A 54,169-nucleotide genomic window follows, 5' to 3' on the forward strand; every position below is an offset into this window, starting at 1 on the left:
CTCGCGCGTGGCCTGGTAGGAGAGCGCGAAGCCGCTCGGTGTCTCTGCTTCTTCCGCGAGGTGGGCGATCAGGCCCGCGGTGCGCGCAAGGATCGGCACGCCGCGCAGCGACGCGACCGGAAAGCCCACGCCGAGCAGCACCGCGGGAATCGCGGCCGAGACGTTCATGCGCAGGTCCTTGCCGACGATGCCCGGGATCGCGTCTTCGAGCGCCTGCGCAATGCGCACGTAGCGCAGGTCGGCGCCGGCTTCGGCCGCCACCTCGATCAGCCGGTCGACGCGCGGGTCGCGCGCCTTGTGCAGCGGATGGCCGTAGCCCGGGATCGCGGCGCGCGCCGCCTTGAGCCGGCCGATCGCTTCGGCGGCGGCGTCCTCGAGCGTCGTACCTTCGTCGGTGCGCGCCGCCACGTCGACGAACAGGCGCCCGGCCGTCTCGGAGGCGCCAAGGATGACCGAGCCGCAGCCGAGGATGCCGGCTGCCACCGCACCCTGCAGCGCGTCGGGTGCCGCCGCGAAGGTCATGCGGCTGGCCTGCACGCTCGGCACCAGGCCGTGTTCGGCGATCGCGACCAGCGTGGCATTGAGCACCGCGCTGCACGCGGCGTCGGGACGGCGGCCGGTCAGCAGCAGGAAGAAGTAGTCGGCGAACGACAGCTGGCCGATGAGGTCGCGGCACAGGTCCTGGCCGCGTACGACGATGGTGTGTTCGTCCGAGGTGCAGATGGCGCTGCGCGGGACGGTGGATTTTCCGATCTTCATGGCGGGTTCCTTCAGGCGTGGCGAGGTTCGAGGCGGAAGTCGTAGTGCGCCGACCAGTAGGGCGTCTCCAGCAGCCGGCCGTCGGGCCCGCGGCCCGCGGGGTGGGCCTCGAAATCGACGATGAGCCGCGGGCGCACGCCGAACACCGCGTCGGACTCGATGTAGGGGCTGCCCGCGACGAACAGGTGCGTGGTCACGGGCACATGGTTGGGCGCCGAGACCATCATGTGGATGTGGCCCGGGCGGTTGGGATGCCGGCCCATCGCATCGAGCATGCGTCCCACTGGGCCATCGACCGGGATCGGATAGAAGGTCGGCCGGATCGACCAGAACCAGTAGCGGCCCTCGTGGTCGGTGCGGATGCGGCCGCGCGCGGACATGGTCGCGCCCTCGACCTGCATGTCGTAGACGCCTTCGCCGTCGCCCGACCAGATGTCGAGCAGCGCGCCCTCGATCGGGCGGCCTTGGGTGTCGGTGACGCGGCCGCTGTAGAAGGTGGGCTCCCCGCGCGCGCCCTGCGCCACGTCGGCGCCGAGCGGCAAGTCGGGCGCGCCCTCCCAGTAGAACGGACCCTGCACGGTGGCGTGCGTGGCCTCGCTGATCTCTGTGGCATCGGTGGCACGGCTGCGCTTGCCGGCCGCGGCGCGCAGCTGGTCGAGGATCACCACCATCATCGAGGCGCCCAGCGTGTCCGACAGCAGGATGAACTCCTGGCGGCGGTCGGTGCAGGCCTGCCCGGTCGCGGTCAAGAATTCGATGCCCTGCATCCACTCGTCGGGCTTCAGGTCCACCTCGCGGATGAAGGCATGCAGGTGCGTGATGAGCGAGCGCATCACCTGCGCGAAGCGCGCGTCGCTCGCGCCCTCGAGCCGCTGCAGCACGGCCTGCGTCAGCTCGTCTTCGTTCGATGGGGTCATCGGGCTTGTCTCCTGGTTCTCTTGAAATGTCAGCCGGCGGCGCTGCCGGCCTGGCCGAGTCGATGGCGGATGGGATCGACAATCGCCGCGTTGTCCGCCCCAAGCACCGGCGGGGCGGTGACCTCGAGCGCGCGTTCGCCGTCGAAGCTCACGGGCGAGCGGATGGTGTGCCACTCGCCGCCCTCGGGATGCGGCGCGCTCACCTGCAGCTGCAGGTGCAGCGCCTGCGGGTCTTCCATCGCCTCGCGCGTGTCGTACATCGGCGCATGCGGCACGTCCTCGGCCTCGAGCCGTGCGCACCAGCTCGCGCGCGGGCGCTGGCGAAACAGCTCGCCGAGCAGCGCGATCAGGTCCTCCTGGTGCGCAATGCGGGCCTCGCGTGACGCGAAGCGCGCATCGGCGAACAGGCGCGGGCGCTCGATCGCATTGGCCAGCCCCTGCCAGAACTTCTCCGGCGAGGACATGTGCAGCGCGATCCAGAGCCCGTCGGCGCACTCGAGCACATACGACTGCGAAACGCTGGGCCGGCTGAACGGGCCCATGACCTCGCTCTCCGAGAAGTAGTGCGTGAACGCGTCGAGGTTGAAGTGGCACATCGCCTCGAGCATCGATACCTCGACCGAGCGCCCCTGGCCGGTGCGGCCGCGCTCGACCAGTGCGCCGAGCACGCCATAGGCGGCATAGAAGCCCGTCATGGCGTCGGCGAGCGCGGGCCCCACCACGCGCGGGTTGGCCGGGTTCACCAGCAGCTTCAGGAAGCCGCTCGCGGCCTGGGCCACGGTGTCGTAGGCCGGGCGGCCAGCGGCGGGGCCGGTCTGCCCGAAGCCGCTGATCGCGCAATACACGAGCCGCGGGTTGAGCGCGCGCAGCCGCGACTCGCCCGCGCCCAATCGATCGGCCGCGCCGGGGCGGAAGTTCTGGATGTAGACGTCGGCGTCCTTCACCAGCTCGTCGAACACGGCCGCGTCGGCAGGCAGCTTGGGGTTGAGCGTGATGCTGCGCTTGTTGCGGTTGTAGGTCTGGAAGTGCGGGCTGTAGAGGCCGCCGCGAAATGCGCGAAACGGATCGCCCGCGCCAGGCTGCTCGATCTTGACCACCTCGGCGCCCAGGTCGGCGAGGAACATGCCCGCGGCCGGCCCCGTGATGAACGTGCCTTGCTCCAGCACCTTGATGCCGCTGAGGACTTGATGCACCGGGTCGTCTCCTGTCGTTGTTGTGGGGTGCGCGAACTCTAGGCGGCGGCCGCGGGTTCGGAAAATGATTGTTTTCCATCGTTACCATCGATGCCATCGATCAACGCACCCGGGCAAGGCCATGGAACTGAGGCACCTGCGCTACTTCATCGCCCTTGCGGGCTCGCTCAACTTCACGCGCGCGGCCGAGCGCCTGCACGTGACGCAGTCGACGCTGTCGCACCAGATCAAGCAGCTCGAGGAAGAGCTCGGCACGCCGCTCTTCGACCGCGCGGGCAAGCGCGTGGCGCTGACCGACGCGGGCGACGAGTTCCTGCACTACTGCACCAAGGCCCTGCACGAGATCGACCTCGGGCTCGGCGCGCTGCGCCAGGACCGCTCTGAAGTGGCGGGCGAACTGCGCGTGGGCTCGACGCACACCTTCAACCTCGGCTTCATCCCCGACTGCATCGCCAGCTTCCATGCGCGCCATCCGCAGGTGAAGGTGGTGGTCGAGGAACTGTCGGCCGACCAGATCGCCGCGCGCCTCGCCGAGCGCACGCTCGACCTCGGCATCGCCTACCGGCCGGCCGTGCCGGGGCCGCTGCAGTTCGAGCCGCTCTACAACGAGGAGATGGTGCTGGTGGTGGCGAAGAAGCATCCGCTCGCGCGGCGCAAGCGCGTGCGCATGGTGGAGCTGCACCGCCTGCCGATGGCGCTGTTGCCGGCCAGCTTCGCCACGCGCCAGATGCTCGACGAGTGCTTTCGCTCGTGCGGCGCAGCGCCGCACGTGGTGGCCGAGATCAACACGCTGGCGCCGATGATGGACCTCGTCGCCAAGACGCAGCTCGCCTCGATCGTGGCCGCCAACGTGGTGAACCCGCTCTCGGGGCTCGTCGTGGTCCGGCTCGAGAGCCCCACGCCCGTGCGCACGCCGGGCATGCTGTGGTCGCCGGCCGCGCGCGATGCGGCAGCGACGCGCGCGTTCTCGGCCGTCGTGCGCAAGCTCGCGCTGCGCAGCAGCCTGCAGGACAGCGTGGCGCGGGTTCGCTAGCTGCCGGCCGTTTTCAGTCGCGGGTGGCGAGCCACTCGCGCGGCGACATGCCGATCTTCTGCGCGAACACTCGCGACAACGCCGACGCATTGGCATAGCCGAGCGTGTCGGCGATGGTCTTGATCGAGGCGCCGCGGCGCAGCTCGGCCTGCGCGATCGACAGGCGCCAGTGGGCCAGGTAGTCCGCGGGCGTGGCGCCCACCACGGCCTTGAAGCGCTCGGCGAACGCGCTGCGTGACAGGCCGGCCTCGCGCGCCATGCGCTCGAGCGTCCAGGCGTCACCGGGGCGCTCGTGCAGGGCCACCAGCACGCGCGCGAGCGCCGGATCGCCGAGGCCGGTGAGCAGGCCCGGCGGCATGTCGCTTTCGTGCGGATGGTCGAGCAGCCAGCGCATCAGCTGGATCAGCACTACCTCGAACAGCCGGTCGGCGAGCAGGCGATGGCCGCACAGCACGCGGCCGGTCTCGGCGAACAGCAGTGCCAGAGACTGCTCGAGCCCCTCCACCGAGCGCAGCGGAAGCCGTACCAGCGGCGGCAGTGCGCGCGCGAGCGGATGCATGTCGCCGCCATCGAAGGCGAGCGTGGCGCAGACGAAGTCGGAGCCTTCCGAAGGCGCGTTGTGGAAGTCGTGCGCGAGCGGGCGCGGATAGAAGAGCAGCGTCGGCTCCTTCACCATCACGCGGCGCGGCACGCCGGCACGCGACGAATGCGTCACCACCATTTCGCCGCGGCGCAGCACATGCAGAAAGCCGCGGCCCGGCTCGGCCACGAATTTCGTGGTGCCGCATAGCGGGCCGGCATGGAACAGGTGAGCCCGCACATGGAAGCGCTCGAGCAGGGCGGAGAGCCGGTCGATGGGTGGGAGCATGGTGCGTACGTGGACGAAAAGGTATGTTGTTCCGACGAAACGAGCCATATCATACGGCGAACGCGAAGACACTGGCTTCTCCGATCCACTCTTCAAAGGAAATCCCATGTCCCGCATTCCCCTCGTGAACCCCGCCGAAGCCTCCGGTGCCGCCAAGGACCTGCTGGCGCAGATCCACGGCGCATTCGGCGCCACGCCCAACATGTTCCGCGCGGTCGCCAATTCGCCGGCGGCGCTGCAGAGCATGTGGGGTGCGTTCGGCGCACTCGGCGGTGGTGCGATCCCGCCGCAGCTCGGCGAACAGATCGCGGTGGCCGTCGCCGACCGCAACGCCTGCCACTACTGCCTGGCCGCCCATACCGCGCTCGGGCGCAAGGCCGGCGTGTCGGCGGCGGAGATGGCGGCGGCCCAGGCCGGCGAATCGTCGGACCCGCGCACCGCGGCCGCGCTGCGCTTCGCGCTGCAGCTCGTCGAGGCGCGCGGCCAGGTCTCGGCGGCCGACGTGCAGACGCTGCGCGACGTGGGCTTCGACGACGGCCAGATCGTGGAGATCCTCGCGCACGTGGCCTTGAACCTCTTCACCAACTATGTGAATGTCGCGTTCGACGTGCCGCTTGATTTCCCGTCGGTCAAGCTGCGCACCGGCGTTGCCTGACCTTTTCTTCTCACCTGGAGCATCCGACATGCCGAACCACAGCTTTGCCCCGGCGCCCGAATGGGAAGTCGCCCAATGGCTCAACACCGACGCACCTCTCACGCTGGCGTCGCTGCGCGGCCGGGTGGTGGTGCTGCATGCGTTCCAGATGCTCTGCCCGGCCTGCGCGACGCATGGCCTGCCGCAGGCAAAGAAGACGCGGCAGCTGTTCGACGCCGATCAGGTGGCCGTCATCGGCCTGCACACGGTGTTCGAGCACCACGAGGTGATGACCCCTGCGGCGCTCGCCGCCTTCGTGCGCGAGTACCGCTACATCTTCCCGATCGGCATCGACACGCCCGCGCGCGGCAGCATCCCCGCGACCATGCGCGAGTACCAGTTGCAGGGCACGCCGAGCAGCGTGCTGATCGATCGGCAAGGCCGCATCCGGATGAGCCACTTCGGCGTGCTCGACGACATGGCGCTCGGCGCGGCCATCGGCCAGCTCGTGGCCGAGACGGCGCCAGCGGCGCTGGCCGCGCGGCCGGCGGATGGCGCGGGCTGCCCTGCGGAGGACGCCCGATGACGGCTCTCGGCCCCACGGTGATCGATGCGCTGCTGGCCGGCCCGGTGGCGCCGCTGCCGGACGGCCGGCCCAGCGGCATCGTCAAGTCGCCGGTGCAGGAGCGGGCGTGGCTGTCGGCCACGGGCCTGCAGGGCGACGCGCAGGCCGACCTGCGCGTCCATGGCGGCCCCGAGAAGGCGCTGCACCACTACCCGCGCGAGCACTACGCGCAGTGGGCGTCGTGGAGCCGGCGCGCCGATCTGCTGGCGCATGCGGGCGCTTTCGGCGAGAACGTCTCGACGCGCGGCTGGGACGAATCGAGCGTCTGCATCGGCGACGTGGTGCGCCTCGGCGAGGCGCTGGTGCAGGTGTCCCAGGGACGGCAGCCCTGCTGGAAGCTCGACGTGCGCTTCGGCGAGCCGGGCATGGCGCGCGAGATGCAGTCGCGCGGCCGCACCGGTTGGTACTACCGCACGCTCGAACCCGGCTGGCTGCACGCGGGCGCGCAGGCCGAACTGGTCGCCCGGCCGCATCCCGACTGGCCCCTGTCGCGGCTGATCGCGCTGCTGTTCTCGCGGGATGCGCGCTTCGCGGCCGAATGGTCGCGCGCTGCCGAACTGGCGGTACTGGCCGAACGGTGGCGCGCCACGTTCCGGCGGCGGGTCGTTTCGGGCGGCGTCGAGGACTGGATGCCGCGCCTGGAGGGCTAAATACTGGCAATCGAGCAGAAGAAAGTTCGCGCGGAGAGTAGGATATATGGGAATAAATCACATCCAAAGCGCCCATGACCCATCGCCTCCGTCCCTTGTCCTGCATTGCGCTGCTGCTTGCCGCCGTGATGTCTCCCGCGCTCGCCGATCCCCACAAGGACGAGAGCGGCCACGGCCGCAAGGGCCGGCATGGCGGCCCCCCGCACAAGGAGTCGTACTGGGACGGGCACTGCAAGGTCGAGCGCAAGTACGAAAAGAACGGCGGCTTCAAGGAGAAGCGCAAATGCAGGGAGCCTGCGCCGCAGCCCGTCTATGAAGCGCCGTCCTATGGCCACCCGCCGCCCGGCGTCGTGGTCCATCCGCCGGCCATCGTGATCCAGCCTCCGACGGTGATCATCCGGCCGTAAGCCATGGCTGCGGTCGCTGCCGAGGTGATGCGTGTGAAGCGGGAGCCGGTCGAGGAATACCAGGGATGCACGCTGCACTTCCAGGTCGCGGCACTCTCCGAGTCCGCGGTTCTCGCCACGGTCGAGATCCGCAGGCAGGCGAGCGTGTTGTGTCGTCTTTCAATGTTCGGTGTTCATCCCTCTTTCGAGGATGCGCAGGCGGCACTGCGGCAAAGCGCCCACGAATGGATCGCGCACCGCGCGCAGCGGCGGCCCTGAGGCGCCGCTACGCGCGCTGCTCGCCGGTTGCCGTGGCCAGATTGCTGTCCAGGCGGTCGCAGAGGTCGCGCGAGATGTCGCTGCCGACCTTGCGCACGAACCACCGCCCCGACGCGACGACCTCCTCGTAGTCGCAGGCCTGGAACCAGCGCGACAGCGACGGGTCGATCAGGTGCAGGTTCGCCGCGTCCCAGACGCCGCTGCCGCTGACAGGCTCCACGGTGTGCTGCAGCGGCGAGTTCGCGAGCAGCGTGTGGAAGTAGATCTCGTCGGGTGCCTTGGAGAACCGCAGGAAGCGCTTCACGGCCTCTTGCTGCGGATGGCCCACGAGGTAGCCCGCGGCCTCGGGCGTCAGCGCCCACCATTGCGAGCCGAAGTACCACGCGGGAATGAGCGGGAACGAACGGCGCCCGAGCTTGCCCGCAAACTGCAGCACGCCGCGCAGCAGCCGCACGCCGGTTAACTTGCGCCCGTCGACCGGAAGGTCCTCGTAGAACCAGAAGTGACGCACGCGCTCATGCAGCTTGCGCGTGCTCGCCAATGGCATCAGCTTGATGAAGTTGGTGCCCGCATGCTGCTGCAAATAGGTGCGGAACTCGTCCATCGGACGCAGTGGATAGCAGCTTCCGGAGAGCAGCACGAAATGGCTCACCTGCGACAGATCGCATGTGGCCAGCGCCGTGCGCATGAGCCGCAAGGTGGCCTCCACCTGAGAGATGGCGCCCCAGCGCACATCGATGCGCTGGTTCACGAACGCCACATGGGGGTCTGCGACCTGGAACGCTGAGAGATCGGCCTTGGCATCGACATGGACGAAGCAGCGCCCCACCGGCGCGAGGTGCCGCAGCAGGCGCTTGGCCTGCTGCGGATCTGCATGGACGAGCAACAGGAATACCGGGCTCATGTTGCGGTTGCATCACACCTTGTTGGTACGCCAGAGCACCAGGGCGCTTGATTGCCGGCAGGGGAACGCTCGGCCGTGCCTGACTGTAGCGGCTCGGGCTGCTGCGGCGACCGGTCTGTTGCTGTCGGTTTCGTTTGACAACCGTCGACGGGCTACCCATTTGTCGGGATGCACGGAAGAAGATCGGCCAGAGCGGCATCGCGAATGGCCGTCACGCCTCTCGTCAGCCCTTGAAAGGCGTCAGGTATGGTGCTGCGGCGCGATCAGCGTCTTTTCTGTAGCTCGGTATCTCCGTCTTGCTCGCGCTTGCCAATGCTTCTTTGAGTTGTGCGGCGTTCAGGTCTTTGCAGTACGCGGGGGTTCCGGGTTGCTGCCTCCACGATTCAGCGAGTGTTCCGCCATCAATGGCATCGAACCCCAACTCGCGGACGACGCCTTGTACAAGGTGCTTGGCTTCAGTGTTGTCGCCGGCAACTGAAAGTGCAATGCGTCCAGCGCTTCCACCCGAGTGGCCGCGTGTCGCCAAGCTCTCAGCCAGGATGTTGTTGAAGGCCTTGACGACGGGCCTGCCCAGCACCGAAGAAATCCATTCGCTGTCCGTGGCCCCTTCCTCAACCTGCGCCACGACACCATCGCGGGTGGGGTAGTAGTTGCCTGCATCGACGACCACAGCAGGGTTCTTGCGCAGCACTTCATGGGGAAGGTCGGCGACCGCCAATTGCGGGATGGCGATGATGACCAAGTCCGCAGCGCCTGATGCTTGCTCGACCGTCGCAGCGACCACCCCAGTCTCGGCTGCGAAAGCCGCGAGCGTTGCCGGACCCCGTGAGTTCGCAATCAGCACTTCGTGGCCCAATGCCTTGAGGTTGCGGGCGAGCGTGCTGCCAATGTTGCCCGACCCAATGATTCCAATGTGCATCTTGAGATCTCTTATCCAGAAGGGCGATTATTCGAACGACGGCGTCCCCCGGGGGCGACAGGGTCAAAACGGCCGACCATGCTTGCATAGCCGGGAGGATTGCAAAACTGATGCGTAGCGCGATGTCCGCTATGGGCAGCGGACCTACGCATCTCTCGATGCGCTTTCCTGCGCGAGGCTATCGACCAGAGTAGCCTGGTTGCCACCCGTCAAGACACAGCCCCATAGACCAGATTCTTGTACAACATCCGTGTGTGAATCCGGTTGGAGGGGCATTGCGCCATCAGCACGCCGACCAGCTGCTCGCGCGGGTCGATCCAGAAGCTCGTTCCCCAGGCGCCGGCCCACATTGCGTCGCCCACGCTGCCAGGCGTCCAGCCCACGCCGTCGTAGAGGCGAACGCCCCATCCCAACCCGAAACCGTATCCCGGGCCGGTGGTCGCACTGGGCACCCCGGCTTTGCCGATCAGATGGTCGGACAGCATGAATTCCACGGTCTTGCGCGACAGGTATCGGGTCTGGCCGTCGGTTCCACCGTTCAGCACCATCTGCGCGAACTTCAGGTAGTCCGCGCCCGTGCCAACCAATCCGGCGCCGCCTTTGAGGTAGGTGCGTGGCGCTGGGTCGGTGTCGTGGCGGTAGGCACGCAGCATCGACGCCTTCTGCGCGTCACTTTCCAGCGCCTCTGCCAGACGACTGCGTTTGGCCGGGGGCACCCACCAGGCGGTGTCGGTCATGCCCAACGGGCCGATCAGCATCTCCTGCATCAGCACGTCCAGACGTTTCTTGGTCGCGCGCTCCAGCAGCAAGCCCAGCACGTCGGTAGCAATCGAATAGAACCAAGTCGTGCCTGGCTGGTACGCCAGTGGGATGGTGCCCAGGCGTTTGAGCATCTCGTCGCCGGTGATGTCGGTTTCCAGCGATTCGATACCCAGGTCCGCGTACATCTTGCCGATGCGCGGCGACGGGCTGGCTGGACCGTAGACGAAGCCTGCCGTATGCATGAGCAGGTCTTGCACGGTGATCGGACGGGCCAGCGGCACGTCGCCCGCCGGCGTCTCGACCTTGAGATCCTTGAGTTCGGGCAACCAGTTCGTGACCGGGTCGTTGAGCTTCAGCACACCTTGCTCCGTCAGCATCATTGTGGCGACGGAGGTCAACGGCTTGGTCATGGAGGCGAGCCGGAAAATCGCGTCGCGCGGCATGGGCTTGGTCTTGGCAGCGTCGAGAAAGCCAACCGCCTCATGGTGCACAAGCTTTCCCTCGTGCGAGACAAGGGACACGGCGCCTGGAAAAGTGCCGACGCCGACCTGCGCGTTCAGTGCTGGCGCGATGCGCCTCAGCCGGGCTGAAGACACTGCAGGAGGTGGCATGGTCGGAACGCTTGTACATCCGGCAAGGAAGGCGGTCCCAAAGGCGGACAAGGCAAGCTGGCGCCGAGTAACGGTCATTTCGTCTCCATCTGATTTTTCAGAAAACAAATCCTTCCCATGTACGCGCGCCGCGTAAACGGGTGAAACCCGCTTACGACGAAGGGCTTACTCGGACACGCAGAGCTCGAGAGTCAGGCACAGCGGCACAGCGGCACAGCGGCACAGCGGCACAGCGGCACAGCGGCACAGCGGCACAGCGGCACAGCGGCACATCGTGGGAACGGCTCACCAACCGTGCACAAGCCGCAGCAACTGTGTGACTCCCCACACCAACCGGCGGAAACCTACGCCGCCTTGCGGCGCGAGGCCGGCGCCTTCTTGCCCGCGGCCTTCTTCGCGGCGGCACCGGTCTTCTTCGCGGCCGCTGTCTTCTTCGCCGGCGCGGCCTCCGATTTCCGGGCGGCCTTGCCGCCGCGCAGGCTGCGGGTCAGGAGCTCGGTCAGGTCGATGACCTCGGCGCCTTGCGACGGTGCCTCTTCTTCGGGCTCGATCACCGTTTCGGTGTCGCCCGCCTTGACCTTCTTCTCGACGACCTTCATGACCGCGTGCTTGAACTCGTCCTTGAATTCCTCGGGCTTCCACGTGCCGCTCATGTCCTTCACGAGCTGCTCGGCCATCTTCATTTCGGCGGGCGTGATCCTGGCGGCTTTGACGCCGGCGGGCGGCAGGTCGAGGCCCTCGACGGGCTTGACCTCGTCGCCCCAGCGCAGCAGGTTCAGCACGAGCACCTCGCCCGCGGGCACCAGCGCGGCCAGGTGCTGCTTGGTGGCGATCACCACCTTGGCGAGACCGATCTTGCCGGTCTTGACCATGACCTCGCGCAGCAGCGCGTAGACCTTGTGCCCTTTGTTGACCGGTGCGACGTAGTAGGGCCGCTCGAGGTAGAGGAACGGAATCTCGTTGGCGTCGATGAAGCGCTGGATCTCGATGGTCTGCGTGGTGCGCGGGTAGGCCGCCTCGATCTCCTCGCGCGAGACGACGACGTATTTGCCGTCCTCGTACTCGACGCCCTTGACGATGTTCTCGGCGGCAATCTCCTTGCCGGTGCGCTTGTTGATGCGCTTGTAGCCGACGCGGTCCATGCTGCGCTTGTCGAGCCAGTCGAAGTCGACGCCCTGCTCGGTGCTCGCGGTGTGCAGGCCCACGGGGATGTGCACCAGCCCGAAACTGATCGCGCCCTTCCAGAGGGTTCTGCCGCCAGTGGCCAAGATTCAACTCCTTGCAGTGGATCGATGTGGCCGAACCTAGCGCGAAGCGGCTGCCCCGGGCGTAGGAAGAAGCGACGCCCGCATCTACGCCTTGCCCTGAAGACGCCGGAACGCGCTGAAGTGCCGGATCGCGAGCTGCTTGTGCCCGAGCTCGGCGTAGAGCAGCGCCGCGTTCTGGTGCGCATCCGCCAGGTCGGGCTGCAGCTGCAGCGCTTTTTCGTAGCTGGCCAGCGCATCGCCGACCCGGCCCGCGCCCTCAAGCGCGACCGCGTGGTTGTAGTGCATCAGCGGATCGTCGCCGCAGTGCCGCACACCCGCCTCGTAGAGGTCGGCGGCTTCGGCGCAGCGGCCTGCCTCGCACAGCATGAAGCCGAGGTTCAGGTAGGCATGGGCATGGGCCGGGTCCTGCACGAGGATCTGCCGGTACAGCGATTCGGCCTCCGCCGGTGCCGTGGCCTCGAGCGCCTCCGCGCGCGCGAAGAGCGCATCGAGATCGATGGTGGCACTGCTGGCGCTGCGGTCCTGCGGCGCGAACAGGAAGCTCACCGAACCGGCACCGGGCTCGATGCGCAGGTCCAGCACCAGCTGGCCGGTGTCGGGCTCCCAGTGCGCATCGGACGAGCGCACCGTGACGCGGGCGCCCTCGGCCTTGATGCGCAGGCCCGCGAGCGGCATCTCCGCGGGAAGCCCGGCCTTGAGCTGCCGCAGCGACCGCAGGATCTGCCGCGTCGGGATGCGCGCCGCGCGCAGTTCGTGCGCCGAGCGCAGCAGCACCACGTCCTGGAACGAGAACTGCCAGGTTCCCCCGGGCGTCTTCACCGGCGCGACGAAGCCGAGCTCGATCAGCTTGCTCACGGCATGCCGCGACAGGCCCAGCAGCTGGACCACGCCGCGCAGCGTGTAGGGCGTCGACGGCCCGGACGAGGCGTTCACTTCTTCATGCGCACGCGTGCCGGGGCCGCAGCGGCCTTCTCGGGCGCCTTGGGCGCGCGCTTGGCCTTGCTCGGAACGCTGCGCAGCGGCGCGGCCTTGGCATCGGCGCCCGGGCGGCGCGCGAGGCTGGCCTTGAGCATTTCGGCGAGGTCGATCACCTGGCCCGTGCCCGCATCCTCAGGATGGTCGGCGGCGACGATCTCCTCGCCGGCGATCTTCGCGTCGATGGCGGCGAGGATGCGCTTCTTCTCCTCGTCTTCGAACAGCGTCGGGTCGTAGCTGTCCTGCGATATCTGGTCGATCAGCTGCAGCGCGAGTTTGAGCTCGGACGCGCTGGGTTCCAGCTGCTCGATGTCGAGGTTGGCCAGCGAGCGCACCTCGTCCGCGTACAGTAGCTGCTGGAGCACCAGCCCCTCGTCGAGCGCGCGCACCTGCACCACGTACTGCTTCGACTTCCAGGCCCACTTGGCGAGCGCACAGCGCCCGCTCTCGCGCATCGCCTTTTTGAGCAGGTTGTACGGCTTGCCGCCGCGCTTGTCGGGTGCGAGGTAGTAGGGCTTGTCGTAGTAGATCGGGTCCACCGCATCGGCGGGGATGAAGGCCACGATGTCGATCAGGTGACTTCCGCCTTCCTCGAGCGCCTTGAGCTCCTCGGGCCTGAAGATCACGTACCGGTCCTTCTCGAATTCGTAGCCCTTCACCATCTCCGAGCGCGGGACGATCTTCTGCGGGTCGCCGGCGGACACGTACTGCTGCTTGACGCGCTCGCCTTCCTTCGACAGCAGGTTGAAGTGCACGGTCGCGGCACTTTCGGTGGCCGAGTAGAGGCGGACCGGGATCGACACCAGGCCGAAGCCCAGCGTCAGCGATGCGATCGAACGGGCAGTGGCCATCTGATGCTCCTCAGGACGAGGAGACAACATGCCACTTTTCGGGGCTCAGGGAAAGAGGCGCGTTTCGCTGGAACGGCGTCGGGCGCTTCGCTGGTGCATGCGCCGCGGCTGCACCGGCTCGGCCACGGGCGCCACCGGGATCGCCGGCATCACGGCGGCGACGGCTGCGTCGGGCGCCGGCGTGCCGAGCTGGCACCACAGGCTCGCGAAGCGGACGTCGGCCTCCTTGCGCAGCTTGGCGATCTGCTCGATGCGGCTTGCGGGCAGCTCGAGACGCCCGCCCTGCGAGCGCTGGTGAAGCGCATGAACGGCGGCATAGGCGGCGGTCTCGGCGGCCATCCAGGCAGCGAAATCGGCAGAGGCGGGTTCTCCGGGCATGGTGTCGTTCCAAGTGACGTGGCGGAAGGGCTGCAATCTACGGACCGCCTCCCACCTGCCCTTGTAGGCCGCCGCCGCCTGGTGGCGCCGGATAACGTGCGTCTCGCAGCCGGCTCAGCCCGGGATCTCGGGCTCGACCAGCTGCGCCAGCGCGACCAGCGACTCCTGCCACCCGAGGTAGCACATCTCCGCGGGAATCACGTCGGGAATGCCTTCCTGCACGATCGCCATGTCGGTGCCGCAGGACACGGCGGTGAGCGTCACCGTCGTCTTCATCGTGCCCGGCAGGTTCGGATCGTCGAAGCGTGCGTCGTAGGCAACGCGCTGGCCCGGAACCAGCTCGAGGTACTTGCCGCCGAACGAATGGCCCTGGCCGCTGCCGAAGCTGGTGAACGACATGCGCCAGCTCCCGCCGACCACCGGGTCCATCTGGTGGACCTTGCCGGTGAAGCCGAATGGCGGCAGCCAGCGCTCGAAGGCGCCGGGTTCGACGAAGGCACGGTAGATCCGCTCGGGCGGGGCGCGCAGGATGCGGTGAAGACGGATGGTGCTGGTTGCCATGGTGGCGTGCTCCTGTGAAGTGCAGAGGAAGACCCTCTGCCTGTACGACGAACGAGCCCGGGCGGAATCGACATCGTCGTGCGAGTCACATCAAACGGAACCCGCGCGCGAACTGCATCGAGGTCTTCACGAAACCGGGCACCTCGCCCATCTTCGCGATCTCGGCCATCCCCGCCTCCGTGATCCTGACCACCGTGGCCACGCGCGACGCAGCATAGCGTGCGGTCGACCGAAGGGCCGCGACTTCCGCTTCGATCAGGCCCGTGGCGACGAGCACCGAGACGTGCCGGAGCTCCTCTGGGTGGGCGACCCGGACGGGAAGCTGCACATGCTGCAGCCGCATCAAGAACAAGAGTGGCATTCGACGCTCCAATGCCGGCGCTTGCAGATGAAACCAGAGTGCCGGCTGCTCTGGCTTACAAATATTAATGCCGTGGTACGCCTTGTTTCAATCGGGTTTCAGCTGGAGTGGTTATGGAATACAACCATTTTCGTGAAATGAATCACGCTTCGGCACCACGAGGGAACCGGTTTCGCCGTGGGTGGGACCTGCTAGCCCGCGTGGCTGCCGGCTGCCCCGGCGTCGGCTTCGGCTTCGGGCTGAAAGAGGATGGCCACGATCTCCGCAGCACAGGTCTCGCCCGTCGGCGTCTGCCAGCGGGCCGTATCGCCGACACGCAGGCCGAGCAGGCTGCCCCCGACCGGCGAGAGCACCGAGATCAGGCCGGCCGAGGGGCTCGCATCCTCGGGATAGCAAACGGTGAGCGTCTGGCGCCGCCGCGTGTGGACGTCGACGATCTCGACCCGCGCGTTCATCGTCACGAGGTCGGGCGGCACGGCGTGCGCGTCAGTCAGTTCGGCACTGTCGAGCAGATCCGCCAGCGCGGTCTGCAGATGGACGCCCGGCAGTTTGCCGAGGCGGGCGAAGTCGTGTTGGGTGAGCGTGCGCTCGCCGTGGATCGTTGCATGCATGGACGCACTCCATTCGTGCGGACCTGCCGGTGGGCAGCGGCCGCGAACGCGCGGGACTTGTGCCCGGCGGTGAATGGTTGCGCAGAAAGGGGAGAGGGAAGCGGGCCGCCGGGCCTAGGGATGTGCGGGGAGTTTCCTGCGGCCCGCCTTCGACCCGGCGCGCGCATGCACGCTGGCCGCGGCATGGGCATGGGTCAAGGCGAGAAGGGCGGACGACATGGCAAGGAGTCTAGGCAACCCACCGGGGTCCGGCAAGCAATGCCCTCAGGGTCCTTGCCAGATTGAGCTTGAAAATGGCGGCTTCCGCGGCGAACAGGCACCGTAGCGGTCGACGACGAAGGGCAGTGGATGCAATCGAACCAGGTGAGCCTCGTGCGCGATCCCGACAGCGGGGTCGAGGCGATCCGTGCGCGCTTTCTCGGCCATGCCTACGACCCGCATCGGCATGACGAGTGGCTCGTCGGCGTGACCGACAGCGGGCACCAGGACTTCTTCTGCCGCGGCGCGCGGCGCGTGAGCACGGCCGGCCGCGTCATCCTGATCGAGCCTGGGGAGCTGCACGACGGGCGCGCGGCCGGCGGCGGCGGTTTCAGCTATTCGATGCTGTACCTGCCGGTGGTCTGGCTGCGCGATGGACTCGGCGGCGTGCCGGACGACGGCATCGGCTTTCGCGCGACGTTGGGCGACGACCCGCGGCTCGGCGCGGCGATCCGCCATGCCGGCGCCGTGCTGGCGCGCCCGCGCGAACGGCTCGCGCGCGATGCGGCGCTCGACGCCGTGGTCGCGGCGCTGCGGCCGCACCTGGGGCGGCCTGCACCCGACGAAGACGCTGGCGCCGCGCCCGGCCCGGCGAGCCCGATCGCGCGGCGCGCGCGGGACCTGCTGCATTCGGCCCTCGCCGACGACCCGGGCGCCGACGCGCTTGCCCAAGCGGCCGGCGCATGCGACCGCTTCGCGCTCGCGCGCGTGTTTCGCGCCGCCTACGGCACCTCGCCGCATGCCTACCTGGTGCAGCTTCGCCTGACCGAGGCGCGCCGGCGCCTGCGCACGGGCCAGGCGCCGGCGCTGGTGGCCGCGGACTGCGGCTTCGCGGACCAGAGTCATCTGGGCCGCTGGTTCCGCCGCGCCTACGGCCTCGCGCCCGCCGCCTACCGGGCGTGCTGAATTTGCACGAACGTTCCAGACCCGGCGCACTGAACTTGCGACAGTCGCTGCCACTGAACAAGACAGGAGCAGCGCAGATGGTGTTCGAGACGAAGGTGGCGATTCTCGTGCGCGAGGACCTCGCCGTTTGGCAGAAGCTCAACGTGACGGCCTTCGTGGCGACCGGCATCGCGTCGGCCGCGCCCGATGCGATGGGCGAGCCGTATGTCGATGCGGCCGGCCGCAGCCATGCGCGCCTGCTCGGCGAGCCGGTGCTCGTCTTCGCCGCATCGGCCGAGACGCTGCTGCGCGCCTACCGGCAGGCGATCCAGCGCGACCTCGTGCGCGCCGTGTACGTCGGCGCGATGTTCGGCACCGGCCACGACGCGGCCAACCGCGCCGCCTTCCTGGCCGAGTCCGCCGACGCGCCCGACCTCGTCGGGCTGGCGCTGCGCGGGCCGAAGAAGGAGGTCGACAAGGCGCTCAAAGGGGCGGTGCTCCACGCCTAGCGCGATGCCTTTCGCGTGACGACCACCTCGACGTAGTCGCTGGGCACGATCAACGAGGCCGGACCCGCGCGGTTGCAGCCGTTCAGCAGTTCGGCCAGGTCCTGCTCCAGCGCGGCGGCGCCCTCGGCCGGCAGCGCCGCAAAGGCCTTGTGCACCGGGCCGTACCAGGTGCGGAACACCTCGATGAAATGCGCCGCCGAGCGGTAGCGGAAGTTGAACTGGCGCGGCGTGATCGCGATCGACTCGGCGCGCTCGCCGAAGAGTTTCTGCAGGTGCGCCTCCACGCCCCAGAGCGACGGCGGCTGCACGCCGGCCGGCGGCGGCACATGGCGCCCCAGCACCTTGAACAGCTGGCCTATGAATCCGGTGGGCGTCCAGTTCGCCAGGCCGATGCGCCCGCCCGGACGGCAGACGCGCGCCAGCTCGGCCGCGGCCGTGGCGTGGTCGGGCGTGAACATCACGCCGAAGGTCGACAGCACGACGTCGAAGCTCGCGTCCTCGAAGGGCAGCGCCTCCGCGTCTGCAGGCTGGAACTGCACCTCCAGGCGCTCGGCGCGCGCGCGCTCGGCGCCGCGGTCGAGCAGCGCGGCCACGTAGTCGGTCGAGGTGACGCGGCAGCCGCGCCGCGCCGCCGCGAGCGTGGCATTGCCGTTGCCGGCGGCGACGTCGAGCACGCGCTCGTCGAAGCGCAGGTCGCAGGCTTCGGCGAGCTGCTCGCCGACAAGCTGCAGCGTGGTGCCGATCACGGCGTAGTCGCCGCTCGACCATGCGGTCATCTGGCGGCCCTTGATGGCACTGAAATCGATGGGTGCGTTCATGGTGCGTGTTCCTGGTGGTGGTGATGGGGAGTGGGAATCGCAATGTCGCGCGGCGCGCGCGCGGCGTCCTGCCTGCGCGTCGGCGCGGCCTGACCGATCGTCCGCATGTGCGCCGGCCTGCACCGCGCCGGCCAATCGTCATAGAACGCAACGGAGATGGACACCGCGCGGCGGCGCGCCCAGAATGATTTCTCGACGACCACCCCTCACCGATGCCGGTGCGAAGGAAGCCCATGGCAGCACAGCAAGACGTTGCGGCCGCGCTGCGGCGCATGGAAGCGGTGCTGCGGCGGCGCCCCGAGGCGGGCCATCACGCCGACTCGCAGGCCGTGGCGCGCTGGGCCGGGGGGTTGAAGGTGGTCACGGCGCATGCCAACGGTACCGCCGCCGCGACCGATATGCCCGAAGAGCTGGGCGGCGGCGGCGACACAGTCACCCCGGGCTGGCTGCTGCGTGCCGGCGTGGCATCGTGCGTCGCCACGCGCATCGCCATGGGTGCGGCGCAGCAGCAGATCGCGTTGCAGACGCTCGAGGTGTCGGTCGACAGCCATTCGGATGCGCGCGGCATGCTCGACGTGGCCGATGCCGACGGCCACGCGGTGAACGCCGGCCCGCTCGACATGGCGCTGCGCGTTCGGATCTCTGCCGCTGGCAACGTGCCACCCGAGCGGCTGCGCACGCTGGTCGAACAAAGCCATCGCTGCTCGCCGATGTCGGCCGCGCTGCAGCTCGCGGTGCCGTTGACGCTCCAGGTCGAGGTCGGGGAGGTCTGATGGACGCGCTCTCGGAAACCTTGCGCGTCGTCCGCCTGGTCGGGGCGATCTTCATCCATGCCCGATTCACGGCGCCCTGGTGCTACCAGTCGCCGCGCGCCGATTCGGTCGCGTCCATCCTCGAGCCGGGCGCCGAGCGCGTGGTGATCTTCCACCTGATCACCGAGGGCGACTGCTGGGTCGAGCTCGCGGGCGAAGCCCCGGTGCACCTGATCGCGGGCGACGCGATCCTTTTTCCGCAGGGCGACGCGCACCGCATGGCCTCGCAGCCGGGGCTGCCGCCGGCCACGGGCGGGCGGCTCGAGGAGGTGTTGTCGCGCCGCCCGCGCCAGCTCTGCTACGGCGGCGGCGGGGCCACCACGCGCCTCGTGTGCGGCTACCTGGCCTGCGATGCGCGGCTTGCGCGCCTGCTGCTGGCGGGGCTTCCTTCGCTGGTCCGCGTCAATGTGCGCGGCTCCCACGCCGGCACCTGGCTCGAGGCGTCGGTGCGCTATGCGCTCGGCGAGGCGCGCTCGCCGCGCCCGGGCGGTGCGGCCGTGCTGGCGAAGCTGTCCGAAGTGCTGTTCATCGAAGTGTTGCGGCTCTGCATGAGCGAGCGGGCCGAAGGAAGCACCGGCTGGCTCGCGGGCGTGGGCGACCGCATCGTTGGTGCCGCGCTCCAGGCGCTGCACAAGAACCCCGCCCATGCGTGGACGCTCGACGAACTGGCCCGCACCGCCGGCAGCTCGCGCTCGGTGCTGGCCGAGCGCTTCCAGCACCTGGTGGGCAGCTCGCCGATGCAATACCTCACGCAGTGGCGCATGCTGCTGGCCGCCAACCTGCTGAGCCGCAGCAATGCGCCGCTCGCGAACATCGCCGAGAACGTCGGCTACCAGACCGACACGGCGTTCAGCCGCGCGTTCCGGCGTGAGTACGGTGCGCCGCCGGCGGCGTGGCGCCGCAGCCGCTCGGCCGCGGTCGCACCGCAGGCCGCGGGCCTCGTGCACAGCCCCTGACGAAAGGGGGACTGCGGCGCGGCCGGGGCGTCAAGCGAGCGCGCGCTGCGGCCCGCCGAGCTGGAACACGCCGACGACCTGCGACAGGCTGCTCGCCTGCTCCTGCAGCGAGGCCGCGGCGGCCGCGGCCTCTTCGACCAGCGCCGCGTTCTGCTGCGTCACCTGGTCCATCTGCGTGATGGCCTGGTTGATCTGCTCGATGCCCGTGGTCTGCTCCTGGCTTGCGGCGGTGATCTCGCCCATGATGTCGGTCACGCGCTGCACGCTGGTCACGATCTCTTCCATCGTGCGGCCCGCCTCGGCCACCTGCTGGCTTCCGGCCTCGACCTTTCTCACCGAGTCGTCGATCAGGCCCTTGATCTCCTTCGCCGCCGCGGCCGAGCGCTGCGCCAGGCTGCGCACCTCCGAGGCCACCACCGCGAAGCCGCGGCCCTGCTCGCCCGCGCGGGCTGCCTCCACGGCCGCGTTCAAGGCGAGGATGTTGGTCTGGAACGCGATGCCGTCGATCACGCCGATGATGTCGACGATCTTGCGCGACGAAGTGTTGATCGAATCCATGGTGCCGACCACCTTGCCCACCACGCCGCCGCCACGCACGGCCACTTCGGAGGCCGAGACGGCAAGCTGGTTGGCTTGGCGCGCGTTGTCGGCGTTCTGCTTGACGGTGCTCGTGAGCTCTTCCATCGAGGCCGCCGTCTGCTCGAGCGAGCTGGCCTGCTGCTCGGTGCGCGACGACAGGTCCTGGTTGCCCGAGGCGATCTGGTTCGACGCCGTCGCAATCGTGTCGGTGCCGTTGCGTACCTCGCCCACCACCTTGAAGAGGCTGTCGTTCATGGCCTTCAGCGCCGAGAGCAACTGACCGACCTCGTCGCGCGAGCCGACGCTCACCTGCGTGCTCAGGTCGCCCGCAGCCACCTTCTGCGCCAGTTCGACCGCGCCTTGCATCGGCCGCACGATGCCGACGGTCAGCCGCCATGCGAAGAGCGCACCCAGCAGCACCGCCATGGCCGACAGGACGACCAGCATCAGCCGGGCGCTGCGGTGGTTGTCCTGGATCTCTTGGGCCATCACGTCGATGCGCGTGCGCTGCGCCTCGGCGATCTGGTTTACCGCCTGCTTGTAGACGTCCAGCGCCGCCTGGTATTGCGTGTCGGCCAGCTGGTTGGCGGCGCCCGGGTCGCCCGCGGCCTTGAGCTTGTTGATGGTTCCCAGGTGCTCGAGCACGCGCTTGCGCGCATCGGCCACGGCCTCGAAGAGCTTGCGCTCGTCGGGCGTGGTGAGCAGCTTGTCCATCTGCTGCTGCACCGGATTGATCGAGGCCACGCCCTCGCCGAGATGCTTCTTGAAATAGGCCTCGTTGTCGGGGTCGGCGGCCTTCGCCAGGCCGAAGGAGTGCACGATGCTGGGGCCGAGCAGGTTGGCCCACCGGTTCGCCAGCCGCTCCTTGACCAGTGCCTCCTCGACCATCGCCGAGGTGGAGTGCGCCACGGCGTTGAGCCGCAGGATGCCGATGCCCGAGATGAGCACCATCAGCAGCAGCATGGCCGCGAAGCCGCCCCCGAGGCGGACACCGATCTTGAGATTGCGCAGGTTCATTTGCTTTCTTTCACGAAGGAGGGCGCGCGCGACAGCCGCCGCCATGACCGGTTATCGGCAGCCGGCGCGAAATCTGAAGGGGGAGGCGGAAAAAACGCCCTTGCTATATTTGCGCGCCCGGAGAGTTGTGCTGTACAACAAACAAAAAGGAGCACCTGCCTTGAAACCATCCGCCACGCCACCGGGCCTGGATTTCCCCCGGCCGCTGGTCACTGTCGACCTCGTCATCTTCACCGTGCGCGACGATGCGCTGAAGGTCCTGCTGGCCCGCCGTCCCGACGCGCCGGGCGAGCCTTTTCCTGGTCGCTGGGCGCTGCCTGGCGGCTTTGTCGACGTCGCCCGCGATGCCAGCCTGATCGACTGCGCCAGGCGCAAGCTGCACGAAAAGACCGGCGTTGCCGCGCCTTATCTCGAGCAGCTCGGGAGCTGGGGCGGCGCGCAGCGCGATCCGCGCGGATGGTCGGCCACGCATGCGTTCTTTGCGCTGATTCCGGGCGACGACCCGGCGCCACGGCAGGGTGCCCATGCCGCCCCGGCCGAATGGACCGATGCCGCGGCCGCGAGCCGCAAGCGCCTGGCCTTCGACCACGGCGAGATCCTCGCGGCCGCCATCGCCCGCCTGCGGGGCAAGGTCGAATACACCTCGCTGCCGGCCTTCCTGCTGCCGGAGCCGTTCACGCTGCCGCAGCTGCAGCACACCTACCAGGTCGTGCTCGGCCGCGCGGTCGACAAGAGCGCCTTTCGCAAGCGGATGCTCGACGCGGGCTTCATGGCCGAAGCGGGCCCGGTGGAAAGCGCTTCCGGCCGCCCGGCCATGGGCTACCGCCTGCGCGACCGGGCGCAGCCCGCCGTGTTCCCGCGGACCTTCAGCCCGCGCGAGGCCGAAGCACCCGACGCTTGACACCGCACGTGGTGGTTGTACAGTACAACCAAACTAAGTTGCACAGTACAACCAGAAGGAAAGACGCCATGAAGCAGAACATCCATCTTCTCGTGATCGATCCGCAGAACGACTTCTGCGACCTGCCGGCGGCCTGGCTTCCGACCGACCCGGCCACCGGCGCGCCGCTGCAGCCCGCGTTGCCGGTGGCGGGCGCGCATGCCGACATGCTGCGGCTCGCCGCGCTCATCGGCGAGGGCGCGGACGGCATCGACGCCATCACCGTGACGCTGGATTCGCACCACCGCTTCGACATCGCGCACCCCACCTTCTGGGAGTCGCGCGAGGGCAGGGCGGTGGCGCCTTTCACCGCCATCACCGCGGCGCAGGTGCGCAGCGGCGACCACCTGCCGCGCGACCGCGAGGCGCTGCCCCGCGCGCTGGCTTACCTCGACGAACTCGAGCGCCGCGGGCGCTACACGCTGATGGTCTGGCCGGTGCACTGCGAGATCGGCAGCTGGGGCCACAACGTGCATGCGGCCGTCAAGGCCGCCTACAACGCCTGGGAAGACCGGCGCGCCGCCATGGTCGAGAAGGTTGCCAAGGGCAGCAATCCATGGACCGAGCACTACAGCGCCGTCCAGGCCGAGGTGCCCGACGAAGGCGATGCCGCCACGTCGCTCAACATGGGGCTCGTCGCGTCGCTCGACCGAGCCGATCTGATCGTCGTCGCGGGCGAGGCCAGCAGCCACTGCGTGCGCGCCACGACCGAGCACATCGTCGCCCACCTGCCGTCGGCCAACCCCGCCAAGCTGGTGCTCGTGACCGACTGCATGAGCCCGGTGGCCGGCTTCGAGTCCCAACACCAGGCCTTCCTCGACGACATGGCCGCGCGCGGCGCGCAGCTTCGTTCCAGCGCCGACGTGCTTGCGCTGCTGCGCGCGAATGCCTGACGCCACTTGCAGAAAGGACCCCGCCATGCAACCGATCATCCAGAGCCCGCTCGACACCGACCTCTACAAGTTCACGATGTGGCAGGCGATGCTGCACAGCCATCCGCAGACGCAGGCCGAGTACAGCTTCGTGTGCCGCAACGCGCCGGCCTATCCGCTGGCCGACCTGCTGGCCGACGTGAACGAGCAACTCGACCACCTGTGTTCACTGCGCTTCGCGCCGGACGAGCTTGCGTACCTGCGCAGCCTGCGCTACATCAAGAGCGACTTCGTCGACTTCCTGCGCATCTTCAGCTTCCAGCGCGAGTTCATCACCGCCGAGGCCGACGGCGACACGCTGCGCATCCGCGCGGTCGGACCGCAGGTCCACACGATGGCGTTCGAGATTTTCGTGCTCGCCATCGTCAACGAGCTGTACTTCCGCCGCTTCGACGCCGAGGCCGCGCTCGCGCAGGGCCGCGAGCGGCTGCAATCCAAGATCGCGCTGCTGCGCGACTTTGCGAACGAGCCGGCGCGGCAGCATCCGTTCGAGTTCTTCGACTTCGGCGTGCGGCGCCGCTTCTCGCGCACCTGGCAGCGCGAGGTGGTCGAGACGCTCCAGCGCGAAGTGCCGATGTTCTTCAAGGGCACCTCCAACGTGCTGCTCGCGAAGGATCTCGGCCTGGTGCCCATCGGCACCATGGCGCACGAGTACCTGCAGACCTACCAGGCGCTCGGCGTGCGGCTGCGCGACTTCCAGCGCGCCGCGCTCGAAGGCTGGGTGCAGGAATACCGCGGCGACCTCGGCGTGGCGCTGACCGACGTGGTGGGCATGGATGCCTTCCTGGCCGACTTCGATCTTTACTTCGCGAAGCTCTTCGACGGCTTGCGCCACGACTCGGGCGACCCCGTCGCCTGGGGCGAGAAGGCGCTGGCGCACTACGCCAAGCTGCGCATCGACGCGCACACCAAGCGGCTGGTGTTCTCCGACGGGCTCGACCTGCAGGCGGCCATCGGCCTGTACCGAACCTTCGCCGACCGCACCCAGACCGGCTTCGGCATCGGCACCAACCTGAGCAACGACGTCGGCCTCACGCCGCTCAACATCGTGATGAAGCTCACCGGCTGCAACGGCCAGCCCGTCGCCAAGCTGTCGGACACCCCGGGCAAGACGCTCTGCAATGACGAAACCTTCCTGGCCTACCTGCGCCAGGTGTTCGGCATCGCGGCATGATGATGTGCAACACCGAACCGCGAGAACACACAGGATGACGAACATGTCCAGCAGCAACAGCAAGGCCGTCGATGTGGCCGTCTACATCGGCCGCTTCCAGGTCTTCCACAACGCCCAGCTCGCGTTGCTGCGCCGCGCGCTCGCCGCCGCCCCCGCGTGCGTGGTGGTGCTCGGCTCGGCCTTCCAGGCGCGCTCGCCGCGCAACCCATTCAGCTGGGAAGAGCGCGCGGAAATGATCCGCGCCGCACTGCCCGAGGCCGACCGCGAGCGGATCGCCTTCCTGCCGGTGCGCGACCACTACGACCAGGCCCGCTGGGCGCAGGCCGTGAAGCAGGGCGTGGCGCGGCTGCACCCCGGCGTGTCGTCGGTGTTGCTGGTGGGGCACCTGAAGGACGAGACCAGCAGCTACCTTCGTGACTTCCCCGAGTGGGCGCACGATGAAGCCGGGCGCCAGGGCGACATCAGCGCCAGCGCCCTGCGCGACACATATTTCGAAGCAGCCGCCGACGCCTCGATCGAGCCGGCACTTGCGGCCATCGCCCACAAGGTGCCCGCGAGCACGCTGGCGTTCCTGCGCGCCTGGGCCAGCCAGCCCGACTACGCCAGGATCGCGGAGGAATGGGCCTGCCTGCGGCACGAGAACGCCCTGTGGGACGGCTCGCCGTATCCGCCGGTTTTCGTGACGGTCGACACCGTGATCCAGTGCGACGGGCAGGTGCTGCTGGTCCAGCGCGGCCGCGCACCGGGCAAGGGCCTGTTCGCGCTGCCGGGCGGCTTCCTCGAGCCGCGCGAGACGGTCTGGCAATCGGCCCTGCGCGAACTGGCCGAGGAAACCGACCTGCGGCTGCCCGACAGCGAGGTCGATGCAGCGTTCAAGGCCGTGAAAGTGTTCGACCATCCCGACCGCAGCCAGCGCGGCCGCGTCATCACCCATGCGCACTGGTTCGACCTCGGCCAGCGCCCGTTGCCGGCGGTGCAGGCCGGCGACGACGCCGCGGCCACGCGGTGGGTGCCCATCGGCGAACTGGCGGCGATGGAGGGCCAGCTGCACGACGACCATTTCCACATCCTCGATTCGTTCCTGGGGCTGACGGCGGGAGAGCAGTCGCCCTGAATTCATTCTGAAAAATTAAACAGCACTTTACTAATTATGAGTGTCGCTTATAATTTTTCGTATGGAATTGAACCAGATCTGGCACTGTCCCCGGCCGGCGCTCGCGAAACGCTATCTGGCTCTGTTGCAAGCCGGGCCGGTTGTGAGCACGACCATTTTCGCGCCCCGGCGCACCGGGAAGACGGTGTTTCTGCGCAAAGACCTGACGCCAGCAGCCGACGCTGCTGGCTTCGCAGTCGCGTACGTGGACCTCTGGCAGACGAGGTTGAACCCCGGCATTGCAATTGTCCGGGGCCTCGAGGAAGCGCTCACGCCGAGGACGTTGGCACAAAAGGCGCTTCACAGGCTGCACGAGCCGGTCAGGAAGGTCAAGGCATCCGGCAGCGCGGGCGAGTTGAATGGCGCCATCGAATTCGAGCTGGGCGATACAAAGAAGGAAGCCACCGAACTCGCCCTTCGAATCGAAGAGCTTGTTGTCAAGCTTATTTCCAAGAAGAAGCTTCTGCTCCTTGTCGATGAAGCGCAGGAACTTGCCCGGAACAAGGAGAACGAGCTGATGGCAATGGCGCTGCGAACCGCCATCACCAAAAACAGTGACAAGCTGCGCGTGGTGTTCACCGGCTCATCGCGCACGCAGCTCGCCAACGTCTTCTCCAACAGCACCGCGCCGCTTTTCTCCGTGGGCGCTGCCGTTCAAGAGTTCCCGTTGCTCGGCAGGGAACTGGTCGAATTCGTCGCAAAGAAGCTAGAGGCCGCTAGCGGACGAACCCTGGACGTCGCCGCAGGGTGGGCGGCCTTCCAGGAATTCCACCAGCAACCCGAGCCATTCCTCTCGGTGGTTGTGGCCATGCTCATGGACCCATCGCTCACCCTGGATCGTGCCGTCGCAACTGAAAAGGCAGAACAGGACAAAGAAGAAAACCACGAAGGAACCTGGTCGTCGCTCGACGCGATGCAGCGCCAGCTTCTTTTGCTCTTCGCCGACGACCCACATGCCAAACCATTCGGGAAGGCAGCGCTTGCGAAACTCGCCAAGGCGCTCGGCGTCCCTTCGCTCGCGCCGTACGACGTGCAGTACTCGCTCAACAATTTGAAGTCCAAAGCCATCATTTCGAAGTCGCCAGGCGGTGTGCACACGTTCGAAAGCGCAGCGTTCGAGCGCTGGGTCAGGACGTTGGCGCCCGTCAGCCCTCGCTAACGCCTTTCCGGTGCCGGAAAGGCCTGCTGGATCAGCAGGCGCAAGGTGGCGGCAACGCCGTGGCGGCCCCCGCGGCGCCATGCCAGGTGCACCTCCACGTCCAGGCCCGGGGCATCCTGCAGCGGCCTGAAGACCACGCCTGCATAGCGCAGCCTGGTGGCGGAACGCGGCAGCAGCGCCATGCCGACGCCCGCATCCACCAGCGAGAGGATCGAGTGGGTGTGGCTCAAGGTCTGCACCGTTTCCGGAGCAACCCCTTCGGCGCGCAGCCGCCCGGCGACCAGCTCGTAGAGATAGCGCGACTCGGAGGGGCAGAATTCGATGAAGGGCTGCCCTTCGAGGGCCGCGAGCGGAATCGTCTCGTCTTGCGCCAGCGGATGTTCTGCGGGCAGCGCGAGCACGAAGGGTTCGCGGAACACGGCGGCCGATTCGGTGAAGCTGCGCGGCGCGAACGGCCGCACGATGCCCAGCTCGATGCGGTCGGTGCCGATGGCCTCGATCTGCTCGACCGTCTGCATTTCGCGCAGCACCACCTGCACGTCGGGCAGCTGCGCGCGCACGGCCGCCAGCAGCTGCGGCAGCAACGTGAAGCTCGCGGCCGGAATGAAGCCGACCGTCACGCTGCCGGCGTCGGCACGCACGGCGCGGCGCGCGGCCAGCGTGGCCGCCTGGCTGCGCCGCAGGATGTCCTCCGCCTCGCGCAGGAAGACGGCACCGGCCGGCGTCAGCCGTACGCTGCCGCCCGAACGCTCGAGCAGGCGCACGCCGACCTCATGCTCCAGCAGCTGGATCTGTCGCGTGAGTGGCGGCTGGGTCATGCTCAGTGACGTGGCGGCGCGGCCGAAGTGCAGTTCGGTGGCCACGGCCACGAAGCATCGAAGTTGGGTGAGCTGGAACACGATTCAATTCTTGAATGGCGGCATCCCGTGAATGGATTGGACGCTGTTGCCGGTGCCTCCTAGAGTAGCCGCTCCGGGTTCGCCCCTTCACACAGAAAGCAAGATGAGTTCTTTTCAAGGCCCTGCGCTGCGCGCGGCGCTCGATGGCATCTCGGGCATCCTGGTCACGCCGTTTGACGCGAACGACGCAGTGTGCGTGGCGCCGCTCAAGCCCCTGGTCGACCGCGCGGTCGCAGCCGGCGTGCATGTGCTGGTCGCCAACGGCAACACCAGCGAGTTCTACGGCCTGCAGGCGCACGAAGCGCAGCAGATGGTGCATGCGGCCGCCGAATGCGTGGCCGGACGCGTGCCGCTCTTGGCCGGCGTGGGCCGCAGCATCCACGAGGCCTGCGAACTGGCGGCCGTGTCGCGCCGCGCCGGTGCCGATGCCCTGATGGTGCACCAGCCGCCCGATCCGTTCGTGGCGCCGCGCGGTGTGGTGGCCTATGTGCAGAAGATCGCGGAGGCGTCCGACGGTCTGCCGCTTGTGCTGTACCTGCGCAACGACAACATCGGCCTGGCCGCCGTCGAGGCGTTGTGCCGCATCCCCCAGGTGGTCGGCGTCAAGTGGGCCTCGCCCACGCCGCTCGTGCTGGCCGAGGCGATCCGCCGCACCGCTGATCGCGGGCTGGCCTGGGTCGGCGGCCTGGCCGAGGTGTGGGCGCCCCCGTTCTACGCCGTTGGCGCGCGCGGCTTCACCTCGGGCCTCATCAACGTGCTGCCCGAACGCTCGGTGGCCATCTACAACGCGCTCGAGGCGGCCGACCACGCGCTGGCCATGCGCTTGATCGGCGAGATGCTGCCGTTCGAGGAACTGCGCGCCCAGGAAAACAACGGCACCAACGTCACCGTCGTCAAGACCGCGCTCCAGATGATGGGCAACGACTGCGGCGCCACCCGAGCGCCCTCGGCCTGGCCGCTGACGGACACGCAGCACACGCAGCTGCATGCGCTCATGGCGGGCTGGAGGCTGCTGCGCTGATTTTTCTCGTCTCTCTTTTCTCTTGCGCCTTCTGGTTCGAAGGCGCGATCGCTCCATAACTATCAAGGACAAAACCCATGAACCATCGCCGATCGCTGCTCGCACTGAGCCTTCTCGTTCCGCTCTGCGGCACCGCCGCCGCACAGGAGTTTCCTGCGCGGCCCGTCACCATCGTCGTGGGCTCCAGCGCCGGCAGCGCCACCGACGGGCTCGCGCGCGCCATCGGGCAGGAGCTGACCAAGGCGACCGGCCAGGCCGTGGTGGTCGACAACCGGGCCGGTGCCTTCGGCGGCATTGCGGCGCAGTTCGTGGCGCGGGCCCAGCCCGACGGCTACACGCTGTTCATGACCACGAACACGACGCAGTCGGCCAATCCGCATCTGCAGAAGAAGCTCTCCTACGATCCCATCAAGGACTTCGCGCCCGTCTCGCTGCTGACCAAGGGCTACCAGCTCCTGGTGGTGAACCCCCAGGTGAAGGCCAACAACGTGGCGGAGCTGATCGCGCTCGCGAAGGCGTCACCCGGCAAACTCAACTACGGCTCGGGCAGCTCGTCGGCCCAGGTGGCGACCGAACTGTTCCAGCAGATGACCGGGACCAAGTTCAACTACGTACCGTACAAGGCCAATCCGCCCGCGGTGCTCGATCTCGTGTCCGGCACGACCGACCTGATGATTGCCGACCTGGCCACCACCTTGCCCCAGGTCAAGGCCGGCAAGTTGCGCGCGCTCGGCGTGAGCAGCCCCCAGCGGCTTGCGCTGGTGCAGGGCACGCCGGCCATCGCGGAATCGCTGCCGGGCTACGAGTTCGGCTACTGGAATGCGCTCTACGCGCCCGCAGGCACGCCGGCGCCGGTCGTGCAGCGGCTGAATGCGCTCATGCACCGCGCGCTCGGCACCCCCGTGGTGCAGAAGCTGGTCGAGCAGGCCGGCATGGAGGCCGCACTGTCCACGCCCGAGGAACTGGCGCGGTTCCAGCTTTTGGAGCTGAATCGCTGGGGCCAGATCATCAAGGCGGCGGGTATCGCCGCCGAGTAGGGCTGCACGCTCGGGATCACGAAGCGCCCGCGGCCGTCGGGCCGCGACTCGGTCTTTGACGAAGCAACGGCTGAGCAGCGTGCGGTGGCGCAAACAGCGGCCTAAGGGACAACCCCGAGTGACGCTGCCGCCAAAGTGCCCGAAAGTTACGGGAACGTTCCCGGTCTCTCATTCAATACCTCATGCCCAAAGCCCGCACCGCAGCAAATCGCCAGGTGACCATCCTGGACATCGCCCGTGAAACCGGGCTGTCCAAGTCGACCGTGTCGCGCGCGCTGAATGCGCCCCGGGAGGTCGCGGCCGAAACCCTGCAGAAGATCCAGGCGGCCATCCAGACGCTGAACTACATCCCCGACAGCCACGCGCGCTCGCTGGTCACTCAGCGCTCCTTCGCGTTCGCGGCCGTGGTCCCCACACTCGACAACGCCATCTTCGCCGCACTGATGCACGGCTTCCAGGCGGTGATGGCCGAGCAGGGGCGCCATGTGCTCGTGGCCGCGAACGGCTACAGCATCAAGGAAGAGCTGGACCAGCTGCGCACGCTCGCGCAGCTCAGCATCGGCGGCGTCATGCTGGTGGGCACCTCGCGCGATCCGGCCGCCTACCAGCTGCTCGACAGCCGTCGCATTCCCTACGTGATCACGTCGGCCTTTGATGGGAACGTTCCCAGTATCGGCTGGGACAACGAGACCGAAGCGCGCCGCCTGGCGGACCATCTGCTGGACCTGGGGCATCGGCGCCTGGCCGTGATTGGCGGTGTGACGCGCGACAACGACCGGGCGCTCGCCCGCGTGGTCGGCTATCACGCTGCCATGCGCGCGCGCGGCATCGAGCCCGACCCGGCGCTGACGCTCGAATGCGCCTACGACATTCCGTCGAGCCGCGCCGCGATGCGCCGCCTGCTCGATCTGCCGGAACGCCCGACCGCGGTGCTCTGCGGCAACGACGTGCAGGCCTTCGGCGCCATCCTCGAATGCCATGCGCGGCAAGTCCGCATTCCGCAGGACGTGTCGATCACCGGCTTCGACGACCTGGAGATGGCGGCGCACTTCCAGCCGCCGCTCACCACCATGCGCTCGCCGGCGGCGCAGATGGGCCGGCGCGCGGCCGACATGCTGCTGGCAGCCAACGCCGGCTTGCCGATGCCCGCGAGCACGCGGCTCGAGCTCGAACTCATCCTGCGCCGCACCACCGGGCCCGTGCCCGAACGTGCCGCGCATCCCTGACCAGACCAGAAAGGACATCCCGTGAGCGATTCTTCCGGCGAGCGAACCCCGCCCTCGATTCCCGCCCTGCAAAGTATGGCCCATGCGTTGCGTTGCGATGTGGTGCGCATGGTCGCTGCCACCGGCCAAGGCTACGTGCAGCAAGGGTTGGGTGCGGCCGACCTGTTCGCGGCGCTGTATGGCAACGAGCTTCGCTTGCGCGTGGGCGATCCGCGCTGGCCCGCGCGCGACCGCTTCCTGCTGTCGACCGCGCACAACTCGGCCGTCTTCGGCGCGGCGCTTGCGCACGCCGGGCTGATCGGTCGCGAGCTGCTCGACAGCTATTGCCATGACGGCTCGCCGTACGAGATCAATATGTCCGAGCGCCTCGGCCCCGTCGTCGAGGCCACCTGCGGCTCGCTGGGACAGGCGCTGTCGGTCGCCGTGGGCATGGCGCTTGCCGCCAAGCGGCAGGGCACGGGCGCGCGCGCCTACGTGATGCTCGGCGACGGCGAGCTGCAGGAGGGGCAGGTGTGGGAAGCGGCCATGGCCGCCGGCCACTACGGCCTGGGCAATCTCTGCATGCTCATCGACTGGAACGAGATGCAGGTCGAAGGGCACATCGACCAGGTCATGCGCATGCAGCCGGTGGCGGACAAGTTCCGCGCCTTCGGCTGGGCCGCGCTGGAGATCGATGGCCATGACATGCCCGCCATCGTCGAGGCATTGGCGCGTGCGCGCCAGACGGTCGAGCGTCCCACGGTGATCGTCGCGCGCACGCTGGTGGGCAAGGGCGCGCCGTGCCTCGAAGGCATCTTCGGCCACAACATGCGACTTCCCAGGGCAATGGCCGAGCAGGCCCTGGACGAACTCCGGGCACACGCCCCCGCGGAGGTATCGGCATGAGCGCTGCAGCCAATGAACTGAAGGTGGGCGATTTCATCTCGCGCGGCGCGGCGGCCGAGGAGATGCCGCGCGCCTACGGCGATGCCTTGCTCGAGGTTGCCGCGCGCGATCCGCGCATCGTCGCGCTCTGCGCCGATCTCACGGCCTCGACCGAGACCGACCGCTTTCGCGATGCCTATCCCGAGCGCTTCGTGCACACCGGCATCGCCGAGGCCAACATGATGGGCATGGCCGCGGGCATGGCGCGGAGCGGCCACATCGCGTTCACCCACACCTTCAGCGTGTTCGCCACGCGGCGCTCCTACGACCAGATCGCGATGCAGGTGGCCTACCCGCGCACCGACGTGAAGATGGTCGGCTTCCTGCCGGGGCTGACCACGCTGCTGGGCGTGTCGCACCAGGCCATCGACGACGTGGCGCTGATGCGTGCGTTGCCGAACATGGCCATTGCCGAGCCGGCCGGCCCGGAGCAGATGAAGGCCATCGTCGAGGCGGCCTGCGCCCGCCCGGGCCCGGTGTACCTGCGCATGCGCCGCGCCGCCTGGGCCAATCGGCCCGAGCTTCGCGACGCGCGCTTCGAATTCGGCAAGGGCACGTTGCTGCGCGAGGGCGACGATGGCGTCATCTTCGCCGCGGGACTCATGGTCGAGCATGCGCTGGCCGCCGCCGACCTGCTGGCGGCCGACGGCTTGCAGGTGGCTGTGGCCAACCTCGCGTCGATCAAGCCGCTGGACACCGCGCTGGTGCTCGCCGAAGCGCGGCGCAGCGGCATCGTGGTCACGGCGGAGAACCACTCGGTGATCGGCGGCGTCGGCAGCGCCGTGGCCGAGTGCCTGGCGGAGGCCGGGGTTCCGGCACGGCTCGCACGCATCGGCCTGCAGGACACCTTCGCCGAAGGCGGCACGTTGGCGTTCCTGCTGCAGAAGTACGGCATGGATGCCGCCGCCATTGCGGCCGCGGTGCGCCGGCTGCGTTCGGAGCGCGGCTGATGCGCATCGCCTTCCTCGGACTGGGCGCCATGGGCGCGCCGATGGCTGCGCGGCTCGCGGCAGGCGGTCACGACGTGCGCGGCTTCGACACCTCGGCTGCGGCGCGCGAGCGCCTGGCGCAGGGTGGCGGCACGCCTTGCGACAGCGCCGCGGCCGCGGCCGATGGCGCGGCCGCCGTGGTCACGATGCTGCCCGACGAGCGCATCGTCGAATCGGCGCTGTTCGGCCCCCAGGGCGCCGCGTCGACGATGAGTGGGCGCGCGTTGCTGCTGGAGATGAGCACGTCCGACGCCGACTGGATCGGCGTCTGCGCCGAGCGCCTCGCGCCCGCTGGCGTGCGCGTGATGGACGTGCCGGTGGCGCGCGGCGTGCGCGAGGCGGCAAGCGGCGAGCTGCTGGTGATGGCTGGCGGCAACCCTGACGACTTCGCGGCAGCGCGCCCGCTCCTGGACTGCTTCGCCAAGCCCGAGGACATCCTGCACGTGGGCCCGCTCGGCACGGCCATTCGACTGAAGCTGATCAACAACTACCTGTCGATGGTGAACATGGTGGTCGCGGCGGAGGGCCTGTGCTTTGCCGCCCTCGCGGGCATTTCGCGCGAGGTGGCCTTGCGCGTGTTCGGTGCCACGCCGGCCGGCAAGGGGCAGTTGACGACCAACTTTCCGCGCAAGGTGCTTCGCGGCGACATCGCACCCGACTTTCCCCTGCGCCTGGGCCTGAAAGACGTGGGGCTCGCGCTCAAACTGGGCGCGCAACTGGGCGCGCCGCTGTATTTGGGCGCCGCGGCCCGGCAGAACTTCGCCATGGCCGAGCGCTGGGGCCGCGCCGAACAGGATTGCACGGCCATGCTGCTGCTGCTCGAGGACCTCGCCGGCACCCCGCCCTTCGACCCTTCCCAACCCGCCGGCACACGCTGACCGGCCCACGACTCAGGAGACAGGAATGAGAGCTTTGAAGAAGAACTGGATCTGCGCGCCGATGGCCGCACTGGTGGCGGGCGCGACGCTCGCCTCGAGCGCATTCGCCGCCGACTACAAGAGCATGACGATCCGCGCCGCCACGTCCAGCCCCGCCGGCGGCGTGCACACCTTCGCGATCGACCGTTTCAAGGAGATCGTCGAGAAGGAGTCGGGCGGCAAGGTCAAGGTGCAGACCTTCTACGGCGGTGCCATGGGCGACGAGCAGGCCAACGTGCGCCAGCTGCGCAGCCAGGAAATCCAGCTGGCCGTGCTGGCGGTTGGCAACCTGACGCCGTTCGCGCCGCAGGCCAACATCTACTACCTGCCGTACATGTTCCCGAGCGTCGATGCCGCGCACAAGCTGTTCGGCAACGAAGCCTTCAACAGCAAGATCAACGACACCATCGCCACGCAGAGCGGGACGCGGCCGCTGGCCTGGTTGGCGGGGGGCTATCGGCACATCACCAACTCGAAGCGCCCGATCACCAAGATGGAAGACCTGCAGGGCTTGAAGATCCGCGTGCCCCCGGTGGAGGTGCAATTGGCCGCGTTCCGCAGCTGGGGCGTGGAGCCGCATCCGCTTGCATGGTCCGAAACCTTCAACGCCTTGCAGCAGGGCGTGGTCGACGGCCAGGAGAACCCCTACACGGTCAACCGCGACAACAAGTTCTGGGAGGTGCAGAAGTACGTGACCGAGCTGCCCTACATGCTGTGGGTCGGACCCATGCTGTTCAGCGAGCCCTGGTTCAAGAAGCTCGATGCGCCGACGCAGGCGCTGGTGCGCAAGGCCTCGCATGACGCCGCCAAGGCCGCCTGGAAGTATTCGCAGGAGCAGGAAGAGCAGGCCAAGAGGCAGTGCATCGAGCGCGGCATGGTCGTCAACACGCTCAGCGACGGCGGCGTCTGGCAGGAGAAGGCACGGTCGGTGTGGCCGAAGTTCCACGACAAGGTCGGCGGCAAGGCGGTGCTCGACGAGGCCATCGCGATCATGGGTTCGAAGTAACGTGACGCCCGCGACACCTGACCTCGCCAGGGGCCCGGAGCCCACGCCGGGACCGCTGCGCTGGTGCTACGAGCACTTCGAGGAACTGGTGAGCGTGGCCTGCCTGGCGGCCATGGTGGCGTGCCTGATGCTGCAGGTCGGCACGCGCTGGATCACGGGCGACGGCCTGGCGTGGAGCGAGGAGATGAGCCGCTACACCTTCGTATGGGCGACCTTCGCGGCGGCACCCATGCTGGCCAAGCGGGCGGCGCACGTGCGCATCTCCGCGCAGTTCCTGCTGATGCCGCCGCGCATGCGGCTGGGCTTTCGCATGCTGTGCGATGCGATCTGGGTCGTGTGCAACCTCGCATTCGCCTGGTGGTCGTGGCAGGTGGTGCGCGACGCGCTCGAGTTTCCAGAGATTTCGCCCACGCTCGGCTTCGCACGGGCCTGGGTCGAACTGATCATCCCGCTCAGCTTCGTCGCCATGAGCTGGCGCATCGTCGAAGACTACGTGCGCCGCTGGCGCCGTGGCGACCTGCTCGCGCTGGTGCGTGCGGATCACGCCCCAGTGGCCGAGTGAGCCTTTTTCCCGCAGAAAGCCATTCATGACGACTTCCCTGTTGGTGCTGCTGGCGCTGGGCATCCTGTTCCTGCTCGGCATGCCGATCTTCATGAGCCTGACGATCGCATCGGCGGTGGGCCTGGTCTTCGGCAGCGGCATGCCGCTGTCGATCCTGCACAACTCGATCTTCGACGGCCTCAACATCTTTCCGCTGCTCGCGATTCCGTGCTTCATCATCGCCGGCGTCATCATGGAGCACGGCAACATCACGCGCGAGATCGTGAACGTGGCCCAGCGCCTCGTGGGCCGCATGTACGGCGGGCTCGGCATCACGACGATCCTGGCCTGCACCTTCTTCGCGGCCATCTCCGGCTCGGGGCCGGGCACGGTGGCGGCGGTCGGCGCCTTGCTGATTCCTTCGATGATCCGGCAGGGCTACAGCCGCGAATATGCGGGTGCCGTGTCGTCTTCGGGCGGCACCATCGGCATCCTGATCCCGCCGAGCAATCCGATGATCATCTACGCGATCCTGGCCAACGTGTCGGTCACGTCGATGTTCGCCGCGGGCTTCATTCCCGGCTTCATGGTGGCCTTTGCCATGTCGTTCACCGCGTGGACGCTGGCCAGGCGCCATGGCTTCCGCGGCGACCCCGACACGCCGCCCTTCAGCTGGAGCGGCTTTCTGGGCGCCTGCCGCAAGGGCTTTTTCTCGCTGATGACGCCATTCATCATTCTGGGCTCGATCTATTCGGGCCTGTGCACCACGGTCGAGGCCTCGGTGCTGGCGATCGCCTATGCGCTCTTCGTGGCGGTGGTCATCAATCGCGCGCTGCGCTGGGCGCATGTGTACAAGGCGCTGCTGGAAGGCACCATGCTCTGCGGCGCGGTGCTGATCATCGTCGGCTCGTCGACGCTGTTCGGCAAGATCATGACCTACGAGGAAGTGCCGCAGCGCCTGGCCGAGTCGGTGATGGCGATTTCGCGCGATCCGCAGCACATCCTCCTGATGATCATCGGCGTGTTGATCCTGCTGGGCATGTTCATGGAGACGCTGTCGACCATCATCATCCTGGTGCCGGTTCTGATGCCCATGCTCATGCTCGTGGGCATCGACCCGATCCACTTCGGCATCATCCTGGTCGTCACCAACGAGATGGCGCTGCTCACGCCGCCGCTCGGGGTCAACCTCTTCGTGTCTTCGCGCCTGTCTGGCGTGCCGGTGGAGCGCCTGAGCCTCTCGGTGCTGCCTTACCTCGGCGCCCTCATGGTGGTGCTGCTGCTGATCACCTACTTTCCGGTCATCGCGACGGGGCTGCCGCGCATGCTGGGAATGGTCGACTGAGTGTTCCATGGGTTCGGCGCCGGGCGCCGGGCGCCGGACGCCGGTTCAGCTTTGCGTCTGCGGAACGCGCACGGTCAGGCCGTCGAGTTCGGCCGTCACCGTGAGCTGGCAGCTGAGACGGCTCGTCGCCCGCCGCTCGGCCGCCACGACCTCAAGCATTTCGCTTTCCATGTCGTCGGGCGGCGGCAGCCGCGCCGCGAAGGCCTCGTCGACATAGACATGGCAGGTCGCGCAGGCGCACGAGCCGCCGCACTCGGCATCGATGCCGCGCACGTTGCCGCGAATCGCGTTCTCCATGACGCTGGAGCCCGGCTTTGCGTCGACCTCGCGCGTGCTGCCGTCCTTGAGGATGTAGTGGATTGTGGGCATGGGTGGCTGCTCAGAACATGTCGAAGTACTCGCGGTGTTCCCACTCGCTGACTTCCAGGTTGAAACGCGCGATCTCGGCTTCCTTGATGCGGCAGAGGTAGTCGACGAAGCCGCGGCCCATCCGTTCGCCGAACATCTCGTCGGCGCGCAGGCAGGCGAGCGCTTCGGTCAGCGAGCGCGGCAATGGCTCGGCCGGGGTGTCGTAGGGCGCATCGGCCGAAGGGCCGGGGTCGGTCTTGCGCTGCATGCCGTCCAGCCCCGCGAACAGCTGCGAGGCGAGGTACAGGTACGGGTTGGCGGTCGGCTCGCCCACGCGGTTCTCGATGCGCGTGGCCTTCTGGCCCACGCCGCCGAGCACGCGCAGCATCGCGCCGCGGTTGTCGCGGGCCCAGATCGCGCGGTCGGGCGCGAGCGAGAACGGGCGGTAGCGGCGGTAGCCGTTGATGGTCGGGCTCGCGAGCGCGGCCGCGCCGCAGGCATGCGCCTTCAGGCCGCCGAGGTAGTGCAGGCCGATCTCGCTCAAGTCCTGGCCCTCGGCCTCGGGCATGAACGCATTCACGCCGTCGCTCTGGCGCCGCAGCGACTGGTGCAGGTGCCAGCCGCTCGACATCACGTTGGGAATCTTCGGGCGGCACATGAAGGTGGCGTGGTAGCCCGCGCGCTGGCAGATCTGCTTGATCGCGCTGCGCAGCAGCACCATGGTGTCGGCTGGCAGCACACCGGCGGTGGGGCCGAAGGTGAGCTCGAACTGGCTCGGGCCGAACTCGATCTCGAGCGAGCGCAGCGGCAGCCCGAGCGCCATGAGCTGCGAGCGCAGCAGCTCCATCACCGCATCGACGCGGTCGTAGCGCAGCTCGGTCAGGTACTGGTGGCCGTGCGTGAGCAGCGACACCTTCGGCGGCTCGCCGGGCTGGCCCGAGTCGCCGAGCGCCATGCGCGCATCGTCGAGCCTGAAGACGTGGAACTCCACCTCGAGCCCGGCGATGAAGTCGAGCCCGAGCGCATCGAGCTCGCGCACCGCGCGCTGCAGGATCTGGCGCGTGGCATAGGGGCATGGGCGCCCGTCGGTCATGTAGGCATCGCAGAGCACCCAGCCGGTGCGCGGCGCCCACGGCAGGATCTTGAAGGTCGACGGGTCGGCCACGATGGTGAAGTCGGCGCCGCCCTGCAAGCCTTCGATCTCGAAGCCGCCGCCGGCAGTGAACACCGGGAACACCGTCTTGTGCGAGGTGTCCTTGGCCAGCAGCGTGGAGGTGAGGTTGACGCCCTCGTACAGTGCGTCGCGGGCTTCGCTTGCCACCAGCGTCTTGCCGCGCAGCAGGCCGTGCTGGTCGGGCCAGGCGAAGCGCAGCACGTCGATCTCGCCGGCGTCGATGCGCCCGATCAATTCGCGCGCCTGGCGCTGCTGGTCGTCGGTCAAGAGACCGTGGCGTTGGGTGAACGATGTCATCGCGGCACCGTGTCCGGTCAGCGCGCGAGCCGGGCAGAGGCCCAGTCCGACTGGAGGCGCCGTTCGCGGTCGGCGCTCTGCCAGTAGCCCTCGGTGTCGCCGGTCTTGCCGATGCCGTCGATCGAGGGCGGACCCGCGAAAGCCGAAGCCTGCGTCGCGTCGATGAGCATCGGTGCGCCTTCGCCGGCCAGCGTGCTTTCGATGGCCTTCACCAGCATGCGGCGGTACGCGATGATGCCCTTGTCGGTGCTGCCCAGGTGCTCGCGCGTGCGGTCTTGAATGGGGCCTTGCGACTCCACGGCCCACTGGTCGTGCACATTGATGTCGTCGCCCATGCCGGTGTAGGTCTGGCTCAGCTGCTCGTCGACGCTGTAGCCGTAGTTGTTGCGCTTGTTCTTGCGCGAGGTGTAGCCGGGCAGCTCGTAGAGCTCGAGCCGCTGCGCGCGCATCTGTTCCTTGTCGACCGGGCCTGTGAAGCTCGTGAAGATCGCGAACCAGTAGCAGTGCGTGTCGTCCACCGGCACATGCCATTGCGAAATCGTCATCTCCGCGCTCATCGGGATCACGAAGGCCTGCGGGAAGACGACGTTGGTCACGCGCACGTGCGTGTCCTCTTCCGACAGCTGCCGCAGCGCGGTGAGGCGCAGGCCGTAGTCGGTCGGCTCGACGCCGATCTCGGGGCGTTCGAACTCGCGCAGCACCTTGGTGATCGGCATGTCGGAGTCGGCCGAGGCGCCGCGAAACTGCTTGCCGTAGCTGTCGGAAGTGTCGGCGTCCTCGAAGAAGCGGTGCAGGTACGACGCATGCGCGGGGTCGATGCCCACCTCGAGCGCCTGCAGCCAGTTGCATTCGAACAGGCCCATGAACGCGAAGGTGTGCGAGTCGGGTGCCACGAAGCAGTCGAATTCGGGAAACGCCGGCGGCTCGCCTTCGCCGATGTAAGCGAACACCGTGCCGGCGCGCTCGACCACCGGATAGGCCGACTGTTTGATGCGGCTGCACAGCTTGCTGCCCGCGGGTTCGGCCGGTGTTTCCAGGCACTGGCCCTGGCGGTCGAACAGCCAGCCGTGGAAGGCGCAGCGGATGCCGCCGTTCTCGAGCCGGCCGAATGCCAGGTCGGCGCCGCGGTGCGGGCAGTCGCGGTCGAGCATGCCGAGCTGGCCGTTCTCGTCACGGAACAGCACGAAATGCTGGCCCATGAGTTGGACCGGCCGCACCGGACGCGGGCCCGCCAGGTCCGCGGACAGTGCCACCGGCTGCCAGTAGCGGCGCAGCAGCCTGCCTGCGGGGGTGCCGGGGCCGACCCGGGTGATGAAATCGTTCTGTTCGGCGCTGATCATGGAAGCTCCATCGGGGTTGGAACATGTGTTGCATGCAATGGAATGCATTGTCTGAATGGCAATCGCCGAAAGTCAACTGAGATGCCTAACTAACGCGCACTTGGCTGCAAATATCAAGGGTAAGTACTTAGAAAAAGCGCACATTCGGCAAGCGCGATCGATATCATTGCCAGCTACGCCTCGATGTTGCATACAGCGACCAATTCTCCTCCTCCTCCGCTTCGCCGAAACCGATGGACTCCCAACAAAATCGCGTACTGGTCCAGCTTCGAGACCTGATCCTCAAGGGCGAATTCGGGCCCGGCGAACGGCTGGCCGAGATCCCGCTGGCCGAGAAGCTCGGCGCCTCGCGCACCCCCGTGAGGCTGGCGCTCACCAGCCTGGAGCACGAGGGGCTGATCGAGCCGTCGCCCACCGGCGGCTACCAGATGCGCCGCTTCACCTCGCAGGAGGTCGCCGACGCGATCCGCGTGCGCGGCGTCATCGAGGGCTTTGCGGCGCGCCTGCTGGCCGAAGACGGTGCGCCGCGCCAGCTGCTGCGTGAACTGCACGAATGTCTGGCCGAGGGCGACCGGGTGGTGAACAAGCCGGTGATGACGCTGGACGACTACGCCGGCTACGTCCAGATGAACGACCGCTTCCACACGCTGATCATGGAAGGCTGCGCCAACAGCGCGCTGCAGCGCGTGATGGAGATGCTCGACCGCCAGCCGTTCGCGTCGCCGAGCGCGATGCTGCCGATGCAGTCGTCGATGGAAGAGGGCCACCAGTGGATGAAGATCGCGCACCGCACCCACCATGCGCTGGTGCAGGCGATCGAACGCGGCCAGGGCTCGCGCGCGCAGGCGCTCGGCGAGGAGCACGTGGAGATCGCGCGCATGAACCTCGACTACGCGCTCGAGCGGCCCGAACTCGCGGCCGAGCTGATGCCGGGGCTGCGGCTGGTGGCGGGCAAGCGGCGGGACTGACTGCGATCCGCGAAGCCGTCGGTGGCTGCGCCCTGCAACGCCTTGCTAAAGTCGCAGGCATGCGCCGATCGACGAATTCAAACGCCCACGGTCCACCGAAGCGCGAGACGGTGAAGGGGGAGCGATTCGCAACGCCAGCCTCCTTCGCGTCCTCGGATTACGCGGCGGCCCACGCCGACATCGTCGCGGTGGTAGAGGCTGCCAGACACACTGCTGCGCGCAGCGTCAATGCCGTGATGACGGCGGCCTACTGGGCCGTCGGCCAGCGCATCGTCGCGTTCGAGCAGGGTGGGCGTGAGAGGGCGACGTACGGCGAAGCCCTGATCGAACGCCTCTCGACGGATCTTTCGGCGCGCTTTGGCCGCGGCTTCAGCAAGCAGAACCTGTGGCAGATGCGGGCCTTTCATCTCGCATGGTCCGCGGATCGTGGTCAGCAGAAGCGTTCCGCCGATTCTTTGTCGGTCCAGATTCTCCAGATACCGTCTGGAGAATCCGGCGCAGATCGAAATCTCCAGACGACCTCTGGACAATTGCCAGACTTGGTGACGCTGATCCGGGCCTTTCCGCTGCCTTGGTCGGCCTATGTGCGCCTGTTGTCGGTCAAGAACGTGCAAGCTCGTGCGTTCTATGAGACCGAAGCCTTGCGCTGCGGCTGGAGCATCGCTCAGTTGAATCGCCAGATCGGCAGCCAGTTCTACGAGCGCATCGCGTTGTCCAGCGACAAGGCGGCCATGCTGGCAAAGGGAAAGCAGCCCGGACCCGATGACGACATCACCCCGGAGCGGGCCATCAAGGACCCGTTCGTCCTGGAATTCCTCAACCTCAAGGACGAGTATTCCGAATCCGATCTCGAAGAAGCGCTGATTCAGCACCTGGCCGACTTTCTGCTGGAACTGGGCGACGACTTCGCGTTCGTCGGCCGCCAGCGACGCCTGCGTATCGACGACAGCTGGTTCCGTATCGATCTGCTGTTCTTCCATCGGCGCCTCAAGTGCCTGCTTGTCATCGACCTCAAGGTCGGCAAGTTCGGCTATGCCGACGCAGGCCAGATGCACCTGTATCTGAACTACGCCCGCGAACATTGGATGAAGCCCGGCGAAAACCCGCCAGTGGGTCTGATCCTGTGCGCGGAGAAGGGCGCGGCTGAAGCCCGTTATGCACTGGAAGGCTTGCCCAACAAGGTGCTGGCTGCCGAGTACCAGACCGTGCTGCCTGACGAAAAAATGCTGGCCGAGGAGTTGGACAAGACACGGCGCGACCTGGAGGCGCAGCGGATCGCTCGCAACGCCGACGCAGGGGAACGTGAATGAAGACGCGGCGCGCAACCTCGTCGGACAGCGTCCGACTTGGCAGCGCCGCAAGCCCTGGTAGAAGGTACCCATGACCTCCTCACTCGCGGCTTCGCTCATCGGGCTCTTGCTCGAATCGGAATTCGGCGGTACTAGCAGCGAACCCGGTGCGGCCGGCCACAACCGCTGCACGCTCGAGGGCATGACCTGGCAGCCCGGCGAGGGCGGCACGATCGAGCTTCGCATCCGGCGGCTCGAGGCGATGGCGTTGCGGCTCGTGTCGGGTCCATTCGTGCTGGAAATCGATCGCATCGACATGCAGGAAATCTCGGCCCGGGTATGCCTCGACAGCGGCATGCCACGCCTGGTCGCTGTCGAGGTGGCCGACATCGCGTTCTCCGGATTGGCGCTCCAGGGGCCGGTGGCGATGCCCCCGCAGCTTCAGAAGAAGATGCGCGAAGCCTCGCCGCCGCCAGCCGGCGCTGCTGCGGCGGCAGCCGGCATCGCAGCGGGCCAGGCCGCCGCCGATGCATGGCAGCTCGGCCCGTTGTCGGACGCCGAAGGCACGCTGCGCAGCCGCATCACCGATGCGCATCTGCTGTTCGATGCCGACGTGACGGTGCCGATACGCGGCGGCCGGATCGACTTCAACGATGCGACGGTCGAGCACGTGGGCCCCGACTCGCGCATGGGCGTGAGCAAGATGGGCGTGTACGTCGATGCGCCCAACGGCCGCAGCTATCTCTACCAGTTCGCGGCGGCACCGGTGGCAGGCGTGGAATTCGAGCACCGCGGCGCGTTGCTGGGGCCCTGGATCTCCGAGCGCGGCAAGCTGCAACTGCGCGAGTTCGCCGAGTCGGTGCTGCGCCAGGGCCGCGTCGGGCCGGGGCAGGGGCTGACCGAGCAGGCGCGGCTGCTGCTGGGCCGCACCGCGCTTTCAGGCGAACTGCGGCTCGGCGAAGGGCTGGTTGCCGTGCCGGGAGTGCAGTTGCATCTGGAGGGGCAGCCTGCCATCGGACTGCGCTCGCCCTCGGTCGGCCGGGGGCTGACGCTCGAGATGGCCTCGGTCTCGGCGCGCGACGCGGCAGCGGCCTGGCAGGGCGCGCGAGTGGCCGTCGAAAGCATGTCGGCAAAGCTGCAGCTCGTCTTCACTGCCGACGCCGAGGGGCTGCGCTTCGCGCTCGATCTCGCGCACGGCAAGGCCGCGGCGCTGCGGCTGGACCTTCAGCCGGGCGGCAGCACAGGCGCCTGAGGCGACGCCACGGCAGAGGGCGAGACGCAGCGCTCGACGTTGCCCCACCGCGCACCGGCACTGGGCCCGATCCACATGCGCGTCACGCCGTTGGTCCAGCCGAAGCCGTCCTGCAGCGGGTATTCGCCGCCACCGCCGCCGGCCACGTGCTCGGCAGGCATCTCGCGCAGCCGGTACTTCTCGACCAGCTTGCCTTCGCGGCGGTAGATCGTGCAGACGGTGCGCAGCCAGCGCGTGCGGATCTCCTGCGCTAGCGCGTGCTCGGCGAAAGACTCCAGCCCGACCACGGCCATCCACTGCAGCGGCGCCCAGCCATTGGGCCGGTCCCACTGCTCGCCGCTGCGCAGCTCGGTGGTCGCGAGGCCGCCGGGTGCCAGCAGGCGCTCGCGCACGGTCGAGGCCACCGCATGGGCCTGGCGGGCACTGCAGGCGTGCGCGAAGAGCGGCGCCACGGTGGCGGCCGTGAGGCAGCTGCGCTGCCGGCCGCGCCGCCAGTCGTGGTCGAAGTAGGCGCCTTCGCGCGCGTTCCACAGAAAGCGGTCCATCGCGTCGCGCCGGGCGTCGGCGCGGTGCTCGAACGCCTTCGCCGTCTGCGGGTCGTCGGCATCGTGGCTCAGGCGTGCGATCGTGCGTTCGAGCTTGAAGAGAAAGGCATTCAGGTCGACGGGCAGGATGCTGGTAGTGTCGATCTGCGACAGCAACAGGCTCTCGGGCGCCGCCGCATCGGGCGCGCGCAGCCAGCGCGTGCTGAAGTCCCAGCCCGATTCGGCCGCGGCGCGCAGGTCACGCCAGACCTCGCTGGCAGGTCGGTCGGCACCGTCGGCGGTGCCCATGTCCTCGAGCCACGATTCCTCGCGCGGCGTGTCGCGGTCGTCCCAGTAGCGGTTGAGCAGGCTGCCATCGGGCAGCCGCACGAGACGCCGCACCGCCTGGCCGGCCTCGATGCCCGATTCGCCGGCCATCCAGTACGCATGCTCGCGCAGCATCTGCGGCAGGTAGGCGGCGGCCGCCTGCACCCCGTGCGCTTCGCACAGCTCGGCCATCCATGCAAAGACGGGGGGCTGCGAGCGGCTCAGGTAGTAGGTGCGCGTGCCGTTCGGCACATGGCCGTAGGTGTCGATCAGGTACGCGAAGTTGTCGGTCATGCTGCGCAGCAGCTGCGGCTGCCCGCCTTCGGCCAGGCCGAGCATCTGGAAGTACGAGTCCCAGTAATAGAGCTCGCGGAAGCGGCCGCCGGGCACCACGTAGTCGTGCGGCAGCGGCAGCGCCGAGCCGCCGCTCGGATGCTCGACCGGGCGCCGCGTGAGCACCGGCCAGAGCCCGTCGATGTGCCGGCCGAGCGCCTGCCCCGGCACCGACTCGTATTCGTCGCGGTGCGCGGCGGGCAGCTGAAAGTGCGCATGCACGAAGCCCGCGAGGTCGAAGCCGTCGTCCCTGCAGGCCGCGCGGTAGCGCGCGAGGATCAGCTCGGGGTCGTGGCGCGGCGCGCAGTCGACGAAGGTCTTGCTGTCGTCGAAGATGCCGCCGCTCTGCACGGCGATGAACAGCTCCTTGTACCTGTCGGCGGGCGTAAGATGGTCGGCTTTTGGCCCCGCGGCCGGTTCGGCGCGCGGAAGCCCGCCGTTCATGGTGGGGTGTCGTTCCAGGGGTAGCCTCCTTCGCATCGCATGGTCTGATGGAGTGCGCGATCCCGGCCGGGTTCCCCGGCCATCGAGCAGCAGGCGACAGCGCCGATCGACGCACCGCCCTGTATTTGCATTGAACTCCGCGCCGGCATGCCGGTCGCATTGGCCATGAATGTTGCCATGACATACCTCGAGAACGTCGACTGGGCCCGTTGGAGCGGGCCTGCCCTTTCCGCTTAACGCATCGTGCTGATCATCGTGCTCGCATGGGTCGCGATCGTCGTGCTGCAGCGTGGCGTGCGGCTCGTGCGCCTTCGCGTGCAGAGCCGCCTCGGCGGTGCCGACGGCGTGAGCCGTGCAGAAACCCTTGGGCGCGTGGTGCGCTACCTGATCGCGCTGGTGGTCAGCGCGGTGGCGGTGATGCTCGTGCTGGGCGAATTGGGCGTGTCCATCGCGCCGATCCTCGGCGCGGCGGGTGTGGTCGGCCTCGCGATCGGCTTCGGCGCGCAGAGCCTCGTCAAAGACTACTTCACGGGGTTCTTCCTGCTGTTCGAAGACCAGATACGCACCGGCGACGTGGTCACGATCGCGGGCATCGGCGGCGCGGTCGAGGACGTCACGCTGCGCCATGTGCGGCTGCGCGACTACGACGGCAATGTGCACTTCATTCCTAACGGGCTCATCACCACGGTCACCAACAAGTCCCGCTCGTTCGCCCAGTCCGTGGTCGACGTCGGCGTGTCGTACCGCGAGAACGTCGATGAAGTGATGGCGGTAATGGCCGAGGTCGGCGCGGACTTCCGGAAAGACCCCGCGCATGCGGCGCGCATCCTCGACGACCTGGAGATCGCGGGCATCGAACGCCTCGACGACAGTGCCGTGGTGCTGCGCTGCCGCTTCAAGGTGGCGCCTTCGCAGCAGTGGACGGTGCGCCGCGAGTTCCTGCGCCGCCTCAAGGCGGCCTTCGACGAGCGTGGCATCGAGATCCCGTTCCCGCATCTCACGGTCTATGCCGGCGTGGGCAAGGACGGCTCGGCACCGGCCATGCCGATGCGGCTGCAGCGCGAGCCGGCCAAGCCGGCGCTGGCTGCGCAGGACGCCGCAGGCTAGAGCTGGCCCATGCGCGTGGCGCTGCTCACCGCTTGCGCGCGCGAGCGCACGCGCAGCTTCTTGCAGATGTTCTTGACGTGCGCATCGACGGTCTGCGGCGTGATGCCGAGCTGCTCGCTGATCTCCCTGGAGACGTGACCGCGCGAAACGCAGCGAAGCACCTCGCGTTCGCGCGCAGTGAGCAGCGCGTTGCCGGACACCGCGCCGGGCAGGGTGTCGGGCACCGGATCGGCCGATACCGCGTGGTCCGCGGGCCGGAGCATGCGTGGCAGCAGACGCCGCGTCAGGCTCGGCGTGATCGCGGCCCCGCCGTTGACCACCTGGAGCGCCGCCTGCGAAAAGCTCTGCATGCCTCCGCGCTTGAGAAGGTAGCCGGTGGCGCCGATCTTGAGCGCATGCAGCACGTGCGCATCGTCCTCGACCGTCGAGACCACGATGATCTCGCAGTGGCGGTGCCGCCTGCGCGCATCGCGAATCAGTCCGAGGCCGGCGCCGATCGGCAGATGCAGATCGATCATCAGCACGTCGAAGTCGAGCGACTCGATCAGCCGCCGCGCGACGGCGGCGCTGGCGGCCTGGCCTTCGAGCCGGATGCGCATGTCCGACAGCAGCTCCTGGGCAATGACACGCCGCGCAAATTCGTCGCCGTCGACCAGCAGCACCCGCACCGGGGCATGTGCCTGTCCCGTCAGATGGGGCGGCCAATCGGGCTCTGCAGGCCGGCAGACGCCCCCCGATTGCATCGCTTGGCGTGGCTCGGTTCGGCGGGAATCCAGCAGTGCCAAGGCACTCGAGACCGGACGCGGATTGGGAACGGCGGAAAGGAATTCCAAAGGGTGACCTGCAAAAGGCAATCGTGAGGGAAACGCTTAAAGGGTTATTGCTTAAGCACAATCCATCATTGCAGTGTTCTTTGTTCACCTTCGATGTAGGAGAGGGCGCCTTCCCGAAAGGCGCGGCATCGCGACCGCATGGGCTGCACGAGAAGCACCTTTTGGGTGCGCGGCCTTCGTTCAGGCGCGCAGGCAGGCCTGGATCGTGGCCTTGGCGTGGCGCACGAATGCAGCGGGTTCGCCGTGAAGATCCGCCAGGTCGTCGCTTCCGCCGCCGAGATACGCGGCTTGCGCCCGCTCAAGCACCTGCCGTCCGTCCTCGGGCAGGCGCTCGAGCGCCCAAGCGGCCGCCACATGCTTCGGCGCTATGGCGCCGGTGGCCGCGCTGAACCAGATGCGCGCGAGCGCGAGCACCACGTTGCACTCGTCGCCGTGCCAGTCGTCGGGCCCGTTCCATTGCGCGATGGTGTCCGCGAGCGCCTGCCTGAAATCGGAATCGGGCACGGCATCGAAACAGCGCGCGGCCGGCGGGCCGGCCAGCGCCACGCTGTGCTGCAACACCTTGCGCAGCAGGATGGCGATGTCGGGGTCCGTTTCGGGCGGCGGGATGTGGCCGGCCTGCAGTTCGTCGCGCAGCCACTCGCCAAACTGCAGCTCGCGCAGCGGCGGATAGCGCCACGGCACCACCTCGCGCTGCACGAGCAAGGTCGCCTCGAGCGCACGCAGCGCACCGGGCACGCCCGGCGGCGCCGAGACTTGCAGCAGCTGCATCATCAGCGCGCGCCGCACCGGCTCGGCGAGCGGCTCGCGCACCGTGACCAGCAGGTCGATGTCGCTGCGCGGCATCAGGCCGCCGTCGAGCGCGGAGCCGAACAGGTGGATGGCCCGCAGCGTGTCGCCGAGATGGTGTTCGATCAGCCTGCGTGCGGCCGCGAGCTGCGGGCCGATCTCGGAGGGCATGGTGTCGTTCATCGCGGCGATGCTATCGCCGCGCCGCCGAAGCGCTCATCGAAGCAGCGGGTGACCCAGTCGATGAACACGCGCACGCGCGGCGACAGAAGCCGGTGGTGCGGATACAGCACCGAATACAGCATCGGCGGGCACGGCGCATGCGCGAGGATCTCGACCAGCGTGCCCTTCCGCAGCCGCGCCTCGACGCCGTAGCGCGGCACCTGGATGATGCCGCAGCCCTGTTCGGCGCAGGTCTTGTAGCTGTCGGCGCTGTTCACGCTGATCCAGCCCTTCATCTGGTGTTGCTCGATGCGGCCGTCGACCTCGAACAGATAAGGAAAGACGCCGGCGCGTGACGAGGAGAAGAAGTTGACGCCCCAGTGCTGCGCCAGGTCCGCCGGCTGCAGCGGCGTGCCGTGCGCGGCAAGGTAGCCGGGGCTCGCGCAGGTGACCTGCGGAATGAGCGCAAGGCGCCGCGTGACCAGCGACGAGTCCTTCGGCTCGCCCGCGCGCACCACGCAATCGACCCCTTCGCGCACCAGGTCGACGAGCCGGTCGCCGCTGCCGATCGCGAGCTCGATGTGCGGATAGCGCGCATGGAATTCGCCGATGCGCGGCAGCACGATGTCGTTGGCGGGTGCGCCATGGATGTCGATGCGCAGCCGGCCGCGCGGGTTGATGGCGTGCTGCGCGAGCGAGGATTCGGCATCTTCCAGCTCGTGCAGCAGATGGCGGCAGCGCTCGTAGAAAGCCAGCCCGTCGACGGTGGTGCGCACCTGGCGCGTGGTGCGCTCGAGCAGGCGGACCTGCAGCCGCACCTCGAGCTGTTTGATCGCATGGGTCGCCGTGGCCCGCGGAATGTCGAGCGCCGCGGCAGCCTGCGTGAAGCTGCCCAAGTCGACGATGCGCGTGAACAGCTGCATGGTGTCGAAACGGTCCATTGGAATCGGCCTGATTGTTGATGCTGGTTGAATTGTATTGACAACATTGCTGCATTTATTCAGAGCGATTGAACAGCCAGACTCCGTGCTTGTTCCAACCCTTTGAGGAGTGCACCCGATGCAAGCAGCGATTTCGGCGCGACTGCGCAGCCTTTGCGAACGGCTCGAGCCGTGGAGTTACCTGCTGCTGCGCGCAGCCTTCGGGCTGATGCTCATGACCCACGGCATTCCCAAGCTGCTGGGCCGCAGCCACGGCAGCATGGCCGACCCGATGGCGGGCTCGGTGCATCTGATCGGCAATGTGCTGCACCTGCCCGCGCCGCTGGCGATCGGCTGGTTCATCGCGCTGCTCGAAGGCGTCGGCGGGCTGATGCTGGCGCTTGGCCTGCTCACGCGCTGGGTGGCGCCGATGGTGGTGGTGCAGATGCTCGTCATCTGCTGGCTGCTGGCGCCGACCTTTCCCTGGATCGACCGCGGCTTCGAGTACCCGCTGATGCTGGCGGTCGCCGCGCTGCTCATCGCCATGCGCGGCGGCGGCCGCGCCTCGCTCGACGGCTGGCTCGCGCGCCGCGCCTGAACGCCAACCGCAACAAGAAGGACGCCCACGATGAACCCCCTGCACATGCCGCCGGTGCGCCGGCGCACCTTCATGATGGCCACCGCTGCCGGCATGGGCGGTGCCGCCACGGGCGCGGCCAACGCCGCCGACGCTACAACCCCAGCGACCGATCCGCACGAAGGCACGCAGCCCACGCGCATCACCGTGAACGGCCAGGCGCATCAGTTGAACCTGCAGCCGCGCACCTCGCTGCTCGACATGCTGCGCGAGCAGTTGGGCCTGACCGGGGCCAAGAAGGGCTGCGACCATGGCCAGTGCGGCGCCTGCACGGTGCATGTCGATGGGCGCCGCGTGGCCTCGTGCCTGACGCTCGCAGTCAAGACCGACGGCTGCGCCGTGACCACCATCGAAGGCATCGCATCGCCCGACGGCACGCTGCACCCGATGCAGCAGGCCTTCATCGACCACGATGCGCTGCAGTGCGGCTACTGCACGCCGGGCCAGGTGATGGCAGCGATCGCCTGCGTGCGCGAAGGCAACACAACGAGCGACGCGCAGATCCGCGAATCCATGAGCGGCAACATCTGCCGCTGCGGCGCCTACGTGGCCATCCTCGAGGCGATCCGCGCCGCGGCGCCGCAGATGCAGCGCCTGGAGGGTCGCCGCCATGCGTGACTTTGCCTACCTTCGCCCGCGCGACACCGGCGAAGCCATCGCGCTGCATGCGCGCCACGCGCCCGGCGCGCGCTACTTTGCCGGCGGCACCACGCTGTTCGACCTGATGAAGCTCGGCGTGGAGGCGCCCGCCACGGTCATCGACATCACGCGCATCGAAGGCCTGCGCACCATCGACACCAGCCGCCGCGACACGCTGCACATCGGTGCGCTCGCGCTGATGAGCGACGTGGCGGCGCACGACACGGTGCGGCGCGAGTTTCCTGCGCTGTCGGAGTCGCTGTCGAAGGCCGCCTCGCAGCAGCTGCGCAACATGGCGACCGTGGGCGGCAACCTGCTGCAGCGCACGCGCTGCGCGTACTTCCGTGGCGGGCCCGAATTCGCATGCAACAAGCGCGTGCCGGGCAGCGGCTGCGCGGCACTCGGCGGGCAGAACCGGGGCCATGCGGTGCTCGGCGGCAGCGAGGCCTGTGTGGCCGTCTACCCGGGCGACATGGCGGTTGCGCTCGCGGCCTTCGATGCGGTGGTCGACACGCTGAGCCCGCGCGGCGAGCGGTCGGTGCCGGTGCGCGAACTGCACCGCGCGCCCGGCAGCACGCCGCACCTGGAAACGGTGCTGGCCGACGACGAGCTCATCGTGCGCATCCGCGTGCCGCGCGGGCCGGTCGGCCGGGCATCGACGTACCACAAGATCCGCGACCGCGAGTCGTATGCCTTCGCGCTCGCGTCGGCTGCGGTGGCGGTGCACCTGCAGGGGAACCGCGTGGCCGATGCGCGCATCGCGCTGGGCGGCGTCGCCACGCGGCCGTGGCGCGCGACCGAGGCCGAACGCAGCCTGGTAGGCCGGCCGCTCACGCGCGCGGCGGCGCGGCAGGCGGCGAAGCTGGCGTTCGCGCATGCGCAGCCGTTGTCGCACAACGCTTTCAAGGTCGCGCTCGGCATCGAGACCGTGACCGACGCACTCATGCTGGCCAAGGACAGGAGCTGAACCGATGGCAACAACCCTCATTGCACCCGCGCGCAAGCCGCGCCCCGGCATCGAACGCGTCGACGCACGCGACAAGGTGCGCGGCGCCACGCGCTACGCCGCCGACGACGTGCGCGCCGGCATGCTGCATGCGGCGCTGGTGTCGTCGCGCATCGCGCGCGGGCGCATCGTGCGCATCGACACCACGGCCGCGCTGCGCGTGCGGGGCGTGCGCAGCGTGCTGACGCACGAGAACATCGGCGCGCTCGACACCGGCGGCTTCCTGATGGCGGGGGGCTTCGGCTTCCAGAGCTTCTATCCGCTGCGTTCCGACCAGATCGCCTACCGCGTCCAGAGCGTGGCGATGGTGGTGGCCGACACGCTCGAGGCGGCACGCGAAGCCGCGGCGCTGGTGGTGGTGGCCTACGAGGCCGCACCGTTCGCCGCGACGCTCGCCACGACCGATGCCGAGCCGCTCGCGCAGTCGGCCGTGCTGCCGCAGCCGATGTTCGCCGACCGCCGCGTGGGCGACGCCGAGGCCGCGCTCGCGCGTGCCGAGGTCGGCGTCGACCTGCGCTACGAACTCCCGCCGCAGCACCAGAATCCGATGGAGATCATCGCCACCGTGGCCGAATGGAACGAGGGCCAGCTGACGGTCCAGGAGCCGACGCAGAACGCCGAGAGCGTGCGCCATGGCTTGGCGAAGCAACTCGGCATCGAGCCCGCGAGGGTGCGCGTTCTCTCGCCCACGCTCGGCGGCGGCTTCGGCCAGAAGAACTCGCTGCAGTCGCACACCGCGCTGGTGGCGCTGGCCGCGCGCCAGCTCGGCCGGCCGGTCAAGCTCGTGATGACGCGTGCGCAGCTGTTCCACAACGCCAGCTTCCGCCCCGCGAGCCGCCACCGCGTGCGGCTGGGCGCGGACCGCAGCGGGCGCCTGCTCGCGGCGGTGCACGAGATCGACCAGCAGACCTCGCGGCACGACCTGTTCCCCTCGGTCGGCACCGAGATCACCTCGCGCCTTTATGGCGTGCAGCACTTCCTGGGCCGCGAGCGGCTGGTGCGCACCGACGTGCAGACGCCGGGCTACATGCGCGCCCCATTCGAGCATCCCGCCGCCTTCGCCTTCGAGAGCGCGATCGACGAACTGGCCTATGCGCTCGACCGCGACCCGGTGGCCTTCCGGCTCGCCAACGATGCGGTGGCCGATCCGCTGACCGGCAAGCCGTTCTCGTCGCGCCACGTGCGCGAATGCCTCATGCGGGGCAGCGAGATGTTCGGCTGGCAGCGCCGCACGATGGCCCCCGGTTCGATGCGCGCGGCCGATGGCAGCCAGATCGGCTGGGGCGTGGCGCTCGGCATCTACAAGGCCGCGATGGCGCCCGCGATCGCGACCGTGCGGCTGCGCGCCGACGGCACGGTGCGCGTGGCCGTCGGCGGCCATGAGATGGGGCAGGGCTTGCGCACCGCGATTGCCGTCACCGTGGCGCGCGCGCTCGGCACGTCGATGGCGGCGGTCGAGATCGCGCTCGGCGACACCGCCGCCGCGCCGCAGCATCTGACGGCCGGCTCATGGGGCACCGCGACTGCGCTGCCGCCCGTGGCGGAGGCCATCGAGCGCCTGATGGACGACCTGCGCCAGCACGCGGGCGCGGTGGGGGCGGCGGCGCAGGCGCCGAATGCCGCGGCCGTGGCGCTGCTGCGCGCATCGGGTCGGCCCTTTGCCGAAGCCCAGAGCCGGCGCCGCGCACCGGGTCAGCCCGAGCAGGTCTATGGCCGGCTCACGGGCGGGCTGCCGGCAGCGGCGGGCCCGGTGTACCCCGACTTCGTCGCCTTCAGCTTCATCGCGCACTTCGTCGAGGTGCGCATCGAGCCGACCACGCGGCGCATCCGCGTGCCGCGCGTCGTCAGCGTGGCCGACTGCGGCACGGTCGTGAGCCCGCGCACCGCGCGCAGCCAGGTCGAGGGCGGCGTGGTCTGGGGCATCGGCGCCGCGCTGCGCGAGCTGAGCGAGGTCGATCCGCGCCACGGTGGCTTCCTGAATGCCGATCTCGCCGAATACGTGCTGCCGGTGGCGGCCGACATCGGCAGCATCCAGGTCGACTTCGTGGGCCAGCCCGACCTGCGCTTCAACGCGCTGGGCGCCAAGGGGCTCGGCGAGGTCGCGATGGTGGGCGTGGCCCCGGCCATCGTGAACGCGGTGTTCCATGCGACTGGCAAGCGGCTGCGGAGGCTGCCGGTGATGCTGGAGGATCTCTACGAGGTGTGAGGCGACTGCGCCGGGCCGCCACGCGCCACCGCATCCGTGCCGGCCTCCACCTGCCGCGCCGCATGTTCCGTGGCCTCCTGAGCCTTCGTCGCGGCCACCGATCCGTGCGCGCTCGCATAGACCTTGGTGAACTCCGCGCCGAGCAGGAAGATCTGGGCCGCGTAGTAGACCCACGCGAGCAGCACCACGAACGAGCCGGCCGCCGCGAGCGACTCGCGCACGCCGCTCTTGCCGATGTACAGCCCGATCAGCACCTTGCCGACCTCGAACAGCACCGCGGTGACGGCCGCGCCGACCCAGACGTCGCGCCAGTCGATCCGGGTGCTCGGCATCAGCTTGAAGATCATCGCGAACAGCAGCGTGAGGATCGCGAGCGACACCAGCATGTTCACCGCCTGCAGCAGCACTTCCCATCCGGGGAACAGGCCCTCGCTCCAGCTGCCCAGCGCCGCAAGCCCCGTGCTCACGATCAGCGACACCATCAGCAGGAACGCCAGGCCGAGGATCAGCCCGAACGACAGCACGCGTGCGCGCAGGATGCCCCAGACGCCCTGCGGCTTCGCGCGTTCGGGCACGTGCCAGATGCGATCGAGCGCCGACTGCAGCTCGGCGAACACCGTGGTCGCGCCGATGAGCAGCACGACGATGCTGACCGCGCCCGCGACGAGGCCGCGCGATGGCTCGCTGGCGCTGCGGATGAGTCCCTGTACCGCGACCGCGCCTTCCTGGCCGATGAGATCGGAGAGCTGCGCGGCGATCTGTCCCTGCACGGCTTCCGGTCCGAAGATGGTTCCCGCCACTGCGATCACGATCACGAGCAAGGGTGCGAGCGAGAAGGTGGTGTAGTAGGCGATCGCCGCGCCCATGCTCGGCGCGAGGTCGTCGATCCACGCCATGACCGCGTCCTTGCACAGGCGCAGGAGCTGCCCGGC

57 protein-coding genes (2 of these 57 running past the window's edge) are annotated in these 54,169 nt (G+C 68.5%); 32 read left to right on the forward strand and 25 right to left on the reverse strand.

The window, feature by feature from the left end:
• The 3 genes in view from AC3A6G_RS14870 to AC3A6G_RS14880 are tightly spaced (at most 29 nt apart) and all read right to left on the reverse strand, a layout consistent with a single transcriptional unit that may run on beyond the window.
• Positions 1–759, reverse strand: the 5' portion of a protein-coding gene (locus AC3A6G_RS14870; RefSeq protein WP_487860142.1) for a citryl-CoA lyase. 48 nt of this gene lie to the left of the window's left edge; only the first 759 of its 807 coding nucleotides appear in the window; it begins with the start codon at positions 757–759; the stop codon falls past the left edge of the window.
• Positions 760–770: 11 nt separating this feature from the next.
• Complete coding sequence (locus AC3A6G_RS14875) at positions 771–1,676, reverse strand: dioxygenase family protein (protein WP_487860141.1); 906 nt, start codon at positions 1,674–1,676, stop codon at positions 771–773.
• A gap of 29 nt (positions 1,677–1,705) precedes the next feature.
• Entirely contained in the window at positions 1,706–2,869 is a 1,164-nt protein-coding gene (locus tag AC3A6G_RS14880) for a CaiB/BaiF CoA transferase family protein (protein ID WP_487860140.1), read from the reverse strand.
• A gap of 121 nt (positions 2,870–2,990) precedes the next feature.
• On the opposite strand from AC3A6G_RS14880, the gene AC3A6G_RS14885 reads away from it, so the two are divergent.
• Positions 2,991–3,902, forward strand: coding sequence for a LysR substrate-binding domain-containing protein (locus tag AC3A6G_RS14885; RefSeq protein ID WP_487860139.1), 912 nt, complete (start codon positions 2,991–2,993; stop codon positions 3,900–3,902).
• Positions 3,903–3,915: 13 nt separating this feature from the next.
• Here AC3A6G_RS14885 and AC3A6G_RS14890 read toward each other — a convergent pair whose 3' ends face one another.
• Entirely contained in the window at positions 3,916–4,770 is an 855-nt protein-coding gene (locus AC3A6G_RS14890) for an AraC family transcriptional regulator (RefSeq protein WP_487860138.1), read from the reverse strand.
• A gap of 106 nt (positions 4,771–4,876) precedes the next feature.
• Here AC3A6G_RS14890 and AC3A6G_RS14895 point away from each other — a divergent pair, with 106 nt between their 5' ends.
• The 5 genes from AC3A6G_RS14895 to AC3A6G_RS14915 all read left to right on the forward strand — a co-directional run bounded on the left by AC3A6G_RS14895 (position 4,877) and on the right by AC3A6G_RS14915 (position 7,344).
• Positions 4,877–5,425, forward strand: coding sequence for a carboxymuconolactone decarboxylase family protein (locus AC3A6G_RS14895; RefSeq protein ID WP_487860137.1), 549 nt, complete (start codon positions 4,877–4,879; stop codon positions 5,423–5,425).
• A gap of 28 nt (positions 5,426–5,453) precedes the next feature.
• Complete coding sequence (locus AC3A6G_RS14900; RefSeq protein ID WP_487860136.1) at positions 5,454–5,990, forward strand: redoxin domain-containing protein; 537 nt, start codon at positions 5,454–5,456, stop codon at positions 5,988–5,990.
• Entirely contained in the window at positions 5,987–6,679 is a 693-nt protein-coding gene (locus AC3A6G_RS14905; protein ID WP_487860135.1) for an MOSC domain-containing protein, read from the forward strand. Before AC3A6G_RS14900 ends, AC3A6G_RS14905 begins: the two co-directional genes overlap by 4 nt.
• Before the next feature lie 74 nt (positions 6,680–6,753).
• Positions 6,754–7,086 (forward strand): hypothetical protein, encoded by a 333-nt coding sequence (locus AC3A6G_RS14910; RefSeq protein ID WP_487865521.1) that lies wholly within the window; start codon positions 6,754–6,756, stop codon positions 7,084–7,086.
• Positions 7,087–7,089: 3 nt separating this feature from the next.
• The gene (locus AC3A6G_RS14915; protein ID WP_487860133.1) at positions 7,090–7,344 is read left to right on the forward strand and encodes a hypothetical protein; all 255 of its coding nucleotides are present in this window, start codon (positions 7,090–7,092) and stop codon (positions 7,342–7,344) included.
• A 7-nt stretch (positions 7,345–7,351) separates the two neighbouring features.
• Here the strand turns inward: AC3A6G_RS14915 and AC3A6G_RS14920 are convergent, their stop codons facing one another.
• The 10 genes from AC3A6G_RS14920 to AC3A6G_RS14965 all read right to left on the reverse strand — a co-directional run bounded on the left by AC3A6G_RS14920 (position 7,352) and on the right by AC3A6G_RS14965 (position 15,545).
• Positions 7,352–8,248, reverse strand: coding sequence for a beta-1,6-N-acetylglucosaminyltransferase (locus tag AC3A6G_RS14920; RefSeq protein WP_487865522.1), 897 nt, complete (start codon positions 8,246–8,248; stop codon positions 7,352–7,354).
• A 223-nt stretch (positions 8,249–8,471) separates the two neighbouring features.
• Positions 8,472–9,182 (reverse strand): NADPH-dependent F420 reductase, encoded by a 711-nt coding sequence (locus AC3A6G_RS14925; protein ID WP_487860600.1) that lies wholly within the window; start codon positions 9,180–9,182, stop codon positions 8,472–8,474.
• A 194-nt stretch (positions 9,183–9,376) separates the two neighbouring features.
• On the reverse strand, positions 9,377–10,618 hold the full coding sequence (locus tag AC3A6G_RS14930; protein ID WP_487873932.1) for a serine hydrolase domain-containing protein: 1,242 nt from the start codon (positions 10,616–10,618) through the stop codon (positions 9,377–9,379).
• A gap of 266 nt (positions 10,619–10,884) precedes the next feature.
• On the reverse strand, positions 10,885–11,808 hold the full coding sequence (gene ku, locus AC3A6G_RS14935) for a non-homologous end joining protein Ku (RefSeq protein ID WP_487860129.1): 924 nt from the start codon (positions 11,806–11,808) through the stop codon (positions 10,885–10,887).
• Between the two features lie 84 nt (positions 11,809–11,892).
• Positions 11,893–12,741: a tetratricopeptide repeat protein gene (locus AC3A6G_RS14940; protein WP_487860128.1), complete on the reverse strand. Its 849-nt coding sequence runs from the start codon at positions 12,739–12,741 to the stop codon at positions 11,893–11,895.
• Positions 12,738–13,634 carry a non-homologous end joining protein Ku gene (gene ku / locus AC3A6G_RS14945; protein WP_487860127.1) on the reverse strand — a complete coding sequence of 299 codons (897 nt, stop codon included), beginning with the start codon at positions 13,632–13,634 and terminating at the stop codon, positions 12,738–12,740. The genes AC3A6G_RS14940 and ku (AC3A6G_RS14945) overlap by 4 nt, the downstream gene beginning before the upstream one ends.
• A 45-nt stretch (positions 13,635–13,679) precedes the next feature.
• The gene (locus AC3A6G_RS14950; protein WP_487860126.1) at positions 13,680–14,012 is read right to left on the reverse strand and encodes a hypothetical protein; all 333 of its coding nucleotides are present in this window, start codon (positions 14,010–14,012) and stop codon (positions 13,680–13,682) included.
• Positions 14,013–14,126: 114 nt separating this feature from the next.
• Entirely contained in the window at positions 14,127–14,573 is a 447-nt protein-coding gene (locus AC3A6G_RS14955; protein WP_487860125.1) for an SRPBCC family protein, read from the reverse strand.
• A gap of 85 nt (positions 14,574–14,658) precedes the next feature.
• Positions 14,659–14,934, reverse strand: coding sequence for a hypothetical protein (locus AC3A6G_RS14960; RefSeq protein ID WP_487860124.1), 276 nt, complete (start codon positions 14,932–14,934; stop codon positions 14,659–14,661).
• 191 nt (positions 14,935–15,125) lie between these two features.
• Positions 15,126–15,545 (reverse strand): GreA/GreB family elongation factor, encoded by a 420-nt coding sequence (locus AC3A6G_RS14965; RefSeq protein ID WP_487860123.1) that lies wholly within the window; start codon positions 15,543–15,545, stop codon positions 15,126–15,128.
• A gap of 348 nt (positions 15,546–15,893) precedes the next feature.
• Between AC3A6G_RS14965 and AC3A6G_RS14970 the strand changes: the two genes are divergently transcribed.
• The gene (locus AC3A6G_RS14970; protein ID WP_487860122.1) at positions 15,894–16,709 is read left to right on the forward strand and encodes an AraC family transcriptional regulator; all 816 of its coding nucleotides are present in this window, start codon (positions 15,894–15,896) and stop codon (positions 16,707–16,709) included.
• An 80-nt stretch (positions 16,710–16,789) separates the two neighbouring features.
• Positions 16,790–17,197, forward strand: a complete 408-nt coding sequence (locus tag AC3A6G_RS14975) for a DUF2000 family protein (protein WP_487860599.1) — start codon at positions 16,790–16,792, stop codon at positions 17,195–17,197.
• Here AC3A6G_RS14975 and AC3A6G_RS14980 read toward each other — a convergent pair.
• Positions 17,194–18,015, reverse strand: coding sequence for a class I SAM-dependent methyltransferase (locus AC3A6G_RS14980; protein ID WP_487860121.1), 822 nt, complete (start codon positions 18,013–18,015; stop codon positions 17,194–17,196). The two genes, AC3A6G_RS14975 and AC3A6G_RS14980, sit on opposite strands and share 4 nt — an antisense overlap.
• A 233-nt stretch (positions 18,016–18,248) precedes the next feature.
• Here AC3A6G_RS14980 and AC3A6G_RS14985 point away from each other — a divergent pair, with 233 nt between their 5' ends.
• Complete coding sequence (locus AC3A6G_RS14985) at positions 18,249–18,788, forward strand: OsmC family protein (protein WP_487860120.1); 540 nt, start codon at positions 18,249–18,251, stop codon at positions 18,786–18,788.
• On the forward strand, positions 18,788–19,783 hold the full coding sequence (locus AC3A6G_RS14990; RefSeq protein ID WP_487860119.1) for an AraC family transcriptional regulator: 996 nt from the start codon (positions 18,788–18,790) through the stop codon (positions 19,781–19,783). Before AC3A6G_RS14985 ends, AC3A6G_RS14990 begins: the two co-directional genes overlap by 1 nt.
• Positions 19,784–19,813: 30 nt before the next feature.
• On the opposite strand, the gene AC3A6G_RS14995 is transcribed toward AC3A6G_RS14990, so the two are convergent.
• Positions 19,814–21,379 carry a methyl-accepting chemotaxis protein gene (locus AC3A6G_RS14995; RefSeq protein WP_487860118.1) on the reverse strand — a complete coding sequence of 522 codons (1,566 nt, stop codon included), beginning with the start codon at positions 21,377–21,379 and terminating at the stop codon, positions 19,814–19,816.
• Positions 21,380–21,539: 160 nt separating this feature from the next.
• Between AC3A6G_RS14995 and AC3A6G_RS15000 the strand changes: the two genes are divergently transcribed.
• The 5 genes from AC3A6G_RS15000 (at position 21,540) to AC3A6G_RS15020 (ending at position 26,737) form a co-directional block, all read left to right on the forward strand.
• Complete coding sequence (locus AC3A6G_RS15000) at positions 21,540–22,280, forward strand: NUDIX hydrolase (protein ID WP_487873933.1); 741 nt, start codon at positions 21,540–21,542, stop codon at positions 22,278–22,280.
• Positions 22,281–22,348: 68 nt separating this feature from the next.
• Positions 22,349–23,212 carry a cysteine hydrolase family protein gene (locus AC3A6G_RS15005; RefSeq protein WP_487860116.1) on the forward strand — a complete coding sequence of 288 codons (864 nt, stop codon included), beginning with the start codon at positions 22,349–22,351 and terminating at the stop codon, positions 23,210–23,212.
• Positions 23,213–23,237: 25 nt separating this feature from the next.
• The gene (pncB, locus tag AC3A6G_RS15010) at positions 23,238–24,425 is read left to right on the forward strand and encodes a nicotinate phosphoribosyltransferase (protein ID WP_487860115.1); all 1,188 of its coding nucleotides are present in this window, start codon (positions 23,238–23,240) and stop codon (positions 24,423–24,425) included.
• A 43-nt stretch (positions 24,426–24,468) separates the two neighbouring features.
• The gene (locus AC3A6G_RS15015) at positions 24,469–25,539 is read left to right on the forward strand and encodes a bifunctional nicotinamide-nucleotide adenylyltransferase/Nudix hydroxylase (protein ID WP_487860114.1); all 1,071 of its coding nucleotides are present in this window, start codon (positions 24,469–24,471) and stop codon (positions 25,537–25,539) included.
• 61 nt (positions 25,540–25,600) lie between these two features.
• Complete coding sequence (locus AC3A6G_RS15020; RefSeq protein WP_487860113.1) at positions 25,601–26,737, forward strand: AAA family ATPase; 1,137 nt, start codon at positions 25,601–25,603, stop codon at positions 26,735–26,737.
• Here AC3A6G_RS15020 and AC3A6G_RS15025 read toward each other — a convergent pair.
• Entirely contained in the window at positions 26,734–27,636 is a 903-nt protein-coding gene (locus AC3A6G_RS15025) for a LysR substrate-binding domain-containing protein (RefSeq protein ID WP_487860112.1), read from the reverse strand. The genes AC3A6G_RS15020 and AC3A6G_RS15025 overlap by 4 nt on opposite strands.
• Positions 27,637–27,739: 103 nt before the next feature.
• Between AC3A6G_RS15025 and AC3A6G_RS15030 the strand changes: the two genes are divergently transcribed.
• The 9 genes from AC3A6G_RS15030 to AC3A6G_RS15070 all read left to right on the forward strand — a co-directional run bounded on the left by AC3A6G_RS15030 (position 27,740) and on the right by AC3A6G_RS15070 (position 36,642).
• Positions 27,740–28,657, forward strand: coding sequence for a dihydrodipicolinate synthase family protein (locus AC3A6G_RS15030; RefSeq protein ID WP_487860111.1), 918 nt, complete (start codon positions 27,740–27,742; stop codon positions 28,655–28,657).
• A gap of 77 nt (positions 28,658–28,734) precedes the next feature.
• Positions 28,735–29,694 carry a Bug family tripartite tricarboxylate transporter substrate binding protein gene (locus AC3A6G_RS15035; protein WP_487860110.1) on the forward strand — a complete coding sequence of 320 codons (960 nt, stop codon included), beginning with the start codon at positions 28,735–28,737 and terminating at the stop codon, positions 29,692–29,694.
• A gap of 215 nt (positions 29,695–29,909) precedes the next feature.
• Positions 29,910–30,920 carry a LacI family DNA-binding transcriptional regulator gene (locus AC3A6G_RS15040; protein ID WP_487860109.1) on the forward strand — a complete coding sequence of 337 codons (1,011 nt, stop codon included), beginning with the start codon at positions 29,910–29,912 and terminating at the stop codon, positions 30,918–30,920.
• A gap of 21 nt (positions 30,921–30,941) precedes the next feature.
• Complete coding sequence (locus AC3A6G_RS15045) at positions 30,942–31,805, forward strand: transketolase (protein WP_487860108.1); 864 nt, start codon at positions 30,942–30,944, stop codon at positions 31,803–31,805.
• Positions 31,802–32,794, forward strand: a complete 993-nt coding sequence (locus tag AC3A6G_RS15050) for a transketolase family protein (RefSeq protein WP_487860107.1) — start codon at positions 31,802–31,804, stop codon at positions 32,792–32,794. The genes AC3A6G_RS15045 and AC3A6G_RS15050 overlap by 4 nt, the downstream gene beginning before the upstream one ends.
• On the forward strand, positions 32,794–33,711 hold the full coding sequence (locus tag AC3A6G_RS15055; RefSeq protein ID WP_487860106.1) for an NAD(P)-dependent oxidoreductase: 918 nt from the start codon (positions 32,794–32,796) through the stop codon (positions 33,709–33,711). Before AC3A6G_RS15050 ends, AC3A6G_RS15055 begins: the two co-directional genes overlap by 1 nt.
• Before the next feature lie 25 nt (positions 33,712–33,736).
• On the forward strand, positions 33,737–34,756 hold the full coding sequence (locus tag AC3A6G_RS15060) for a TRAP transporter substrate-binding protein (RefSeq protein ID WP_487860105.1): 1,020 nt from the start codon (positions 33,737–33,739) through the stop codon (positions 34,754–34,756).
• 1 nt (position 34,757) lies between these two features.
• Positions 34,758–35,318, forward strand: a complete 561-nt coding sequence (locus tag AC3A6G_RS15065; RefSeq protein ID WP_487860104.1) for a TRAP transporter small permease — start codon at positions 34,758–34,760, stop codon at positions 35,316–35,318.
• 25 nt (positions 35,319–35,343) lie between these two features.
• On the forward strand, positions 35,344–36,642 hold the full coding sequence (locus AC3A6G_RS15070) for a TRAP transporter large permease (RefSeq protein ID WP_487860103.1): 1,299 nt from the start codon (positions 35,344–35,346) through the stop codon (positions 36,640–36,642).
• Between the two features lie 45 nt (positions 36,643–36,687).
• Here AC3A6G_RS15070 and AC3A6G_RS15075 read toward each other — a convergent pair whose 3' ends face one another.
• Genes AC3A6G_RS15075 through AC3A6G_RS15085 form a run of 3 tightly spaced genes read right to left on the reverse strand, consistent with a single transcriptional unit; the run spans position 36,688 to position 39,801 of the window.
• Complete coding sequence (locus AC3A6G_RS15075; RefSeq protein ID WP_487860102.1) at positions 36,688–37,011, reverse strand: 2Fe-2S iron-sulfur cluster-binding protein; 324 nt, start codon at positions 37,009–37,011, stop codon at positions 36,688–36,690.
• Between the two features lie 10 nt (positions 37,012–37,021).
• Positions 37,022–38,461, reverse strand: coding sequence for a glutamine synthetase family protein (locus AC3A6G_RS15080; protein WP_487860101.1), 1,440 nt, complete (start codon positions 38,459–38,461; stop codon positions 37,022–37,024).
• 17 nt (positions 38,462–38,478) lie between these two features.
• Positions 38,479–39,801 carry an aromatic ring-hydroxylating dioxygenase subunit alpha gene (locus tag AC3A6G_RS15085; RefSeq protein ID WP_487860100.1) on the reverse strand — a complete coding sequence of 441 codons (1,323 nt, stop codon included), beginning with the start codon at positions 39,799–39,801 and terminating at the stop codon, positions 38,479–38,481.
• 233 nt (positions 39,802–40,034) lie between these two features.
• On the opposite strand from AC3A6G_RS15085, the gene AC3A6G_RS15090 reads away from it, so the two are divergent.
• The 3 genes from AC3A6G_RS15090 to AC3A6G_RS15100 all read left to right on the forward strand — a co-directional run bounded on the left by AC3A6G_RS15090 (position 40,035) and on the right by AC3A6G_RS15100 (position 43,310).
• Positions 40,035–40,769, forward strand: coding sequence for a GntR family transcriptional regulator (locus AC3A6G_RS15090; RefSeq protein ID WP_487860099.1), 735 nt, complete (start codon positions 40,035–40,037; stop codon positions 40,767–40,769).
• A gap of 59 nt (positions 40,770–40,828) precedes the next feature.
• Positions 40,829–42,079, forward strand: a complete 1,251-nt coding sequence (locus AC3A6G_RS15095; RefSeq protein WP_487860098.1) for a PDDEXK nuclease domain-containing protein — start codon at positions 40,829–40,831, stop codon at positions 42,077–42,079.
• Between the two features lie 70 nt (positions 42,080–42,149).
• Entirely contained in the window at positions 42,150–43,310 is a 1,161-nt protein-coding gene (locus AC3A6G_RS15100) for a hypothetical protein (protein WP_487860097.1), read from the forward strand.
• Here the strand turns inward: AC3A6G_RS15100 and treF are convergent.
• Complete coding sequence (treF, locus tag AC3A6G_RS15105) at positions 43,283–44,938, reverse strand: alpha,alpha-trehalase TreF (RefSeq protein ID WP_487860096.1); 1,656 nt, start codon at positions 44,936–44,938, stop codon at positions 43,283–43,285. The two genes, AC3A6G_RS15100 and treF, sit on opposite strands and share 28 nt — an antisense overlap.
• A gap of 243 nt (positions 44,939–45,181) precedes the next feature.
• Here treF and AC3A6G_RS15110 point away from each other — a divergent pair, with 243 nt between their 5' ends.
• Positions 45,182–46,045 carry a mechanosensitive ion channel family protein gene (locus AC3A6G_RS15110; RefSeq protein ID WP_487873934.1) on the forward strand — a complete coding sequence of 288 codons (864 nt, stop codon included), beginning with the start codon at positions 45,182–45,184 and terminating at the stop codon, positions 46,043–46,045.
• Here AC3A6G_RS15110 and AC3A6G_RS15115 read toward each other — a convergent pair.
• From AC3A6G_RS15115 to AC3A6G_RS15125, 3 genes are all read right to left on the reverse strand, one after another.
• Positions 46,042–46,788, reverse strand: coding sequence for a LuxR C-terminal-related transcriptional regulator (locus tag AC3A6G_RS15115; RefSeq protein ID WP_487860094.1), 747 nt, complete (start codon positions 46,786–46,788; stop codon positions 46,042–46,044). The genes AC3A6G_RS15110 and AC3A6G_RS15115 overlap by 4 nt on opposite strands.
• Before the next feature lie 270 nt (positions 46,789–47,058).
• Positions 47,059–47,850 carry an aminoglycoside adenylyltransferase family protein gene (locus tag AC3A6G_RS15120; RefSeq protein WP_487860093.1) on the reverse strand — a complete coding sequence of 264 codons (792 nt, stop codon included), beginning with the start codon at positions 47,848–47,850 and terminating at the stop codon, positions 47,059–47,061.
• Entirely contained in the window at positions 47,847–48,770 is a 924-nt protein-coding gene (locus AC3A6G_RS15125) for a LysR family transcriptional regulator (RefSeq protein WP_487860092.1), read from the reverse strand. The genes AC3A6G_RS15120 and AC3A6G_RS15125 overlap by 4 nt, the downstream gene beginning before the upstream one ends.
• A gap of 118 nt (positions 48,771–48,888) precedes the next feature.
• Between AC3A6G_RS15125 and AC3A6G_RS15130 the strand changes: the two genes are divergently transcribed.
• The 4 genes from AC3A6G_RS15130 to AC3A6G_RS15145 are packed head-to-tail and all read left to right on the forward strand — an operon-like array spanning position 48,889 to position 53,237.
• Positions 48,889–49,347, forward strand: a complete 459-nt coding sequence (locus tag AC3A6G_RS15130; RefSeq protein ID WP_487860091.1) for a DoxX family protein — start codon at positions 48,889–48,891, stop codon at positions 49,345–49,347.
• 30 nt (positions 49,348–49,377) lie between these two features.
• Positions 49,378–50,004, forward strand: a complete 627-nt coding sequence (locus AC3A6G_RS15135; RefSeq protein WP_487860090.1) for a (2Fe-2S)-binding protein — start codon at positions 49,378–49,380, stop codon at positions 50,002–50,004.
• Positions 49,997–50,992 carry an FAD binding domain-containing protein gene (locus AC3A6G_RS15140; RefSeq protein WP_487860089.1) on the forward strand — a complete coding sequence of 332 codons (996 nt, stop codon included), beginning with the start codon at positions 49,997–49,999 and terminating at the stop codon, positions 50,990–50,992. The genes AC3A6G_RS15135 and AC3A6G_RS15140 overlap by 8 nt, the downstream gene beginning before the upstream one ends.
• Before the next feature lie 4 nt (positions 50,993–50,996).
• A complete protein-coding gene (locus AC3A6G_RS15145) occupies positions 50,997–53,237 on the forward strand; it encodes a xanthine dehydrogenase family protein molybdopterin-binding subunit (RefSeq protein ID WP_487860088.1) in 2,241 nt (746 codons plus the stop codon).
• Here AC3A6G_RS15145 and AC3A6G_RS15150 read toward each other — a convergent pair.
• Positions 53,225–54,169: the 3' portion of a YihY/virulence factor BrkB family protein gene (locus AC3A6G_RS15150; protein WP_487860087.1), read on the reverse strand. It continues 48 nt past the right edge of the window; only the last 945 of its 993 coding nucleotides appear in the window; its start codon lies off the right edge, out of view; the stop codon is at positions 53,225–53,227. The two genes, AC3A6G_RS15145 and AC3A6G_RS15150, sit on opposite strands and share 13 nt — an antisense overlap.

The organism is Variovorax sp. Soil_C_26 (assembly GCF_057657075.1).

What these genes read in the sequence shown, in the direction of transcription:
- AC3A6G_RS15085 (WP_487860100.1), bottom strand. Translation starts at nt 39,801, where the DNA reads ATGATCAGCGCCGAACAGAACGATTTCATCACCCGGGTCGGCCCCGGC.
- AC3A6G_RS15015 (WP_487860114.1), top strand. Translation starts at nt 24,469, where the DNA reads ATGTCCAGCAGCAACAGCAAGGCCGTCGATGTGGCCGTCTACATCGGC.
- AC3A6G_RS14910 (WP_487865521.1), top strand. Translation starts at nt 6,754, where the DNA reads ATGACCCATCGCCTCCGTCCCTTGTCCTGCATTGCGCTGCTGCTTGCC.
- AC3A6G_RS15095 (WP_487860098.1), top strand. Translation starts at nt 40,829, where the DNA reads ATGCGCCGATCGACGAATTCAAACGCCCACGGTCCACCGAAGCGCGAG.
- treF (WP_487860096.1), bottom strand. Translation starts at nt 44,938, where the DNA reads ATGAACGGCGGGCTTCCGCGCGCCGAACCGGCCGCGGGGCCAAAAGCC.
- AC3A6G_RS14905 (WP_487860135.1), top strand. Translation starts at nt 5,987, where the DNA reads ATGACGGCTCTCGGCCCCACGGTGATCGATGCGCTGCTGGCCGGCCCG.
- AC3A6G_RS14965 (WP_487860123.1), bottom strand. Translation starts at nt 15,545, where the DNA reads ATGCATGCAACGATCCACGGCGAGCGCACGCTCACCCAACACGACTTC.
- AC3A6G_RS15115 (WP_487860094.1), bottom strand. Translation starts at nt 46,788, where the DNA reads ATGCAATCGGGGGGCGTCTGCCGGCCTGCAGAGCCCGATTGGCCGCCC.
- AC3A6G_RS14985 (WP_487860120.1), top strand. Translation starts at nt 18,249, where the DNA reads ATGGCAGCACAGCAAGACGTTGCGGCCGCGCTGCGGCGCATGGAAGCG.
- AC3A6G_RS14960 (WP_487860124.1), bottom strand. Translation starts at nt 14,934, where the DNA reads ATGCCACTCTTGTTCTTGATGCGGCTGCAGCATGTGCAGCTTCCCGTC.
- AC3A6G_RS15130 (WP_487860091.1), top strand. Translation starts at nt 48,889, where the DNA reads ATGCAAGCAGCGATTTCGGCGCGACTGCGCAGCCTTTGCGAACGGCTC.
- AC3A6G_RS15145 (WP_487860088.1), top strand. Translation starts at nt 50,997, where the DNA reads ATGGCAACAACCCTCATTGCACCCGCGCGCAAGCCGCGCCCCGGCATC.
- AC3A6G_RS15005 (WP_487860116.1), top strand. Translation starts at nt 22,349, where the DNA reads ATGAAGCAGAACATCCATCTTCTCGTGATCGATCCGCAGAACGACTTC.
- pncB (WP_487860115.1), top strand. Translation starts at nt 23,238, where the DNA reads ATGCAACCGATCATCCAGAGCCCGCTCGACACCGACCTCTACAAGTTC.
- AC3A6G_RS15070 (WP_487860103.1), top strand. Translation starts at nt 35,344, where the DNA reads ATGACGACTTCCCTGTTGGTGCTGCTGGCGCTGGGCATCCTGTTCCTG.
- AC3A6G_RS14900 (WP_487860136.1), top strand. Translation starts at nt 5,454, where the DNA reads ATGCCGAACCACAGCTTTGCCCCGGCGCCCGAATGGGAAGTCGCCCAA.
- AC3A6G_RS14875 (WP_487860141.1), bottom strand. Translation starts at nt 1,676, where the DNA reads ATGACCCCATCGAACGAAGACGAGCTGACGCAGGCCGTGCTGCAGCGG.
- ku (WP_487860127.1), bottom strand. Translation starts at nt 13,634, where the DNA reads ATGGCCACTGCCCGTTCGATCGCATCGCTGACGCTGGGCTTCGGCCTG.
- AC3A6G_RS15100 (WP_487860097.1), top strand. Translation starts at nt 42,150, where the DNA reads ATGACCTCCTCACTCGCGGCTTCGCTCATCGGGCTCTTGCTCGAATCG.
- AC3A6G_RS14915 (WP_487860133.1), top strand. Translation starts at nt 7,090, where the DNA reads ATGGCTGCGGTCGCTGCCGAGGTGATGCGTGTGAAGCGGGAGCCGGTC.
- AC3A6G_RS15090 (WP_487860099.1), top strand. Translation starts at nt 40,035, where the DNA reads ATGGACTCCCAACAAAATCGCGTACTGGTCCAGCTTCGAGACCTGATC.
- AC3A6G_RS15020 (WP_487860113.1), top strand. Translation starts at nt 25,601, where the DNA reads ATGGAATTGAACCAGATCTGGCACTGTCCCCGGCCGGCGCTCGCGAAA.
- AC3A6G_RS15075 (WP_487860102.1), bottom strand. Translation starts at nt 37,011, where the DNA reads ATGCCCACAATCCACTACATCCTCAAGGACGGCAGCACGCGCGAGGTC.
- AC3A6G_RS15050 (WP_487860107.1), top strand. Translation starts at nt 31,802, where the DNA reads ATGAGCGCTGCAGCCAATGAACTGAAGGTGGGCGATTTCATCTCGCGC.
- AC3A6G_RS14970 (WP_487860122.1), top strand. Translation starts at nt 15,894, where the DNA reads ATGCAATCGAACCAGGTGAGCCTCGTGCGCGATCCCGACAGCGGGGTC.
- AC3A6G_RS15125 (WP_487860092.1), bottom strand. Translation starts at nt 48,770, where the DNA reads ATGGACCGTTTCGACACCATGCAGCTGTTCACGCGCATCGTCGACTTG.
- AC3A6G_RS14895 (WP_487860137.1), top strand. Translation starts at nt 4,877, where the DNA reads ATGTCCCGCATTCCCCTCGTGAACCCCGCCGAAGCCTCCGGTGCCGCC.
- AC3A6G_RS14890 (WP_487860138.1), bottom strand. Translation starts at nt 4,770, where the DNA reads ATGCTCCCACCCATCGACCGGCTCTCCGCCCTGCTCGAGCGCTTCCAT.
- AC3A6G_RS14885 (WP_487860139.1), top strand. Translation starts at nt 2,991, where the DNA reads ATGGAACTGAGGCACCTGCGCTACTTCATCGCCCTTGCGGGCTCGCTC.
- AC3A6G_RS15060 (WP_487860105.1), top strand. Translation starts at nt 33,737, where the DNA reads ATGAGAGCTTTGAAGAAGAACTGGATCTGCGCGCCGATGGCCGCACTG.
- AC3A6G_RS15055 (WP_487860106.1), top strand. Translation starts at nt 32,794, where the DNA reads ATGCGCATCGCCTTCCTCGGACTGGGCGCCATGGGCGCGCCGATGGCT.
- AC3A6G_RS15030 (WP_487860111.1), top strand. Translation starts at nt 27,740, where the DNA reads ATGAGTTCTTTTCAAGGCCCTGCGCTGCGCGCGGCGCTCGATGGCATC.
- AC3A6G_RS15035 (WP_487860110.1), top strand. Translation starts at nt 28,735, where the DNA reads ATGAACCATCGCCGATCGCTGCTCGCACTGAGCCTTCTCGTTCCGCTC.
- AC3A6G_RS15135 (WP_487860090.1), top strand. Translation starts at nt 49,378, where the DNA reads ATGAACCCCCTGCACATGCCGCCGGTGCGCCGGCGCACCTTCATGATG.
- AC3A6G_RS15080 (WP_487860101.1), bottom strand. Translation starts at nt 38,461, where the DNA reads ATGACATCGTTCACCCAACGCCACGGTCTCTTGACCGACGACCAGCAG.
- AC3A6G_RS14980 (WP_487860121.1), bottom strand. Translation starts at nt 18,015, where the DNA reads ATGAACGCACCCATCGATTTCAGTGCCATCAAGGGCCGCCAGATGACC.
- AC3A6G_RS14955 (WP_487860125.1), bottom strand. Translation starts at nt 14,573, where the DNA reads ATGGCAACCAGCACCATCCGTCTTCACCGCATCCTGCGCGCCCCGCCC.
- AC3A6G_RS14990 (WP_487860119.1), top strand. Translation starts at nt 18,788, where the DNA reads ATGGACGCGCTCTCGGAAACCTTGCGCGTCGTCCGCCTGGTCGGGGCG.
- AC3A6G_RS14995 (WP_487860118.1), bottom strand. Translation starts at nt 21,379, where the DNA reads ATGAACCTGCGCAATCTCAAGATCGGTGTCCGCCTCGGGGGCGGCTTC.
- AC3A6G_RS15120 (WP_487860093.1), bottom strand. Translation starts at nt 47,850, where the DNA reads ATGAACGACACCATGCCCTCCGAGATCGGCCCGCAGCTCGCGGCCGCA.
- AC3A6G_RS14920 (WP_487865522.1), bottom strand. Translation starts at nt 8,248, where the DNA reads ATGAGCCCGGTATTCCTGTTGCTCGTCCATGCAGATCCGCAGCAGGCC.
- AC3A6G_RS15140 (WP_487860089.1), top strand. Translation starts at nt 49,997, where the DNA reads ATGCGTGACTTTGCCTACCTTCGCCCGCGCGACACCGGCGAAGCCATC.
- AC3A6G_RS14930 (WP_487873932.1), bottom strand. Translation starts at nt 10,618, where the DNA reads ATGACCGTTACTCGGCGCCAGCTTGCCTTGTCCGCCTTTGGGACCGCC.
- AC3A6G_RS14950 (WP_487860126.1), bottom strand. Translation starts at nt 14,012, where the DNA reads ATGCCCGGAGAACCCGCCTCTGCCGATTTCGCTGCCTGGATGGCCGCC.